This window comes from Paraburkholderia sediminicola, from assembly GCF_046027825.1.
Lineage (GTDB): Bacteria > Pseudomonadota > Gammaproteobacteria > Burkholderiales > Burkholderiaceae > Paraburkholderia > Paraburkholderia sediminicola_D.
Map to the genome: position 1 here is coordinate 173,015 of NZ_JAQQDU010000001.1, position 57,671 is coordinate 230,685.

At 63.2% G+C, this 57,671-nt stretch carries 47 protein-coding genes and 1 pseudogene (2 of these 48 running past the window's edge); 15 read left to right on the forward strand and 33 right to left on the reverse strand.

Features of this window, described 5'->3' with window-relative positions; all coding sequences use genetic code 11:
- From guaA to guaB, 3 genes are all read right to left on the reverse strand, one after another.
- Positions 1-405, reverse strand: partial view of a glutamine-hydrolyzing GMP synthase gene (gene guaA / locus PQQ96_RS00730; protein ID WP_408287448.1) — the 5' end (the start) only. 1,179 nt of this gene lie to the left of the window's left edge; the window shows 405 of its 1,584 coding nt (coding positions 1-405); it begins with the start codon at positions 403-405; its stop codon lies beyond the left edge, outside the window.
- A gap of 203 nt (positions 406-608) precedes the next feature.
- The gene (locus tag PQQ96_RS00735; protein WP_408287451.1) at positions 609-1,337 is read right to left on the reverse strand and encodes a hypothetical protein; all 729 of its coding nucleotides are present in this window, start codon (positions 1,335-1,337) and stop codon (positions 609-611) included.
- 6 nt (positions 1,338-1,343) lie between these two features.
- On the reverse strand, positions 1,344-2,804 hold the full coding sequence (gene guaB, locus PQQ96_RS00740; protein ID WP_074283115.1) for an IMP dehydrogenase: 1,461 nt from the start codon (positions 2,802-2,804) through the stop codon (positions 1,344-1,346).
- Between the two features lie 356 nt (positions 2,805-3,160).
- Here guaB and PQQ96_RS00745 point away from each other — a divergent pair, with 356 nt between their 5' ends.
- Entirely contained in the window at positions 3,161-4,138 is a 978-nt protein-coding gene (locus PQQ96_RS00745; RefSeq protein WP_408287627.1) for a DMT family transporter, read from the forward strand.
- A 160-nt stretch (positions 4,139-4,298) separates the two neighbouring features.
- Here the strand turns inward: PQQ96_RS00745 and PQQ96_RS00750 are convergent, their stop codons facing one another.
- On the reverse strand, positions 4,299-4,631 hold the full coding sequence (locus PQQ96_RS00750; RefSeq protein ID WP_408287452.1) for an RnfH family protein: 333 nt from the start codon (positions 4,629-4,631) through the stop codon (positions 4,299-4,301).
- Positions 4,628-5,065: a type II toxin-antitoxin system RatA family toxin gene (locus PQQ96_RS00755; protein ID WP_115780217.1), complete on the reverse strand. Its 438-nt coding sequence runs from the start codon at positions 5,063-5,065 to the stop codon at positions 4,628-4,630. Before PQQ96_RS00755 ends, PQQ96_RS00750 begins: the two co-directional genes overlap by 4 nt.
- Positions 5,066-5,165: 100 nt before the next feature.
- On the opposite strand from PQQ96_RS00755, the gene smpB reads away from it, so the two are divergent.
- Positions 5,166-5,612 (forward strand): SsrA-binding protein SmpB, encoded by a 447-nt coding sequence (gene smpB, locus PQQ96_RS00760; protein ID WP_042323149.1) that lies wholly within the window; start codon positions 5,166-5,168, stop codon positions 5,610-5,612.
- Between the two features lie 185 nt (positions 5,613-5,797).
- Here smpB and PQQ96_RS00765 read toward each other — a convergent pair whose 3' ends face one another.
- The 3 genes from PQQ96_RS00765 to ppsA form a co-directional block, all read right to left on the reverse strand.
- The gene (locus PQQ96_RS00765; RefSeq protein ID WP_408287455.1) at positions 5,798-6,730 is read right to left on the reverse strand and encodes an SPFH domain-containing protein; all 933 of its coding nucleotides are present in this window, start codon (positions 6,728-6,730) and stop codon (positions 5,798-5,800) included.
- Between the two features lie 63 nt (positions 6,731-6,793).
- Positions 6,794-7,249, reverse strand: a complete 456-nt coding sequence (locus PQQ96_RS00770; protein ID WP_408287458.1) for an NfeD family protein — start codon at positions 7,247-7,249, stop codon at positions 6,794-6,796.
- 156 nt (positions 7,250-7,405) lie between these two features.
- On the reverse strand, positions 7,406-9,811 hold the full coding sequence (ppsA, locus tag PQQ96_RS00775) for a phosphoenolpyruvate synthase (RefSeq protein ID WP_408287461.1): 2,406 nt from the start codon (positions 9,809-9,811) through the stop codon (positions 7,406-7,408).
- A gap of 529 nt (positions 9,812-10,340) precedes the next feature.
- Between ppsA and ppsR the strand changes: the two genes are divergently transcribed.
- Positions 10,341-11,156: a posphoenolpyruvate synthetase regulatory kinase/phosphorylase PpsR gene (gene ppsR, locus PQQ96_RS00780; RefSeq protein WP_120304748.1), complete on the forward strand. Its 816-nt coding sequence runs from the start codon at positions 10,341-10,343 to the stop codon at positions 11,154-11,156.
- 89 nt (positions 11,157-11,245) lie between these two features.
- Here ppsR and PQQ96_RS00785 read toward each other — a convergent pair whose 3' ends face one another.
- The 16 genes from PQQ96_RS00785 to rpsB all read right to left on the reverse strand — a co-directional run bounded on the left by PQQ96_RS00785 (position 11,246) and on the right by rpsB (position 27,535).
- On the reverse strand, positions 11,246-12,028 hold the full coding sequence (locus PQQ96_RS00785; protein WP_408287464.1) for a TrmH family RNA methyltransferase: 783 nt from the start codon (positions 12,026-12,028) through the stop codon (positions 11,246-11,248).
- Between the two features lie 61 nt (positions 12,029-12,089).
- Positions 12,090-12,854, reverse strand: a complete 765-nt coding sequence (gene rnhB / locus PQQ96_RS00790) for a ribonuclease HII (RefSeq protein WP_408287467.1) — start codon at positions 12,852-12,854, stop codon at positions 12,090-12,092.
- A complete protein-coding gene (gene lpxB / locus PQQ96_RS00795; RefSeq protein ID WP_408287470.1) occupies positions 12,851-14,020 on the reverse strand; it encodes a lipid-A-disaccharide synthase in 1,170 nt (389 codons plus the stop codon). The genes rnhB and lpxB overlap by 4 nt, the downstream gene beginning before the upstream one ends.
- 3 nt (positions 14,021-14,023) lie before the next feature.
- Positions 14,024-14,812: an acyl-ACP--UDP-N-acetylglucosamine O-acyltransferase gene (gene lpxA, locus PQQ96_RS00800; protein ID WP_408287472.1), complete on the reverse strand. Its 789-nt coding sequence runs from the start codon at positions 14,810-14,812 to the stop codon at positions 14,024-14,026.
- 95 nt (positions 14,813-14,907) lie between these two features.
- Positions 14,908-15,372, reverse strand: coding sequence for a 3-hydroxyacyl-ACP dehydratase FabZ (fabZ, locus tag PQQ96_RS00805; protein ID WP_035546182.1), 465 nt, complete (start codon positions 15,370-15,372; stop codon positions 14,908-14,910).
- A gap of 236 nt (positions 15,373-15,608) precedes the next feature.
- Positions 15,609-16,727, reverse strand: coding sequence for a UDP-3-O-(3-hydroxymyristoyl)glucosamine N-acyltransferase (gene lpxD / locus PQQ96_RS00810; protein ID WP_408287474.1), 1,119 nt, complete (start codon positions 16,725-16,727; stop codon positions 15,609-15,611).
- Between the two features lie 146 nt (positions 16,728-16,873).
- Entirely contained in the window at positions 16,874-17,404 is a 531-nt protein-coding gene (locus PQQ96_RS00815) for an OmpH/Skp family outer membrane protein (RefSeq protein WP_171983761.1), read from the reverse strand.
- A gap of 59 nt (positions 17,405-17,463) precedes the next feature.
- Positions 17,464-19,767 carry an outer membrane protein assembly factor BamA gene (gene bamA / locus PQQ96_RS00820; RefSeq protein WP_408287476.1) on the reverse strand — a complete coding sequence of 768 codons (2,304 nt, stop codon included), beginning with the start codon at positions 19,765-19,767 and terminating at the stop codon, positions 17,464-17,466.
- 67 nt (positions 19,768-19,834) lie between these two features.
- On the reverse strand, positions 19,835-21,220 hold the full coding sequence (rseP, locus tag PQQ96_RS00825) for an RIP metalloprotease RseP (protein WP_408287479.1): 1,386 nt from the start codon (positions 21,218-21,220) through the stop codon (positions 19,835-19,837).
- 7 nt (positions 21,221-21,227) lie between these two features.
- Positions 21,228-22,433 carry a 1-deoxy-D-xylulose-5-phosphate reductoisomerase gene (locus PQQ96_RS00830; RefSeq protein WP_408287480.1) on the reverse strand — a complete coding sequence of 402 codons (1,206 nt, stop codon included), beginning with the start codon at positions 22,431-22,433 and terminating at the stop codon, positions 21,228-21,230.
- Between the two features lie 10 nt (positions 22,434-22,443).
- The gene (locus tag PQQ96_RS00835) at positions 22,444-23,265 is read right to left on the reverse strand and encodes a phosphatidate cytidylyltransferase (protein ID WP_408287482.1); all 822 of its coding nucleotides are present in this window, start codon (positions 23,263-23,265) and stop codon (positions 22,444-22,446) included.
- Positions 23,259-24,041 (reverse strand): polyprenyl diphosphate synthase, encoded by a 783-nt coding sequence (uppS, locus tag PQQ96_RS00840; protein ID WP_408287484.1) that lies wholly within the window; start codon positions 24,039-24,041, stop codon positions 23,259-23,261. The genes PQQ96_RS00835 and uppS overlap by 7 nt, the downstream gene beginning before the upstream one ends.
- A gap of 80 nt (positions 24,042-24,121) precedes the next feature.
- Positions 24,122-24,682, reverse strand: coding sequence for a ribosome recycling factor (gene frr / locus PQQ96_RS00845; protein WP_054035184.1), 561 nt, complete (start codon positions 24,680-24,682; stop codon positions 24,122-24,124).
- A 101-nt stretch (positions 24,683-24,783) separates the two neighbouring features.
- Entirely contained in the window at positions 24,784-25,497 is a 714-nt protein-coding gene (gene pyrH, locus PQQ96_RS00850; protein ID WP_012400732.1) for a UMP kinase, read from the reverse strand.
- A gap of 210 nt (positions 25,498-25,707) precedes the next feature.
- Entirely contained in the window at positions 25,708-26,589 is an 882-nt protein-coding gene (gene tsf / locus PQQ96_RS00855) for a translation elongation factor Ts (RefSeq protein ID WP_408287488.1), read from the reverse strand.
- Positions 26,590-26,782: 193 nt separating this feature from the next.
- Positions 26,783-27,535 carry a 30S ribosomal protein S2 gene (gene rpsB / locus PQQ96_RS00860; RefSeq protein ID WP_408287491.1) on the reverse strand — a complete coding sequence of 251 codons (753 nt, stop codon included), beginning with the start codon at positions 27,533-27,535 and terminating at the stop codon, positions 26,783-26,785.
- Positions 27,536-27,976: 441 nt separating this feature from the next.
- Here rpsB and map point away from each other — a divergent pair, with 441 nt between their 5' ends.
- From map to PQQ96_RS42340, 3 genes and pseudogenes are all read left to right on the forward strand, one after another.
- Positions 27,977-28,786, forward strand: coding sequence for a type I methionyl aminopeptidase (map, locus tag PQQ96_RS00865; RefSeq protein WP_408287493.1), 810 nt, complete (start codon positions 27,977-27,979; stop codon positions 28,784-28,786).
- A 31-nt stretch (positions 28,787-28,817) separates the two neighbouring features.
- Positions 28,818-31,397 carry a [protein-PII] uridylyltransferase gene (locus PQQ96_RS00870; protein WP_408287495.1) on the forward strand — a complete coding sequence of 860 codons (2,580 nt, stop codon included), beginning with the start codon at positions 28,818-28,820 and terminating at the stop codon, positions 31,395-31,397.
- Positions 31,398-32,432: 1,035 nt separating this feature from the next.
- Positions 32,433-33,662: pseudogene (locus tag PQQ96_RS42340) on the forward strand (pseudouridine synthase); the annotation flags it as partial.
- A 134-nt stretch (positions 33,663-33,796) separates the two neighbouring features.
- On the opposite strand, the gene def reads toward PQQ96_RS42340, so the two are convergent.
- From def to PQQ96_RS00900, 5 genes are all read right to left on the reverse strand, one after another.
- Entirely contained in the window at positions 33,797-34,330 is a 534-nt protein-coding gene (gene def, locus PQQ96_RS00880) for a peptide deformylase (protein ID WP_408287501.1), read from the reverse strand.
- A complete protein-coding gene (ligA, locus tag PQQ96_RS00885; RefSeq protein WP_408287504.1) occupies positions 34,327-36,393 on the reverse strand; it encodes an NAD-dependent DNA ligase LigA in 2,067 nt (688 codons plus the stop codon). The genes def and ligA overlap by 4 nt, the downstream gene beginning before the upstream one ends.
- Positions 36,394-36,556: 163 nt before the next feature.
- On the reverse strand, positions 36,557-37,810 hold the full coding sequence (locus PQQ96_RS00890) for a cell division protein ZipA C-terminal FtsZ-binding domain-containing protein (protein ID WP_408287507.1): 1,254 nt from the start codon (positions 37,808-37,810) through the stop codon (positions 36,557-36,559).
- A gap of 117 nt (positions 37,811-37,927) precedes the next feature.
- Positions 37,928-41,446 carry a chromosome segregation protein SMC gene (gene smc, locus PQQ96_RS00895; RefSeq protein ID WP_408287509.1) on the reverse strand — a complete coding sequence of 1,173 codons (3,519 nt, stop codon included), beginning with the start codon at positions 41,444-41,446 and terminating at the stop codon, positions 37,928-37,930.
- A gap of 150 nt (positions 41,447-41,596) precedes the next feature.
- On the reverse strand, positions 41,597-42,583 hold the full coding sequence (locus PQQ96_RS00900; RefSeq protein ID WP_408287512.1) for a DMT family transporter: 987 nt from the start codon (positions 42,581-42,583) through the stop codon (positions 41,597-41,599).
- A 512-nt stretch (positions 42,584-43,095) separates the two neighbouring features.
- Here PQQ96_RS00900 and dapC point away from each other — a divergent pair.
- From dapC to cls, 6 genes are all read left to right on the forward strand, one after another.
- Positions 43,096-44,313, forward strand: a complete 1,218-nt coding sequence (gene dapC / locus PQQ96_RS00905) for a succinyldiaminopimelate transaminase (protein ID WP_408287515.1) — start codon at positions 43,096-43,098, stop codon at positions 44,311-44,313.
- A gap of 83 nt (positions 44,314-44,396) precedes the next feature.
- A complete protein-coding gene (gene dapD, locus PQQ96_RS00910) occupies positions 44,397-45,224 on the forward strand; it encodes a 2,3,4,5-tetrahydropyridine-2,6-dicarboxylate N-succinyltransferase (RefSeq protein ID WP_201073241.1) in 828 nt (275 codons plus the stop codon).
- Complete coding sequence (locus PQQ96_RS00915) at positions 45,224-45,589, forward strand: ArsC family reductase (protein WP_408287518.1); 366 nt, start codon at positions 45,224-45,226, stop codon at positions 45,587-45,589. The genes dapD and PQQ96_RS00915 overlap by 1 nt, the downstream gene beginning before the upstream one ends.
- A 165-nt stretch (positions 45,590-45,754) precedes the next feature.
- The gene (dapE, locus tag PQQ96_RS00920; RefSeq protein ID WP_408287522.1) at positions 45,755-46,894 is read left to right on the forward strand and encodes a succinyl-diaminopimelate desuccinylase; all 1,140 of its coding nucleotides are present in this window, start codon (positions 45,755-45,757) and stop codon (positions 46,892-46,894) included.
- Positions 46,895-46,910: 16 nt separating this feature from the next.
- Entirely contained in the window at positions 46,911-47,795 is an 885-nt protein-coding gene (gene prmB / locus PQQ96_RS00925) for a 50S ribosomal protein L3 N(5)-glutamine methyltransferase (protein ID WP_408287525.1), read from the forward strand.
- A 285-nt stretch (positions 47,796-48,080) separates the two neighbouring features.
- Positions 48,081-49,520, forward strand: coding sequence for a cardiolipin synthase (gene cls, locus PQQ96_RS00930; protein ID WP_408287527.1), 1,440 nt, complete (start codon positions 48,081-48,083; stop codon positions 49,518-49,520).
- A gap of 128 nt (positions 49,521-49,648) precedes the next feature.
- Here cls and PQQ96_RS00935 read toward each other — a convergent pair whose 3' ends face one another.
- A complete protein-coding gene (locus PQQ96_RS00935; RefSeq protein ID WP_408287528.1) occupies positions 49,649-50,128 on the reverse strand; it encodes a glutathione peroxidase in 480 nt (159 codons plus the stop codon).
- Positions 50,129-50,263: 135 nt separating this feature from the next.
- On the opposite strand from PQQ96_RS00935, the gene PQQ96_RS00940 reads away from it, so the two are divergent.
- Together PQQ96_RS00940 and PQQ96_RS00945 are read left to right on the forward strand one after the other, a co-directional pair.
- Positions 50,264-52,207 (forward strand): ATP-binding cassette domain-containing protein, encoded by a 1,944-nt coding sequence (locus PQQ96_RS00940; protein WP_408287530.1) that lies wholly within the window; start codon positions 50,264-50,266, stop codon positions 52,205-52,207.
- Between the two features lie 148 nt (positions 52,208-52,355).
- Entirely contained in the window at positions 52,356-53,429 is a 1,074-nt protein-coding gene (locus PQQ96_RS00945) for a CaiB/BaiF CoA transferase family protein (RefSeq protein WP_408287629.1), read from the forward strand.
- Between the two features lie 202 nt (positions 53,430-53,631).
- On the opposite strand, the gene PQQ96_RS00950 is transcribed toward PQQ96_RS00945, so the two are convergent.
- From PQQ96_RS00950 to alr, 3 genes are all read right to left on the reverse strand, one after another.
- A complete protein-coding gene (locus PQQ96_RS00950) occupies positions 53,632-53,910 on the reverse strand; it encodes a DUF2866 domain-containing protein (protein ID WP_172315593.1) in 279 nt (92 codons plus the stop codon).
- A 144-nt stretch (positions 53,911-54,054) separates the two neighbouring features.
- Positions 54,055-55,431, reverse strand: a complete 1,377-nt coding sequence (gene radA, locus PQQ96_RS00955; protein WP_074283079.1) for a DNA repair protein RadA — start codon at positions 55,429-55,431, stop codon at positions 54,055-54,057.
- Between the two features lie 150 nt (positions 55,432-55,581).
- A complete protein-coding gene (gene alr / locus PQQ96_RS00960; protein ID WP_408287533.1) occupies positions 55,582-56,652 on the reverse strand; it encodes an alanine racemase in 1,071 nt (356 codons plus the stop codon).
- 220 nt (positions 56,653-56,872) lie between these two features.
- Between alr and lplT the strand changes: the two genes are divergently transcribed.
- Positions 56,873-57,671: the 5' portion of a lysophospholipid transporter LplT gene (gene lplT / locus PQQ96_RS00965; RefSeq protein WP_408287535.1), read on the forward strand. Its footprint extends 509 nt past the window's final position; the window shows 799 of its 1,308 coding nt (coding positions 1-799); its start codon is at positions 56,873-56,875; its stop codon lies beyond the right edge, outside the window.

The window sequence follows — 57,671 nt, forward strand, 5'->3', positions numbered from 1 at the left end:
CCACACCTTCAGCATGCCGTGACCTTCCGGCGTGGTGAAGTCGCTGATGCCTTCGAGCAGGCTCGTATGGTTGCGCGCGCGCACTTCGGCGTAGCCGAACTCACGCAGGTGGCCGATATCGACCTTACCGCCGAGCTGCTCGGCCATCGCCTGCATGCCGTAGCAAATGCCCAGCACGGGCACACCGAGTTCGAACACCGCTTGCGGCACACGCGGTGCGTCCGTTTCGGTCACCGAACTCGGGCCGCCGGAGAGGATCACGCCCTTCGGCGCGAAGTCGCGAATGAACGACGCGTCGACGTCGTGGGGATGAATTTCCGAATACACGTTGGCTTCGCGAACGCGACGTGCAATCAGTTGGGTGACTTGCGAACCGAAGTCGAGGATCAGGATCTTGTCATGCATGGCAGCGGACGGAGTCATAAGTGAACGGATACGGGATGCCGCGCATGAAGCGCGGCGTTGAATTCAAAGCGGTCCACGGGGGGACGATCGAACATGAAGCGTAACGATGAAACGCGCGGGACCGTTCGGCACCCCAGGCACTTGCCTGCGGCGCGCACGAACAAAATCCGCTAGCTTCGGCAGGCGTTCTGGCGCTCGGCGCGTCAGCCATGAAACGGCGGCCGGGGCGCACCGGGGGCATCGGCAGCGGAATTGCGGGCGTCGTCGCGCGCGGTTGCGGCCGCAGCCCTTGCGTCGCGTTCAGACGCCGTCAGGCCCGGTTCGTCGGCCGCCGGATAGAGCGGCACTGCCGCAACAGGACCCACGGGCCGTGTGACCGGCATAACAGGCTCGACGACCGGCTCGGCGCGATAGGCCGGAAAGTCCGCCCTCACTCGACCGGCGTCGCGCTTGTTAGCCGCATCTTTGGCGGCATCTTTCGCGGCCTGCTTTTCGGCGCGCTCGGCGGCCGCGGCTTCAACCAGCCGCACCTTTTCGCGCCGTCGCACCGCGCCCGACAGGCGCACACCGCCCAGGCCAACCACCAGCAGTACCACACCGGTCAGCACTGCGATGATCTGCCCGAAGCCCGTCAGCGCCGGCGTATGCAGCCCGAGCAGCCAGACCAGCATCAGCACGCCGGTCAGCCAGTTCACATGGCCGACGACCTTGGCGACCGTCGACGTGAGCGAACCGTCGATCGACGCGTGCAAAGCAAGCCACGCGAGCCCGATCAGCGCCACGCCAAACCCCTGGCCGACCAGAGCCGGCTGGGTTTGCACCAAGAGCAGCGCGTTGTACAACGAAGTCCAGGGCGTCAGCAGAAACAGCAGGCCGAACGCAAGCAGCAACAAGGCATCGAGGATGAGTACAGCGCGCAGCAATGGCTTCATTGGCGTTTAGTCCACGTGGTAGTTGGGCGCTTCCTTGGTGATCTGCACATCATGCACATGCGACTCGCGCAAGCCCGCGCCCGTGATCTGCACGAACTCGGCCTTGTCGTTCATCTCCGCGATCGTGCGGCAACCGCAGTAGCCCATGCTGGCACGCACGCCGCCGATCAACTGGAACAGAATCGCGTTGACCGAGCCCTTGTAGGCGACGCGGCCTTCGATCCCTTCCGGCACCAGCTTGTCGATGTTCGCGGAGTTGTCCTGGAAGTAGCGGTCTGCCGCGCCGTCCTTCATCGCGCCGACCGAGCCCATGCCACGGTACGACTTGTACTGGCGGCCCTGGAACAGGAACACGTCGCCCGGCGCTTCTTCAGTGCCGGCGAACATGCTGCCCATCATCACGGAATTCGCGCCGGCGGCCAGCGCCTTGCTGACGTCGCCCGAGAAACGCACGCCGCCGTCGGCGATGACCGGCACGCCCGTGCCCTTCAGCGCTTCCGACACGTTCGAGATCGCGGTGACCTGCGGCACGCCCACACCGGCGACGATCCGCGTCGTGCAGATCGAGCCCGGGCCGATACCGACTTTCACGCCGTCTGCGCCGTATTCGACGAGCGCCTTGGCTGCCGCCGCGGTGGCAATGTTGCCGCCGATCACTTCGACGTGCGGGAACTTCTGTTTGACCCACTTGACGCGCTCGAGCACGCCCTTGCTGTGGCCGTGCGCCGTGTCGACGACGATCACGTCCACACCGGCCTGCACCAGCAGTTCGACGCGTTCTTCGTTGTCTTCGCCCACGCCGACCGCCGCGCCTGCGCGCAGCTTGCCGTGTTCGTCTTTACACGCGTCCGGGTGTTCGGTTTGCTTGGTGATGTCCTTGACGGTCATCAGGCCGCGCAGTTCGAATGCGTCGTTGATGACCAGCACGCGCTCGAGGCGGTGGCTGTGCATCAGCGCCTTGGCTTCGGCGAGCGGCGTGCCTTCCTTGACGGTGACGAGGCGCTCACGCGGCGTCATGATGTTGCGCACCGGCTCGTCCAGACGCTCTTCGAAGCGCAAGTCGCGGTTCGTGACGATACCGACCAGTTGCGCGCCTTCGACGACCGGGAAGCCCGAAATGCCATGCTGGCGGGACAGCGCGATGACGTCGCGCACCTTCATTTGCGGCGGCACGGTGATCGGGTCGCGCACGACGCCCGATTCGAAGCGCTTGACCTTGGCAACTTCACGCGCCTGTTCGGCCGGCGTGAGATTCTTGTGGATGATGCCCACGCCACCCATTTGCGCCATCGCGATCGCGAGACGGGCTTCGGTGACGGTGTCCATGGCGGCGGACACGAGCGGCATATTCAGGGAGATGTTGCGGGTCAGCCGGGTCTTGAGGCTGGTGTCGCGCGGCAGAACATCGGAGAAAGCCGGGACGAGGAGCACGTCATCGAACGTGAGTGCTGTTTGGATCAGACGCATGGCAAATCCTATAGGCGCAAAAGCGAATTATACGCGATACCTCCCCGGTTTTCACTGCACTAACAGCAGCTTAGCGAATTTCGGGCGATTTTTTCGCGACTTCGGGCCCTTCGATTTCGCTTCCGCGTTCGCCTCGGGTTCGATCCGGTTTCGTTTGCGCGTTCGGGCCCATGGAGGCGCTGCGCGCCTGGAACGCGGGCAATTCGGGGGGCTTCCGTGCCGCCGAACAGCATGCAGAAGTTAAAAAGCGCCTGAAAACGCCAGATAAAGCCACTGGAATGCAGAATCAAACAAGACACCGTGCCAGCCGAACGGCTATTCTGCCGACCATTCCAGTTTTCTTGCAGGGGCAGTCAATGCAGCGCGGTGTGGCATATGGAGTAATGGCCGGGGCCTTATGGGGCATCGTGTTTCTGGTGCCGCGCGTGCTGCCCGATTTTTCGCCGCTGCTGCTGAGCGCCGGGCGCTACACGATGTACGGCATCGTTTCGCTGGCCGCCGCGCTGCCGATGGCCCGCTCGCTCGTCAAACGCCTGACCCGCGAGGATCTCGGCGCGCTGGTCAAGCTGGCGCTGGCCGGCAACCTGCTCTACTACCTGCTGCTGACCGCGGCGGTCCATATGATCGGCATCGCGCCGGCATCGCTGATCGTTGGCGTGCTGCCGGTCACAGTGACGCTGCTCGGCCGGCGCGATCACGGCGCCGTGCCGCTCGCCCGCCTCGTATGGCCGCTTTCGCTGGTGGTGGCCGGTATCGCCTGCATCAATATCGACGTGTTCACGGTCGCGGACAACACGCCCGTGAGTATCGCGACGAAGCTCCTCGGCCTCGCCTGCGCGGTGGGCGCGCTCGCCTGCTGGACCTGGTTCGCGGTCGAAAACTCCCGCTATCTGCAGCGTCAGACGCATTTCAGCGGCAACGAGTGGTCGGTGCTGTGGGGTGTGGTGACGGGGGCGCTCGGCGCCCTGTTGTGGCTGGTGGTCGCCGTCATGCCGTCTGGCAGCCTGCAGGGGCCGCTTGGCGACGCCCGCTGGCATACCTTCTGGATGCTCAACCTGGGCCTCGCAGCCGGCGCCTCGTGGCTCGGCAACGGGCTTTGGAACGCCGCGTCGAAGCGGCTGCCGCTTACCCTGTCCGGTCAGATGATCGTGTTCGAGACGCTCTTCGCGCTGCTCTACGCTTTCATCTATGACCAGCGCCTGCCGCGTCCGCTGGAAACGGCAGCGATCCTCCTGCTGGTGGCGGGGGTGTGCTGGTCGGTGCGCCAGCATGCCGGTGACGACACGTCCGGCGCGACATCGATTGAGGAAAAGGCGCAGCCTTCCGCACATTGACACGCGGCACGGCTTTCGACGGCTTGACTGGAGACGCAACAGGCGCCGCGGACCGACGAACCGCATAAAGGCCGCTTAGCGCTGTTCGCTGGAGACCTGGCTGGAGTCAGTCCGGCCAGGCCAACCGCCGTTTGTCGCCAGCACCCGCGGTACGACGAGCCTAGCGCGAATCCTTGTTCTGCCAGCGGCGCCCTTCAATCGAACCCGCCTTGCGGGTCTTCTCGACGCGCCGCTGCCGCGACAGCTTCGGATCCACCAGTAGCGGCCGGTAAATCTCGACGCGATCGTGGTCGGCAAGCACCGCATCGAGCGGTTTGAGCTTGCCGAACACGCCGACCTTCTGCGTGCCCAGGTCGATCTGCGGATAACGCTGCAAGATGCCGCTCGCGTCGAGCGCCTGCTGCACCGTGGCGCCTTCCGGCAATTCCACGGCGATCAGCGTCTGCTCATTGGCGAGCGCGTAGCAGACTTCAATCGACAAGCGCGCGCTCATGCCTTACCGTAGCGCTGATCGGCGCGCTTCACGAACGATTCGACGAAGGTGTTGGCAATGTGGCTGAACACCGGCCCAATGATCTTCTCGAGAATGATGTTGGTGAATTCGTAGTGCAGCGCGAATTCGATCTTGCAGGCGTCGGCCCGCAACGGCGTAAAACGCCAGAAGCCCGTGAATTTGCGAAATGGGCCGTCCGCGAACTCCATGTCGATGCGCGTGGGCCGCTCCATGGTGTTATGCGTGGCGAAATGCTGCTTGATGCCCTTGAAGTTGATATCGATCTTCGCCTCCATGCCGGTTTCGTCCTGGCGGCGGATTTCGACTCCCCCGCACCAAGGCAGGAAATTGGGGTAATCGGCGACGTCGGTAACGAGGTCGAACATCTGTTCCGCCGAATGGCGGATCAACACGGTTTTCTGGACATCTGCCATAAATTGAACAGCGCGTGGCAAGGGTGGACAAGCGCCGCGGGCTTTCCTTGCCCCGCTTTGCTAAAATCGTGATTTTAAACGAGTTGGGCACTTTCCATTCATGAGCATCATCGACAACAGAAAAGCCTTCTACGACTACTCGGTCGAAGAACGCTATGAAGCAGGGCTCGTGCTCGAAGGATGGGAGGTCAAGGCGCTGCGCGCCGGGCGCGGCCAGATCAAGGAAGGTTACGTTGTTATCAAGAATAACGAACTGTTCCTGATCGGCACGCACATCAGCCCGCTGCCCGAAGCCTCGACCCACATCAATCCGGACCCGGTGCGCACGCGCAAGCTCCTGCTGCACAGCGAGGAAATCAGCAAACTGATCGGCAAAGTCGAGCAGCGCGGCTACACGCTTGTGCCGCTTAACTTCCACTACAAAGGCGGCCGCGTCAAATGCGAGATCGGGCTGGCCAAGGGTAAGAAGCAGCATGACAAGCGCGAGACCGAAAAGAAGCGCGACTGGGAACGCGAGAAAGCGCGCCTGATGCGCTCGCCGTCGTGATCTGATCGGCGCGTTAAACCATGCGCGGATTTGCCGCGCCCGGTTTGACCGGCAGAGTCGCCGAATAAAAATGGCCCGCACAAGTCGCGGGCCATTTTTTTGGCAGTTCCAGGTAACGGACGATCGGAGCGCCGGAGGGCCGGATCAGACCGTGTCAGCCAGCCCTGCCGCCAACTCAAGTCAACTCAGCGCGCCTCGGTTGCGCCCTTCCCCTTGTTCACAATGGTCAGGGCCGACGCGATCATCGAACTCATATCCGCCAGGTTACCCGGCACGATCAGCGTGGTGCCCTGCTTGGCCAGATTGCCGAACGCGTTCACGTACTGCTCGGCCACTTTCAGGTTCACCGCTTCCATCCCGCCATTCGACTGGATGGCCGCAGCGATCTTCTGAATGGCCTGCGAGTTGGCCTCAGCCACCGCCAGAATCGCAGCAGCCTGACCCTGCGCCTGATTGATCGCCGCTTGCCGCTCGCCTTCGGACTTCTGGATCGACGCCTCGCGCCCACCCGAGGCGATATTGATCTGCTCCTGCTTGCGCCCTTCGGAGGCCGCGATCAGTGCGCGCTTCTCGCGCTCGGCGGTAATCTGCGCCTGCATCGCGTGCAGAATTTCCTTGGGCGGCGTCAGGTCCTTGATCTCGTAACGCAGCACCTTGACGCCCCAGTTCGCTGCCGCTTGATCGAGCGACGAGACGATGCTGTGGTTGATGAAGTCGCGCTCTTCGAAAGTCTTGTCGAGTTCGAGTTTGCCGATCACCGAGCGCAGCGTGGTCTGCGACAACTGCGTAATCGCAAACACGAAGTTGCTCGAGCCGTACGACGCCTTCATGGGGTCGGTGACCTGGAAATACAGCACGCCATCCACCTGCAACTGCGTGTTGTCGCGCGTGATACACACCTGACTCGGCACTTCGAGCGGGATTTCCTTGAGGATGTGCTTGTAGGCGATCCGGTCGACGAAGGGAAACGCGAAGCTCAAGCCCGGCGTCAGCGTGCGGTGATAGCGGCCGAGCCGCTCCAGCACCCACGCGTGCTGCTGCGGCACGATCTTGAGCGTCTGCGCCGCCAGAATGATCACGATAAGCAGAAACACCGCCCCGACAATGGTTGAATCCATGACTGACCTCCGGTCCGTAGTTCGAATAGTTATGTAGGGCTCTGTGCACGCTTTGGCGCGCGCTCAGGCCACGGTTGCCCTGGTTTTCGCCGGCCGGCTGGCCACGACGACGAGACAACTGCCGCGCATCTCGACGATTTCATAGAGCTGCGCGTCTTCGGGCTCGCCCGCCGTCAGTTCGACGTCCCATTCCGCACCGCGGTAATTGGCGCGGGCCCGGCGCTCGTGCCACGCCGGCACGCTCAACGTCTGGCCGATGTCCAGATTCACGTCCGGGTTCTTCGACGCCTCCTTGCGTGTTCTACGGCCAAAGCGCGAGCGCCTGAGCAACAGGACGGCCGCAAGCGCCACGACGGCAGCAATCGCGAACTGCAGGTCGGCGGCCACGCCCGCCAGTTGCGCAATGGCTGCTGCAACGCAGCCCAATGCGATCATCAGCAAATAGAAGGTGCCGCTGATCAGCTCCAACACGACAAGCACACCCGCCCCGATCCACCAGAACAATCCACCTGGCGCCACGTCGACCTCCACAAAGCAAAACACCCCGGATCTACCGGGGTGTTTATAGCACGAAGCGGGTGCATTTATCGGGCGGTGCAGTACGCTTTTACGTGCTTTTAACGTACTGCACACCCTTTATGCAAACCGCTTATCGGGCACCTGCCCTGCGCTTGTTTACTTCGTCAGCGATTTCGCCAGCTGCTGCCACGTCTCGATGATCGAGTCCGGGTTCAGCGAGATCGATTTGATGCCTTCATCGGTCAGCCATTGCGCAAAGTCCGGATGATCCGACGGGCCCTGGCCGCAGATACCGACGTACTTGTTCAGTCGCAGACACGTGTCGATCGCGCGCTTCAACAAGAACTTGACGGCCGGGTCGCGTTCGTCGAAATCGACTGCCAGCAGTTCCATGCCGGAGTCGCGATCGAGGCCGAGCGTGAGCTGCGTCAGGTCGTTCGAACCGATCGAGAAACCGTCGAAGAATTGCAGGAATTCTTCGGCGAGAATCGCGTTCGACGGCACTTCGCACATCATGATCAGGCGCAGATTCTTCTCGCCGCGCTTCAGGCCGAACTTCTCCAGCAGCCCGACCACGCGCTCCGCCTGCTTCAGCGTACGCACGAACGGCACCATGATCTCGACGTTGTCGAGGCCCATCTCTTCACGCACCTTCTTCAGCGCGATGCATTCCATCTGGAACGCTTCGGCGAAGTCGTCGGCGATGTAGCGCGATGCGCCACGGAAACCCAGCATCGGGTTTTCTTCGTCCGGCTCGTAACGCGAACCGCCGATCAGCTTCTTGTACTCGTTCGACTTGAAGTCCGACAGACGCACGATCACGGGCTTCGGATAGAACGCCGCGGCGATCGTGGCGATGCCTTCGGTCAGCTTGTCGACGTAGAACGCGCGCGGCGAAGCATGGCCGCGGGCCACGCTTTCCACGGCCTTCTTCAGGTCCTGATCGATGTTCGGGTACTCGAGAATCGCCTTCGGGTGAACGCCGATGTTGTTGTTGATGATGAATTCCAGCCGTGCCAGACCCACACCTGCGTTCGGCAGTTGCGAGAAATCGAAGGCCAGTTGCGGGTTACCGACGTTCATCATGATCTTCACCGGAATCGGCGGCAGTTCGCCGCGCTGCACTTCGGTGATTTCGGTTTCGAGCAGACCGTCGTAGATCTTGCCTTCGTCGCCTTCGGCGCACGACACGGTCACCAGCGCGCCTTCCTTCAGCACGTCGGTGGCGTCGCCGCAGCCGACCACAGCCGGCACGCCCAACTCACGCGCGATAATCGCCGCGTGGCAGGTACGGCCGCCACGGTTCGTGACGATTGCCGAGGCGCGCTTCATCACCGGTTCCCAGTTCGGGTCGGTCATGTCGGCGACCAGCACGTCGCCCGGCTGCACACGGTCCATTTCCGACGGATCGTGGATCACGCGCACCGGACCCGCGCCGATCTTCTGGCCGATTGCCCGGCCGGTAGCCAGCACGTTCGATTGGCCCTTCAGCTTGAAGCGTTGCTCGGCCTTGCCCGCAGCCTGGCTCTTCACCGTTTCCGGGCGCGCCTGCAGAATGAATATCTTGCCGTCGCGGCCGTCTTTGCCCCACTCGATGTCCATCGGACGCTCGTAGTGCTTTTCGATGATGACGGCGTATTTCGCGAGTTCGATCACGTCTTCGTCGGTGATCGAGAAACGGTTGCGCTGCTCATGCGTGACGTCGACGGTCTTCACGCGGCCTTCTTCGCCGGCCTTCGTGAATTCCATCTTGATCAGCTTCGAGCCAATCGAGCGGCGGATGATCGGGTACTTGCCTTGCGCGAGCGTGGTCTTGAAGACGTAGAACTCGTCCGGATTCACGGCGCCCTGCACGACCGTTTCGCCGAGACCATAGCTCGACGTGATGAAGACGGCGTCCTTGAAACCCGATTCCGTGTCCAGCGTGAACATCACGCCTGCCGCGCCGACGTCCGAGCGCACCATGCGCTGCACGCCTGCCGACAACGCGACTTCAGCGTGGGTGAAGCCCTTGTGGACGCGATAGGAGATAGCACGGTCGTTATACAGCGACGCGAACACGTGCTTCATGCGATCGAGCACGTCGTCGATGCCGACTACGTTGAGGTAGCTTTCCTGCTGACCCGCGAACGATGCGTCCGGCAAGTCTTCTGCCGTTGCCGAGGAACGCACGGCAAACGACAGCTCTTCAGGCGAGCTGTTTTGCAGGGTGTCGAAGCCTGCGCGGATATCCGCTTCGAGACGCGGCTGCATCGGGGCGTCGATGATCCATTGACGGATCTCCTTGCCCGCTTCGGCGAGCGCCTTCACGTCGTCGACGTCGAACAATTCGAGACGTTTGGCGATGCGTTCAGTCAGATTGTTGTGATGCAGGAAGTCACGGAAAGCCAGCGCCGTGGTGGCGAAGCCAGTCGGCACGCGCACGCCGGCTCCGGCGAGCTGACTGATCATCTCGCCAAGCGACGCGTTCTTGCCGCCGACAATCTCCACATCGGTCATCCGCAACTGCTCAAACGGAACTACATACGCCTCTTCCTTTGCGACGGTAACTGCGTTAGTCATACAAGCCCCTAAGTGTGAAAGAAATTCACGGCTGTGCAAGTGGGCTTGAACGCGACACGCCCATTGGAAGCGTGACCTCGCGTCTTGCACAACCTGTTGGAGAAGCAATCGCTGCAAATGGCCAGAATCGCCAGAAGCCCGACGTAGAAAGCGGTTGGACGAAATTACCGATCGATCCGGCCTGATCTCTCAATTTGCCGCCAGTTACCGGCGCAAAGCGTGGCGTTGACCGACCGTTCGCAGTAAGTTAGCCGCCAATCGCCTGCAATTGCTTATCCAACAGGTTGCCGCTATTCTACCGTGCCGACTCTCAAAATGTGACAGTCGGACGAGAATTGCGCCTCGAATCGCGCCCCGGTCCGGCTGGCGGGCTCTTGCGAGGCCCCGCCGCCATCCGGGCGCAGTTGCGGTGCCCACGGCGCGCTGATATGACGCCGCTGCAATCACCGGTTAGCCACCGTGCAGCGACGTCCATGCAGCGATGTTTCATTCGAGCGCTTTTGTCCGCTCACGTTCCCCAGCCCCACTGATGCCGCCCACCGTATTCATCGTCTCCGACGGTACCGGGATCACTGCCGAAACCTTCGCGCATTCGATCCTCTCCCAGTTCGACCAGAAATTCCGCCTGGTTCGCGTGCCCTTCGTCGACTCGACGGAAAAAGCCTACGCCACGCTAGAAAAGATCAACGAAGCGATCCAGCAGGACGGCCGTCGTCCGATCGTCTTTACGACGCTGGTGGACAGCGCGTCGAATCAGATCGTCAAGCGTTCGAATGCGCTCGTGCTGGACATGTTCCAGACCTTCGTCGAGCCGCTCGAACAGGAACTGGAGCTCAAGTCGAGCCACGCGATGGGCCGCGGCCACCAGAACGCCGATACCGAGGAATACAAGAACCGGATCGAGGCGATCAACTTCTCGCTCGCCCACGACGACGGTCAATCGAACCGCAATCTGGCCGACGCCGACGTGATTCTGGTCGGCGTATCGCGCAGCGGCAAGACGCCAACGAGCCTGTATCTGGCGATGCAGTACGGTGTGAAAGCCGCCAACTATCCGCTGATTCCGGAAGACTTCGAGCGCGGCAAGCTGCCTACGCCGTTATTGGCGCATCGGCAGAAGATGTTTGGTCTGTCGATCGATCCGCAGCGGCTGTCGGAGATCCGTAACGAGCGCCGGCCGGGCAGCAAGTACGCCGCGCCGGAAAATTGCCGTTACGAGATCAATGAGGCCGAAGCGATGATGCGGCGCGAAGGGGTCAAGTGGTTGTCGTCGACGCATAAGTCGATCGAAGAGATCGCGACGACGATTCTGCAGGAGATCAAGCTGGACCGGCCGGCTTATTGAACGTGGCCGCCGAGCGCGGCCTGTTTTACCGATGCGCGTGGTGCTGAGGTGATCGCGAAGGTCGCCTCAGACCCGAAGTCAATGCAATGTCAGGCGTGGCGCTGCTGGCGGCACTGTTCGAAGACACACACCGCCGCCGCGGCCGCCACATTGAGCGATTCCATGCCGCCCGGCTGAGGAATCGTCACCCGCAAGGAAACCGCGTCGCGCCAGGTCTGCGATACGCCCGCCCCTTCGTTGCCAAACACCCATGCGAGCGGTCCGCTCAGATCGCAATCGTAGATCGCCTCGGCACCGTGCGAGTCCGTAATGACGACGGGCACGGCGAGACGCTCGATCAAACCCTGCGCTTCGACATCTTCGTGGATTTGCAGCAGGAAATGCGCGCCCATGCCCGAGCGCAATACCTTCGACGACCACGCGTACGCGGTGCCCGGTGCGCAAAACACCTGTTGAATACCGGCCGCCGCCGCGCTGCGCAGAATCGACCCGACGTTGCCGGCATCCTGCACGCCATCGAGCACGAGACAGGTTTCTCCGACCTTTTCCGGAAGCGGCGTATCGAGCTTTTCAACCAGCAGCAAAATCCCGACACCGTGCACGACGTTTGACAACTGACCGAACAACGCGTCAGGCAGCGTGACGATATGGTGCTCGTCGATGCGCGACACGATCGCCTGCGCTTCGTCGTGACGCAGCGCGCCTTCGGTGACGATGCACATTTCCGGCTGCCCGGCGACGTCGAGATACGCGCTCGCCAGATGGAAGCCTTCGAGCAACGCGTGGCCGCTGCGACGCTGCTGATGCGTCGAGCCGGCCAGCGCCTTGAGGCGCTTGTAGAGCGGATTGTCCCGCGAGGTGATGGCTTTCACAGGCAGCGAAGACAGAGAGAATGAGGAAAGAGTGGGCGACGCGCCGGGCAACACATGACGCTCAGGCGCCGCTGCGTTCGCCGAAGGCGTCGTCGTCGAGCGTGATGTCGGTGAGCGTTCCGGACACGACGATCACGTTGCCCACCGGCAGCCGCTTCGAAGCCGTGCCGAACCGCTGATACGCTTCACGCACCGGTGCAAACGAGCGCCGATGATGCTCACAGGGCCCATGTTCGCGCAGCGCCGCGAGATGCTGCGGTGTGCCGTAGCCGGCATGCGCGTTAAAACCGTAGACCGGATAGGTTTGATGCAATTCGAGCAGCATGCGGTCGCGCGTGACCTTGGCGAGAATCGACGCCGCCGAAATGCTCTTGATCAGTGCATCGCCGCCAATCACGGCTTCGCTGCGGATGCTCAGCGTCGGGCACCGATTGCCGTCGATTTTCACGAGCGTCGGCACGACTGAGAGACCTTCGACCGCGCGCTTCATCGCCAGCATGGTGGCATGCAGAATGTTCAGCGTATCGATTTCTTCGACGGTCGCGGAGGCAATGCAGTAAGCCAGCGCCCGGTCGACGATCTTTTCGTACAGTTCGTCGCGCTTTTTGGCGGTGAGCGCTTTCGAATCGTCGAGACCACGAATCATCGGCTTCGACGGATCGAAAATCACCGCCGCAGCGACCACCGGGCCAGCCAGTGGCCCGCGCCCGGCTTCGTCGACACCGCAGACAACGTCATCCGGTGTTTCGAAGTCCAGACCGACCTGCCGCGCCGCCGCGCCTGCAACGGTCGCGGCCTTGCGACGTGGTGCGCGCGCAGCGGTCACGGCCGCGTCTTCCGATTTTCGACGACGCTCGCCACGACTTCCGCCGCACGCTGCGCGGTGTTCTGCTTCAGCACGTGATGCATCTCCGTGAAGATTTCCGTCAGCGTGCGCCGGTTGGCTTCGTCGCGCAACTGTTTCAGCGTGGCCTCGGCGAGCGCTTGCGGCGTCGCGAAGTGCTGCAGGATTTCCGGCACGACGAAACGCCCCGCCAGAATATTCGGCAAGCCGACGTAAGGCAGATAACCTTGGCGGCGCATGATCTGGCCGGTCAGCCAGGGCACCTTGTACGAGATCACCATCGGCTTTTTCAGCAACGCGGCTTCCAGCGTCACCGTGCCGCTCTTGACGAGGATCGCATCCGCCGCCGTCATCGCGATTTGCGACTGGCCGTCGGTGATGGTCAGTGCGAGGCCGGGATGCGAATCAACCAGCGGCCGCAGCATCTCGCGCAGTGCAGGCGTGGCCGCTGGCATCACGAAGCGCAACCCAGGCTCCTGGTGCTGCATCATCTCCATCGCCGCAAAGAACGTCGGACCGATCAGATCGATCTCGGAGCGCCGGCTGCCCGGCAGCACCGCGATGATCGGACCGCTTTCAGCGAGGCCGAGCGTGCGGCGCGCGCCGAGCGTATCGGGCTCGAGCGGGATCTCGTCAGCAAGCGGATGGCCCACGTAGGACGCCGCGACGCCAGCCTTTTCCAGCAGCGCCGTTTCGAACGGGAACACGCACAGCATGTGGTCGACCGCCTTGGCGATCTTCTTGATGCGCCCGCCCCGCCACGCCCAGATGGACGGACAGACGAAGTGAATGGTCGGAATGCCCGCTTCGCGCAACGGATGCTCGAGGCCGAAGTTGAAATCGGGCGCATCCACGCCGATGAACACCGACGGCGGCTCAGCGAGCAACTGGCGCTTCAGTTCGTTGCGGATGCCGAGGATCTCGGGAATATGCTTCAGTGCTTCGACATAGCCGCGCACCGTGAGCTTTTCCATCGGCCAGTGGGCGTCGAAGCCCGTGGCAATCATGCGCGGACCGCCGATCCCGTAATACTGGGTACCGGCGGGCAGACGGCTCGTGAGGCCGTCGAGCAGCGACGCCGCCAGCAGGTCGCCGGACGGCTCACCAGCCACCATCGCCACGCGTAGCGGACTCGGGTTCAGGGCCATCGCTTAGCGGATGATGCCGCGTTGCGACGCTTCGACGAACGCAAGCAGCGTTTGTACCGGCGCATCGCCATCGCCACCCGCGGATGCGAGTTCGCGCAACTGCACCTTCGCTTCTTCCAGCGACAGGCCATTCTTGTATAGCAGGCGGTACGCTGAGCGCAGCGCCGAGATCGCATCCGCCGAAAAACCGCGGCGGCGCAGACCTTCGACATTGATACCGTGCGGCTCAGCCTTGTTGCCCGCGGCAATCACGAACGGCGGGACGTCCTGCACGAGCGCCGAAGCGCCGCCCAGCATCGAATGCGCGCCGATGCGCACGAACTGATGCACGCCCGACATGCCGCCGATGATCGCGTGGTCGCCGATCGTCACGTGGCCGGCCATCTGCGCATTGCTCGACAGAATGACGTTGTTGCCGAGGTGGCAATCGTGCCCGACGTGCACGTAGGCCATGATCCAGTTGTCGTCGCCTAGCGTGGTAACGCCCGCGTCCTGCACCGTGCCGGTGTGGATCGTGGTGAATTCACGGATCGTGTTGCGATCGCCGATCACGAGCCGGGTCGGCTCGTCCTTGTACTTCATGTCCTGCGGACGGCCGCCGACCGATGCGTAGTGGCCGATCCGGTTGTCTTCGCCGATCGTGGTGTGACCTTCGATCACGCTGTGCGAACCGATCGTGGTCCGTGCGCCAATCGTCACATGTGCGCCAATGACGGCGTACGGTCCGATTTCGACGGATTCGTCGAGTTGCGCGCCCGGTTCGACGATCGCAGTGGGATGAATCCTGCTCATGCGTCCTCGCTTCTAATTCTGTTGCGTTGTCTGGATGGGCGTAGCCGGAGCTAACAGGGCTTACAGTAAGCCGCTGACTGCCCGGACACCGATCTTTAAGCGTCTTTGTCCGTGTGCCGCACCGCGCACATCAGGTCGGCTTCCGCCGCCACGACACCATCCACTTCGGCGCGCGCCTTGAACTTCCAGATGCCGCGCATATGACGCTCGAACGTGCAATTCAGGATCAGCTGATCGCCCGGCTCCACCACACGCTTGAAGCGTGCATTGTCGATACCTACGAACAGATACAGCGTGTTCGACGGGTCGCTCGGCTCTTCGGAAAACGTCAGCAGGGCTGCCGTTTGTGCGAGCGCTTCGAGAATCAGCACGCCGGGCATCACCGGACGGGTCGGAAAGTGACCCTGGAAATACGGCTCATTGATCGACACGTTCTTCAACGCTTTGATGCGCTTGTGCGGCTCGAGTTCGAGCACCCGGTCGACTAGCAGGATCGGGTAACGATGCGGCAGCAGCGTGAGAATCTTATGAATGTCGAGATTGATTTTTTCGGTGCTCATGGTGTTTCTACTCACGCATTAACTGCGCGATGATGACTGCGGATGCTGGTGCAGGTGGGTTGGTAACGCGTGCTGCCGGCGCTTGCCGAGACCCGGCGGCCGTGCCACCCGGTCACGGCAACCGACTTTGCTTCTGATGCTTGGCCGCTATTTTACGCGGTGCCGGCCGGTTGCCCTACCTCGCCGGTTGGCCCCCGGGCTGTTCTGCCGGTTGGCCTGCGAGTTTTTCAGACTTCTCAGGCTTTGTCGCCTGCGGAATTGCTTACTGCGTTGGCCGGTTTGTCCGCCGACGCGTCATTCTCGAGCGCCCTGATACGGTCGCGGAGTTTGTCGATGTTACGCAGCAAAGCAGCGCTCCTGTTCCAGTCCGCGTGATTCACTGCCGGGAACGCGCTGGTGTACATGCCGGGTTTCAACAACGATTTCGACACGCCCGACTTTGCCGTGACGATCACATAGTCAGCCAAGGTCACATGACCGGCAATCCCGACCGCGCCGCCGATCATGCAATGACGGCCAATCGTGGTGCTGCCCGCAATGCCCGCGCAACCAGCAATCACCGTATAGGCGCCGACCTTGCAGTTGTGGCCGATCTGCACGAGGTTATCGATCTTCACGCACTCTTCGATGATCGTATCGGCCATGGCGCCACGGTCGATCGTGGTGTTCGCACCAATCTCGACGTCTGCCGCGATCGACACACCACCAACCTGCGGAATCTTGACCCAACTACCGGTACGCGCATCGCCTTCACCCACGAAATCCGGCGCGAAGCCAAAACCGTCTGAACCGATCACCGCGCCCGCGTGCACGATCACGCGCTCGCCGAGCTTGCAGCCGTAGTACACCGCGACATTCGGATACAGATGCGAACCCGCGCCGATCCGCGTACCGCGGCCGATCACCACGTTCGCATCCAGGCGCACGTTTTCCCCGATCACCGCACCCGCTTCCACCGTGACGTGCGGACCGATTACCGCGCTCGCGGCGATCTGGGCCGACGGGTCGATCGTCGCGCTCGGGTGCACCCCAGGCACAGCCTTTGGCGCTGCCATGTCGATGAAAGTCTGCGCGATGCGCGCGAAGTAAGCGTACGGATTCGGCGTGACGATGAAGTTACGCGCGGCATGCAAATGGCCATCACGCGAAGTGAGTTTCGAGAGGTCGTCGGCGTTGATCAACACCGCGCCCGCATGGGTCGTTTCGACCTGCGACAGATACTTCGGATTGGCGAGGAACGCCAGCTGGTCCGGGCCTGCCTGGTCGAGCGGCGCCAGACTGCCGACGCGCTGCGAACCGTCTCCGACTACTTCACCGCCGAACCGTTGGACGATGTCCTCGAGCGTAAATGCCATGCCTATCCTGTCTCCTGCAAAATCAGTCCAACTTGTCAGCGCTACAACACCGCGCTGCGAACCGCCCTACGCTCCCCAACTGCCGGCGACCCGGCGGCCGGTAATCGGGTATCTGAAAACTCGCTGGGCAGCAACCCAGCGCGATTTCAATTGCCCGAAGCCGCCAAGGCCTTGAGCACCTGATCGGTGATGTCGATGCGCGGGCTCACGTACACCGCTTCCTGAACGATCAGGTCGTAGTGCTGCTGCTCGGCGATCTGTTTGATCACCTTGTTAGCCCGGTCGAGCACGGCCGCCAGCTCTTCGTTACGACGCTGGTTCAGGTCTTCGCGAAACTCGCGCTGCTTGCGCTGGAAGTCGGTATCCAACTGCGACAGATCGCGCTGCTTCTGTGCGCGATCGGTGGCCGACATCGACGCGCCGTTCTTGTCGAGCGAATCGGACATCGACTTCAGCTTCTGTGCCATGTCGGCCAGATCCTTGTCGCGCTTGGCGAACTCGGCCTCGAGCTTGACCTGGGCAGCCTTCGCGGCAGCCGATTCGCGCAGGATACGGTCCGAATTCACCGCAGCGATCCTGGCTTCCTGTGCGTGCGCAGTCCCCGCCAGGCCGACGCCCAGCGTCACTGCGAGCGCCAGCGCGCACGCCACACGTTTCGAAAACATACCGGTTAGCAAAGTCATCCTCTCGATACTGTAGTTTGGCCGGGCCGGTCGCCGGATTGCCGGCCACCGGATCAGAATGCCGTCCCGATCTGGAACTGGAATTTCTGATACTGGTCGCCAGTGTGCTTCGTGAGCGGGAAGCCCAGGCTGAGCTTGAGCGGGCCGATCGGCGAGATCCACGCGAGACCGACACCATAGCCGTAACGCAGACCATTCGCGCCGATGCTGTTGCCTTCCGTACCCCAGACGTTACCGCCGTCGAGGAACGTGAAGACACGCAACGTGCGGTCGTAGCCCGTGCCCGGCAACGGGAACGTCAGTTCGATGTTACCCACCAGCAGCTTCGAGCCGCCGATCGGGTCGTTCGTCTTCGCGTCACGCGGACCCAGCGAGCTCGGCTCGTAACCCCGCACCGAACCGATACCGCCCGCGTAGTAATTCTTGAAAATCGGGTATGGCTTGCCGCCGAGGCCGTTACCGTAACCGCCCTGGAAGTTGAAGCCCAGTACGAAGCCGCGCGCAAACGAATAATAGTACTGCGCGTTGATGTCGGCCTTGTAGTACTGCGTGCCGCCGAGCGGCGTGCCGTATTCGGCGTTCGCCTGCGTGAAGTAACCGCGACTCGGCACCAGTGCGCTGTCGCGCGCGTCGCGTGACCAGCCCACCGTGATCGGCACGTTGTTCGACACACGGCCGAACTCGTTCACGTAGTCGATATAGCTTTGCGGCGTGTTCGCGTCGATATCCAGCTGGTTCTGCTCGAGGCCGGCACCGAAGTACACCGTGTCGACTTCGGAGAACGGAATACCGAACTTCAGGTCACCACCGATCGTGACGATCTTGAAGCTCGAATCCGTCGAGTAGTACAGCGGCTGGTACGTACGGTAGTAGACGTCGGTAATCCGCTTGATGCCGTCAACCGTGAAGTACGGGTCGACCTGCGTAACGGTCAAGGTACGGTATGTCTTGGCGGTATTCACGTTCACCGAGAGACTCGTACCCGAACCGAACACGTTATCCTGCGACACGCCCGCGGAGAGCACCACCTTGTCGGTCGACGAGAAGCCCGCGCCCAGCGTAATCGCGCCGGTCGGCTTTTCGGTCACCTTGACGTCCACATCGACCTGGTCCGGCGTGCCTTCGACAGGCACCGTGGTCACGTCGACATCGGTAAAGTAGCCGAGACGGTTGATCCGGTCTTTCGACAACGCGAGGCGGTTCGAATCGAACCACGAGCTTTCGAGCTGACGCATTTCGCGGCGCACCACTTCGTCGCGCGTGCGCGTGTTGCCGACCACGTTGATGCGGCGCACGTACACGCGGCGGCTCGGGTCCACTTGCAGCGTCAGGTCGACCTTGTGGTGTTCCTGATCGATCTGCGGCTGCGCGTTGACGGTGGCGAACGCATAGCCATATTCACCGAGCTTGTCGACGATTGCCTTGGTCGTGGCTTGCAGCTTTTCAGCCGAGAAGCGGTCACCCGGTTTGATCTTGATGAGCTTGGCCAGCTCCGGCTCGCGGTCGAGCAGGTTACCGGCCAGCTTGATGCTGCTGATCGTGTACGGCTCGCCTTCATGCAGCGTGACCGTCAGATACATGTCCTTCTTGTCCGGCGTAATCGACACCTGGGTCGATTCGATGTTGAACTCGAGGTAGCCGCGATTCAGGTAATACGAGCGGACATTTTCGAGGTCGCCGGTGAGCTTGTCTTTCGCGTACAGGTCGTTCTTCGTGTACCACGAGAACCAGTTCGGCGTGGACAGCTGCATTTCGTCGCGCAGCGTACCCGTGCTGAACGCCTTGTTGCCGATGAAGTTGATCTGGCGGATCTTCGCGCTCGGACCTTCAGCCACCGAGAACAGCACCGACACGCGGTTGCGGTCGATCGGCGTGATCGTGGTGGTCACTTCGGCGGCGTAGTAGCCGCGCGTCAGATACTGGCGCTTCAGTTCCTGCTCGGCCTTGTCGACGAGTGCCTTGTCGTAGTAACGGCCTTGCGACAAACCGACCGCGCGCAGCGCCTTGGTCAGGTTGTCCTTGTCGAACTCGTGAATGCCGGCGAAGTCGATCGTGCCGATGGCCGGGCGTTCCAGCACCTGCACAATGACGACATTGCCTTCGGTCGCGATCTTGACGTCGTTGAAGAAGCCCGTGGCGTATAGCGCGCGAATGGCTTCAGAAGCCTTGTCGTCGCTAAAGGTGTCGCCTTGCTTGATAGGCAGGTACGCGAACACGGTACCGGGTTCGACGCGTTGCAATCCCTCGATCCGGATGTCTTGCACCACGAAGGGCGTCGTTGCGTGAGCAACCAGCCCATGCGCGGCGAATGCCGCGGCTATAACCGTCTTTGGAACAAAGCGATGAGGTTTAAACAACGTGCTTCCCCAGTGTGTATAGCTGCATCAGGTCAGACGGTCGCCATCGTGAACGCCGCCAGACACTTTAAAAATGGATTAAACGAGCCAGATCGTTGAACAGCGCAATCGCCGACAATGCGACGATGCAGGCGAGACCCGCCCTCTGCAAAACGAGTTGCCAGCGATCAGAGACAACTTTGCCGGTTACAGCTTCAACCAAATAATATAACAGATGACCCCCGTCCAATACCGGAATTGGTAACAGGTTCAGTACGCCGAGGCTAATACTGACAAGGGCCAGGAACGACAGGAATGCAGAAGGACCTAGACGTGCGCTCTTTCCTGCGTAATCGGCGATCGTCACGGGGCCAGAAAGATTTTTCAGCGAAGCCTCGCCGACGATCATCCGCCCAAACATGCGTACCGAATAAACAGCCAGATCCCACGTACGGCGTGCGCCCAGTTGCAGACTTTCGACCGGTCCGTAACGCACGTCGATCGACGGCACCTGGGTGGCGAGTTCCGCGCCGATACGGCCGATCTGCTGCCCCGTTGCGTCATCCCGCTGCGACTGCGGGACGATGCGGACGTCTTCCAGCGTGCCCGCCGCTTGCCCACCACGCTCGACTTGCAGCGTCACGGGCACACCGGCGTGCGATTTTACATAAGCGATGAAGGCCGTGGCGTTATCGGTAGGAACACCGTCGACCGCGCGCAGACGGTCGCCCACCGCAAGGCCTGCCTTTTGCGCTGCGCTATCCGGCTGCACACCCGCGACCGTCAGCTTGCCACCACCCGGCTCGAACCCGAGATGCGACATAAAGTCGTCGTCGACGTCTTTCTCGGTGATCCCGCGCAGATCCAGTTGGAAGTCCGAGGTGCCGTGGGCATCTTTCGCGCTCAGCACCACACGCTTGTGATCGAAGGCCGCACCCAATAGCTTCCAGCGCAGGTCGGACCACGAGCGCACGCGCTCGGATTCACCGGCGTTCTCGGCACGCACCGCAACGATGGTTTCGCCACCGTCGAAACCGGCCAACGCCGCCGGCGTATTCGGAGCAGGCGCGGCCACCACCGCCGCGGGCTCGGTCACGCCGGTGGCGAACACGAGGGCGAACAGCACGATGGCGAGCAGGAAGTTCGCAACCGGACCAGCCGCAACAATCGCGAAACGACGCCACACCGACTGCCGGTTGAACGCATGCGGCAAGGCTTCAGCGGGAATCGGCGCACCGCCGGTCTCGCGCTCGTCGAGCATCTTCACGTAGCCGCCCAGCGGCAGCGCGGCAATCGTCCATTCGGTGCCCGTCTTCGGGCTCACCCATTGGAACAGCGGCTTGCCGAAGCCGATCGAAAAACGCAGTACCTTGACGCCGCACAAACGCGCCACGCTGTAATGCCCGTACTCGTGGACGACCACGAGTACGCCAATCGCGACCGCGAAGGCGAGCAGTTCGATCAGCAGATTCATAGACGCCTCACTGGACGGCGCGTTCCGTGCGACGGGCGGCGTCCGGCAGACGTGCGATGAAGTCTGCGGCGGCACGGCGCGCGGCCGCGTCCGCTTCGATCACGTCTTCTAGCGCGTGCGCGCTACGGTTCGGCAACGCGTTGAGGACGGCGTCGACCACCTGAGCGATTGCCATGAAACCAATCTGACGCGACAGGAACGCTTCAACAGCAATTTCGTTCGCGGCGTTCAGGGCCGCGCTCGCCAACCCACCCTCGGCCAGCGCCTTCACGGCGAGCGCGAGACACGGGAAGCGGGTGTAATCCGGTTTTTCGAACGAGAGCGACGCGACCTGCAGCAGATCGAGTTGCGCCACGCCCGAATCGACGCGCTCGGGAAACGCCAGCGCATGCGCGATAGGCGTACGCATGTCAGGGTTCCCCAGTTGCGCGAGCACCGAGCCATCGGCGTACGACACCATCGAATGGATCACGCTTTGCGGGTGAATCAGCACCTCGATGCGCTCGCCCGGCAAGTCGAAGAGCCAATGCGCCTCGATCACCTCGAGGCCCTTGTTCATCATCGTGGCGGAGTCGACCGAAATCTTGCGGCCCATGACCCAGTTCGGATGCTTGCAGGCCTCGTCAGGCGTGACGTCGACCAGCGTGGCCGGTTCGCGCGTACGGAACGGGCCACCCGAGGCGGTCAGGATGATCTTCGACACGCCGCCGTGCAGCGCCGCTTCGCGCGGCAGGCATTGAAAAATGGCGTTGTGTTCGCTGTCGACCGGCAGCAGCACGGCGCCGTTGTCGCGCACCGCGTCCATGAAGATTGCGCCCGACATCACCAGCGCTTCCTTGTTGGCGAGCAGAATACGCTTGCCGGCGCGTGCGGCGGCGAGACTCGGCGCGAGGCCCGCGGCACCGACGATTGCCGCCACGACCGTGTCGCAGCCATCGCTCTTCGACACGTCCACGAGTGCTTGCGGCCCATACGTGACTTCGGTCTTGCAACCCGCTTCGCGCAGCTTCGCCGCGACATGCGCAGCGGTATCGGCATCGCCGACTACCGCGACTTCAGGCTGAAAGCGCAGGCATTGCTCGACGAGCTTGTCGCCGTTGCGATGCGCCGTCAGCGCGTAAACCGAAAAGCGCTCGGGATGACGCGCGACGACGTCAAGCGTGCTGTCTCCAATCGAGCCCGTGGAACCGAGCAATGTCAGACGTTTTTGCATATCTCTTTCTCTAGCCGAGCAGCAGCATGGCAAGCGGCAGCACCGGCAACAATGCGTCGATGCGGTCGAGTACGCCACCGTGCCCAGGCAACAGGCCGCTTGAATCTTTCACTCCGGCCTGGCGTTTCATCATTGATTCGAACAGGTCGCCCACCACGCTGAATGCCACCAGCAGGGTCAGGGCGAGCAGCGTACGTACGGCGCCCCATTGCGCCAGCAGCGCAGAATACAGGGTCGGCTCGAACGCGTGCAAAAAGACCGCCGCCGCGGCGACGATCATCACCACCAGCCAGCCGCCGATCGCACCCTCCCAGGTCTTACCGGGGCTGATGGCAGGCGCCAGCTTGTGTTTTCCGAAAGCTTTTCCGGAGAAGTATGCGCCGATATCGGCCAGCCATACCAATAGCAGCAGCGACAGCACGAACGGCACGCCCTTCATGCGCGCGGCGACGAGAGCATGCCAGCACGCGACAAATACCACAATACCGGCAAGGAATAGGAAACCGCGCCAGGCGCCTTGCGCGAGGGTAGGCTTGCGCAACAGCACGAACGGCCCGGCGATCACCCAGAAGATCGCCGCCGCCTTAAACAGCGACCTCGCCTCCTCGACGCCGGTACCGAGCCTTGTGCTGGCAACCAGCGCGACCGCCGCGACCAGCGCGTAAATCACCGGCCCGGCCCCGCCGAGCTTCAGCAAGCGCGCCCATTCCCACGCTGCGAACACGACGACGAAGGCGATCAGCGCGCCGAACGCGCCCACCGGCGCGAACAACGTGACCGGCAGGAAGATCGCCAGCAGGATGATCGCCGTGATGACACGGGTTTTTAGCATGGAAGCGAATCGACGTTTTGCGATTGCGGCTCGAGTTGAGCACTGGTGCGGCCGAAGCGGCGCTCACGCTCCGCGTAGGAAGCGATAGCGTGGCCGAGCGCGTCGGCGTCGAAATCCGGCCAGAACGTGTCGGTGAAGTAGAACTCGGTGTAGGCGAGTTGCCAGAGCAGGAAGTTGCTGACGCGGCGCTCGCCGCCGGTGCGGATAAAGAGGTCCGGCTCCGGCGCATAGGCCATCGACAGGTGTTCGGCGAACGAGTCCTCGTTCACCTCGACCGCCTCGCCCGCCAGCGCCGACTGCTCGGCGAGCTTGCGGGTCGCCTGCATGATGTCCCAGCGGCCGCCGTAATTGGCGGCGATGGTGAGCGTCAGACGGGTGTTGCGCGCGGTTTTGGTCTCCGCGCGCTTGATCAGGTCGCGGATGCGGGTATCGAACTTCGCCAGATCGCCAACCACACGCAAACGGATGCCATTCGCGTGCAGCTTGCCGATCTCGCGCTCCAGCGCGGTGACGAACAGGCGCATCAGGAACGACACTTCGTCGTTCGGGCGGCGCCAGTTTTCCGAGCTGAAGGCAAAGAGCGTCAGGTATTCGACGCCCTGCCGGGCGCAGGCCTCGACGGCCGCACGCACCGCGTCGACGCCGCGCGTATGGCCGGCCACGCGCGGCAGACGGCGCTGGGTCGCCCAACGGCCGTTGCCGTCCATGATGATCGCGATATGTCGCGGCACCGCGGCGACATCAGGCACGCGCACGGTTGAGCTGGTATAGGTCATGGCCGTCGGGACTGTGACAAATAAAGAAGTGGAAACCTTGAAAGGACTGAGTGCCCCCCATTTCTGGGAGTCAACCGGCCTCAGACCGTCATGATCTCGGCTTCTTTGGTCACTACAAGCTTGTCGATTTCAGTGACGAACTTGTCGGTCAGTTTCTGAACGTCGTCACCCGCACGTCGCTCGTCATCTTCTGAAATTTCTTTGTCTTTCACGAGCTTTTTCAGTTGCTCGTTTGCATCACGGCGCAGGTTACGAACCGCGACCTTGGCCGTTTCCGCTTCGCTCTTGACCACTTTGGTCAGTTCGCGGCGGCGTTCTTCGGTCAGCGCGGGCATCGGTACGCGAATCACGTCGCCTTGCGTTGCCGGGTTCAGACCGAGGTCCGACTCGCGGATCGCCTTTTCGACGACCTGGACCATCTTCTTTTCCCACGGCTGCACGCCGATCGTGCGTGCGTCGATCAGCGTCAGGTTCGCGACTTGCGAAATCGGCACCGGCGAACCGTAGTAATCGCACTGGATGTGATCGAGCAGGCCCGTGTGTGCACGGCCCGTGCGGATCTTCGACAGGTCGTTCTTGAACGCGTCGATGGAACGCTGCATCTTTTGTTCAGCGCCCTTCCTGATATCAGCCACAGACATTTTTAAACCTCCGAACCTTCAAAACGGTGCGAGTCGGCCAGCGCGCGCACTATGCGCGCGGCCTGGGCTCGCGTTAAAGCCCACGTTATGTGAACGAGAGTTTACACGTGGACGAGGGTACCCTCGTCCTCGCCTTGTACGATGCGCTTAAGCGCGCCCGGCTTGACGATCGAAAACACCCGGATCGGCAGCTTCTGGTCGCGGCACAGCGCGAACGCCGTGGCGTCCATCACCTGCAGATTGCGGCCGATGGCTTCGTCGAAGCTGATCGTGGTGTAACGGGTCGCGCTCGGGTCCTTCTTGGGGTCGGCCGAATAGACGCCGTCCACCTTGGTGGCTTTCAGCACCACTTCCGCACCGACTTCCGAGCCGCGCAGCGCGGCGGCCGTATCCGTCGTGAAGAACGGATTGCCGGTACCGGCCGCGAAAATCACGACTTTGCCTTCTTCGAGCTGGCGAATCGCGCGGGGCCGGATGTACGGCTCAACCACCTGGTCCATGCGCAGCGCGGATTGCACGCGCGCTTCGATACCGGCGTGACGCATTGCGTCCTGCAGCGCCAGCGCGTTCATCATCGTGGCCAGCATACCCATGTAGTCAGCCGTGGCGCGATCCATACCGGCCGCGCCGCCCGCGACGCCGCGGAAAATATTGCCGCCGCCGATCACCACGGCCAGCTGCGTTCCGAGACGGACCACTTCGGCCACGTCCGCCACCATTCGTTCGATGGTCGCGCGATTGATGCCGAAGGCATCGTCGCCCATCAGAGCTTCACCGGAGAGTTTGAGCAGGACGCGTTTATAGGCAGTGGGCATAGGGGTATCCAGATCGCGCAGAACAGGGCAACAACAAGGGACTAATGTAGGGGTGAAATGCTGATTCGGGCAAGCGTCGCCAAATTGACGAACCCTGGGGTTCGCCAGAGGCGGCTGCACAGCGAGGGTCAACCCGCGTGCAGCCTTGCGGCGCCGCCGACCGCGGCAAAGTCTTGCTCCGCCGCGGGTCCAACGGTATTGCGGTGAGACTTATTGTTGCTTTGCAGCAGCGACTTGAGCGGCCACTTCAGCTGCGAAGTCGTCCTGCTTCTTCTCAATGCCTTCGCCGACCACGAACAGCGCGAACTTCTGCACGCTCGCGTTGCCAGCCTTCAGCATCTGTTCGATCGTCTGCTTGTCGTTCTTAACGAACGTCTGGTTCAGCAGCGACACTTCCTTCAGGTACTTCTGCACGCTGCCGTCGACCATCTTGGCGACGATTTCAGCCGGCTTGCCCGATTCAGCAGCCTTCTGCTCAGCAATGCTGCGTTCCTTGGCGATCAGATCGGCCGGCACGTCGTCCGACGACAGCGAGACCGGCTTCATTGCGGCGATGTGCATTGCCACGTCCTTGCCGACCTGCTCGTCCGCGCCGGTGTACTCGACCAGCACGCCGATACGCGTGCCGTGCAGGTACGCTGCCAGCTTGTTCGATGTGTCGAAACGCACGAAACGGCGGATCGACAGGTTTTCACCGATCTTGCCGACCAGCGCCAGACGCACTGCGTCGACCGTCGAGCCGTCCAGCGGCAGTGCCGCCAGAGCCGCGACGTCAGCCGGGTTTTGCGTAGCGACCAGTTCAGCGATCGTCTTCGAGAACGCCAGGAAGTCGTCATTCTTCGAAACGAAGTCGGTTTCGCAGTTCAGTTCGACCAGCGAACCCGCGTTGCCGCCGATGAACGATGCGACCACGCCTTCAGCCGTCACGCGCGACGCTGCCTTGCTGGCCTTGTTGCCCAGCTTCACGCGCAGCAGCTCTTCAGCGCGCGCCATGTCGCCTTCAGCTTCCGTCAGCGCCTTCTTGCATTCCATCATCGGCGCGTCGGTCTTTGCGCGCAGTTCTGCAACCATGCTTGCGGTAATTGCCGCCATCATTTGCTCCTTGAGTTCCGTCTGTCACACGCCGTCCGGACTTCGATACCGGCGGCAAGAATTCGTTTCAACATCGCACGTATTTTCTACGGACTATGTTTCAGGCACTGCTCACAGCACACCACTACTTTGTCGCGGCTTAAAAAAAGGGGGCCTGTAGAAAGCCCCCTTTTTTGCCGGACACGGGGCAGCTTTACGCTTCCGAGTTGACCTCGACGAACTCGTCGCCGTCACCGCCACGGGCAGCTTGCACCACTTCGTTGACCGCGTTTGCACGGCCTTCCAGGATCGCGTCAGCCACGCCAGCCGTGTACAGAGCGACAGCCTTCGAAGCGTCGTCGTTACCCGGGATCACGTAGTCGATGCCTTCCGGCGAGTGGTTCGTGTCGACCACGGCGATAACCGGAATGCCGAGCTTGTTAGCTTCGGTCACGGCAATCTTGTGGTAGCCGACGTCGACCACGAAGATCGCGTCCGGAATACCGCCCATGTCCTTCACGCCGCCGATCGACTTTTGCAGCTTGGCCATTTCGCGTTCGAACAGGAGCGCTTCTTTCTTGCTCATGCGTTCGGTTTCGCCTGCTTCCAGCGATGCTTCCATGTCCTTCAGGCGCTTGATCGAAACCTTCAGCGTCTTGAAGTTGGTCAGCATGCCGCCGAGCCAGCGTGCGTTGACGAACGGCATGCCAGCGCGTTGCGCTTCTTCAGCGATCGTGTCACGCGATTGGCGCTTCGTGCCGACGAACAGGATCGTGCCGCGATTCGCTGCCAGTTGACGCGCGTACTTCAGCGCGTCGTTGTACATCGGCAGCGTCTTTTCGAGGTTGATAATGTGAATCTTGTTGCGATGGCCGAAAATGAAGGGGGCCATCTTCGGGTTCCAGAAGCGCGTTTGGTGACCGAAGTGGACACCGGCTTCCAGCATTTGACGCATAGTAACTGCCATGAAATTCTCCGCGAGGGTTGGGTCTTAAGCCGGCTGCCGTATCGGCCGCGCCGCCAGTTGTGCTCACTGCACCTCCTCTGGCTGAACGCAACGGACACCCTGGGTGCGCCGGCTTGCGAGTCTGCTGCCTTGGGTACCGCCTTGCCCGTAGCGCAGGCAACTATCGCTACGACCAGCCTTTCCTGCCACCTTGCGCCTCATTTGCGCCCACTAGAACAGCCCTAGGACAGCAATAAAGCAACAAAATAAGACAGAGATCGACTTAGCCAAAGATTATAGCACGTGACTATCGGCCGACTCAACCTGCGCGGTAGCTCCTGTTTGCCGCTGCCGGGTTGCACCTGCGCGGCAACGGCCTTAGCGCAAAACCGTGGCAAAAGCCTGCGGCACCCGGAATATGGTGCGATAATCTCGCAATAAATCGCATTTCAGGCCCGACTCATGGCTATTACGCTCAAAAACGAACACGATATCGCGCAGATGCGCGTCGCCTGCAAGCTCGCTAGCGAAGTGCTCGACTACATTACGCCGTTCGTCACGGCCGGCATCACGACCGGCGAACTCGACCGGTTGTGTCACGAATATATGCTCAAGGAACAGGGCACGATTCCGGCGCCGCTGAACTATCAGCCGCCCGGCTACCCGCCTTATCCGAAGGCTACCTGCATTTCGGTGAACGACGTGATCTGTCACGGCATTCCGGGCGACAAGACGCTGAAGAACGGCGACGCGCTGAATATCGACGTCACGGTGATCAAGGAAGGCTATTTCGGCGACACCAGCCGGATGTTCATTGTCGGCGAAGGCTCGATCATGGCCAAACGCCTCGTGCAGACCACCTTCGAATGCATGTGGCTCGGCATCGATCAGGTGCGCCCGGGCGCCCATCTCGGCGATATCGGCTACGCCATCCAGAAGCATGCCGAAGGGCAAGGCTACAGCGTGGTGCGCGAATATTGCGGCCACGGCATCAGCACGGTGTTCCACGAAGACCCGCAGATTTTGCACTATGGCCGTCCCGGCACCGGGCTCGAACTGCAGGCGGGCATGATCTTCACGATCGAGCCGATGATCAACGCCGGGCGGCGCGACATCCGCACCATGCCGGACCAATGGACCGTCAAGACCAAAGACCGCAGCCTGTCGGCACAGTGGGAGCACACCGTGCTCGTCACCGAAACCGGCTACGACGTGCTGACGGTCTCGGCCGGCACGCCCGCGCGTCCGCCGGTTGTCGCGGCGACGGCCTGACTGACTTCCGACCTCACCTGCCCGCCTGCCAATGAGTAGTGTTCCAGCCGTCGCCCAATCCCATGCCACGTCGCTCAAGGCGGACTACAAAGTGGCCAAAGCCCAGTTGCTGGAACGCTTCAAGACGGCCTCCAACGTCGACGCGCTGATGGCCGCCCTGGCGCGCGCCACGGACGAGTCGCTGCGCGCCGCCTGGAACACCTGCGAGCTGCCACCCGAACTGGCCCTGCTGGCCGTCGGCGGTTACGGGCGGGGCGAACTCGCGCCGCACTCCGACATTGACATTCTGGTCCTGCTTCCCGACGCGCCAATCGAGCACCTCGAAGCGCGCATCGAACGCTTTATCAGTCTTGCCTGGGATTTGGGGCTCGAACTCGGCAGCAGCGTGCGCAGCGTGTCGCAGTGTGTCGAAGAGGCCGCCAACGACGTTACCGTGCGCACTTCGCTGCTCGAAGCGCGGCGCATTACGGGCAGCGCCCCGCTCTTCGACGACTTTGTAAAGCGCTATCGCGAAACGCTCGACCCGCGTGCGTTCTTCCAGGCCAAAGTGCTGGAAATGCGTCAGCGGCACGCCAAGTTTCAGGACACGCCGTATTCGCTGGAACCGAACATCAAGGAAAGCCCCGGCGGCCTGCGCGATCTGCAACTGATTCTGTGGATTACCCAGGCGGCCGGTTTCGGCAGCAGCTGGCGCGAGCTCGAAGCGCGCGGCCTGATCACCGAGCGCGAAGCGCGCGAACTGCGCCGCAACGAAGGCTTCCTGAAAACGCTGCGTGCCCGGCTGCATGTGATCGCCGGCCGCCGCCAGGACATTCTGGTCTTCGACCTGCAAACGCCGGTAGCCGAAAGCTTCGGTTACAAGCCGACGGCCACCAAGCGCGCCAGCGAACAGTTGATGCGCCGCTATTACTGGTCCGCGAAGGCCGTGACGCAACTCGCCACGATCCTGATCCAGAACATCGAAGCGCAGCTCTTCCCCAACACGAGCGGCATCACGCGCGTGCTGTCGGATCGCTTCGTCGAGAAGCAAGGGATGCTGGAAATCGCCAGCGACGACGTGTTCCAGCGCGAGCCAAACGCGATCCTCGAAGCTTTCCTGCTCTACGAACAGACGCCAGGCGTAAAAGGCCTGTCGGCGCGCACGCTGCGTGCCATCTACAACGCCCGCGACGTGATGGATCAGCATTGGCGCCGCGATCCGGAAAACGGGCGCCTGTTCATGGACATCCTGAAGCAGCCGGCCGGCATCACGCACGCGCTGCGCCTGATGAACCAGACCAGCGTGCTCGGGCGCTATCTGCTGAACTTCCGGCGCATCGTCGGACAGATGCAGCACGACCTGTATCACGTCTACACGGTCGATCAGCACATCCTCATGGTGTTGCGCAATCTGCGCCGCTTCGCGGTCGCCGAGCATGCGCACGAATATCCGTTCTGCAGCCAGTTAATCGCCAATTTCGACCGGCCATGGGTGTTGTACGTGGCGGCGCTGTTTCACGACATCGCCAAGGGCCGCGGCGGCGACCATTCCACGCTCGGCATGGCCGACGCGCGACGCTTCTGCCGCAACCACGGCATCGAGGGCGAGGACGGCGAACTGGTCGTCTGGCTGGTCCAGCAGCATCTGACCATGAGCCAGGTCGCGCAGAAGCAGGACACGAGCGACCCCGAAGTCATCAAGCGCTTTGCCGAACTGGTCGGCAACGAGCGCCGGCTGACCGCGCTTTACCTGCTGACCGTGGCCGACATTCGTGGCACCAGCCCGAAAGTCTGGAACACGTGGAAAGGCAAGCTGCTCGAGGACCTCTACCGCGCAACGCTGGCGGTGCTCGGCGGCGCACGGCCTGACGCGCATTCGGAACTGAAATCGCGCCAGGAAGAAGCGCTTGCGCTGCTGCGCCTCGAAACCGTGCCGGAAGGCGCACAAAAGGCGCTGTGGGACAAGCTGGATATCGGCTATTTCCTGCGCCACGACGCGGCGGATATCGCGTGGCAGACCCGCGTGCTGTACCGGCACGTCGAGACCACCACGCCGATCGTGCGGGCACGTCCGTCACCGATCGGCGAGGCGCTTCAGGTGCTGGTGTATGTGAAAGACCAGCCCGATCTGTTCGCCGGCATTTGCGCGTATTTCGACCGCAATGGCTTGTCGGTGCTCGATGCGCGGGTCAGCACGACCCGTCACGGGTACGCGCTCGATAATTTCCTCGTCGCGCATACCGAAGAAGACGTGCATTATCGCGATATTGCCAATCTGGTCGAACAGGAACTGACCGCACGCCTGACCGGTGACGGCACCCTGCTTCCGGGACCGTCGAAAGGCCGTTTGTCACGGCTGTCGCGGACCTTCCCTGTTACGCCGCGCGTCGATCTTCGGGCCGACGAGCGTGGCCAATATTACATCCTGTCCGTGTCTGCGAATGACCGGCCAGGCCTTCTTTATTCGATCGCGCGCGTGCTGGCCGAGCACCGGGTCGGCGTCGCGTCGGCGCGGATCAATACGCTCGGCGAACGCGTTGAAGACGTGTTCCTGCTGGATGGATACGGTCTGTCGGACAACCGCCTGCAAATTCAGGTCGAGACCGAACTGCTGCGCGCGATTGCAGTGTGAGATTTCATGCGAGTCAAATTAACAGCCAAGCACCCGCGGCCGGCTTCGTCCGAACGCGCCCCTGTCCGTACCGGAAGCACCTCGGCGCGTAAGCCGACGCGCCCGGTCGGGCCAAGGCCGTCTACGCCGACGGCTGGGTTTAACGGGGCGCGGGGTGAAGGCGCTGGCGCAGCGGGCGGCGGCAAGCGGCCGGCGGGTGGCGGCAAGCGTCCGGCGGGTGCCGGTGCGCGTGCGCCGCGGGCTGAAGGATCGTTTTCCCGCGAGCGGGATGCAGGTGGTGCGGGCGCAGCGCGCCGGGCACCGTCGGATCGCCCGCCGCGGCGCGAAGGGGCCGGCGGTGCGCCGCGCGGCTTTGAGGGTAGCGGCGATCGCGCACCCCGTCGGGACGAGGGTGCTCGCGCGCCCCGTAAGTTTGAAGGTAGCGGCGATCGTAGCGAACGCGCTCCGCGTCGTGCTGACGGTGAACGCAGCCAGGGCGCTCCGCGCCGGTTTGAAGGCGGCGACCGGGGTCCGCGCCGCGACGATGGTGAGCGTGCGCCTCGCAGGTTTGAAGGCGCTGGCGATCGTAGCGAACGCGCTCCGCGCCGTGCTGACGGCGAACGTAGCCAGGGCGCTCCGCGTCGATTTGAAGGTGGCGGCGACCGTGGCCCGCGTCGCGACGATGGTGAGCGTGCGCCGCGTAAGTTTGAAGGTGGCGGCGATCGTAGCGAACGTGCTCCGCGTCGCGCTGACGGCGAACGCAGCCAAGGCGCCCCGCGCCGATTTGAAGGCGGCGGCGACCGTGGTCCGCGTCGTGACGACGGCGAGCGTGCGCCCCGTAAGTTTGAAGGTGGCGGCGATCGTAGCGAACGTGCTCCGCGTCGCGCTGACGGCGAACGTAGCCAGGGCGCACCCCGCCGCTTCGAAGGCAGCGCAGATCGCAGCGAACGCGCTCCCCGCAGTTTCGAAGGCAATCGCGGCCCGCGCCGTGACGACGGCGAACGCCGTTCGTTCAGCACTCCGCGTCCGGGCGCAGGCCGCCCGTCGGAAGGCGGACCGCGTGGCGAGCGTCCGGCGCGCGACGCCTCGGATCGCCCCCGTTTCGGTAGCGACCGTGGCGCCCCGCAGGAACGCCGTAGCGGCGAACGCGGGCCGCGCAGCGACAGCGCACCGCGCCGTTTTGAAGGCGAGCGTGGTTCGTCCGAGCGTGGCGAGCGCACTTTCGCGAAGCCCGTCAAAAGCGGCTACGGTGACCGCCCGGCGCGCGCACCGCGCGACGATCGCGGCGAACGCGCACCGGCCAAGCGTGAATTCGGTGATCGCCCGGCGCGTGCCGGCGACCGCAGCGACCGAGGCGAACGCCCTGCTCGCAGCTTCGACAAGGCGCTGCCGGCTGCCGGCCGCCGCTTTGGCGATGACACCCGCCCCGCCCGCGCCGACAAGCCGCGCGGCCCGGCCCCGGCAGCCCGAGCAGAACACGACGCCGATGCCGCTCCGCGCACGCCGCGTCGCGATTACGAAGACGCGCCGGGCACCCTGCGCCTGTCCAAGCTGATGTCGGAACTCGGTCTGTGCTCACGCCGCGAAGCCGACGAGTGGATCGAAAAAGGCTGGGTGCTGGTCGACGGCGAGCGGATCGACACGCTCGGCACCAAGGTTCGTCCGGACCAGCGCATCGAGATCGATCCGGCCGCCGAAGCCGCACAAGCGAGCCAGGTGACGGTCCTCATCCACAAGCCCGTGGGCCTTGTATCGGGCCAGGCGGAAGACGGCTACCAACCGGCGATCACGCTGGTCACGCCGGAAAACCGCTGGGAAGGCGACAGTTCTGACATCCGCTTTTCGGTCTCGCATCTGCGCCAGCTCGCGCCGGCCGGGCGCCTGGACATCGATTCGACGGGCTTGCTGGTGCTGACGCAGGACGGCCGCATCGCCAAGCAGCTGATCGGCGGCCATTCGGAGATCGACAAGGAGTATCTGGTGCGCGTGGCGTTCGGCGAGCACACCACCGACGTCGAAAGCCACTTCCCGCCGGAAAGCCTCGCGCTCTTGTGCCACGGCCTCTCGCTCGACGACGTGCCGCTGAAACCCGCCCAGGTCAATTGGCAAAACGGCGAGCAACTGCGTTTCGTGCTGCGCGAAGGCAAGAAGCGCCAGATCCGCCGGATGTGCGAGCTGGTCGGCCTCGAAGTGATCGGCCTGAAGCGCGTGCGGATGGGCCAGGTCATGCTGGGCGCACTGCCGCCGGGCCAATGGCGCTATCTGTCGGCGGACGAATCGTTTTGATGCCGGGAGCTTGACGCTCAAACAGCGGGAAACTCGCGGTGGCCGCACCGCGACATTCGCCCAACAAAAAACCCACGTGAAAACGTGGGTTTTTTGTTTCTGGCAACACACGCGGCGCGGGCCAGGATACGGCGTCAGTCGTCGCTATTCGGGTCCATACCCGGAAACAGAACTTCCGTGAAGCCGAACTTCGCGAAATCGTTGATCCGCATCGGATACAGCTTGCCGATCAGGTGATCGCACTCATGCTGCACGACGCGCGCGTGAAAGCCCTCGGCGACGCGGTCGATCGGCTTGCCGTATTGATCGAAGCCGTGATACTTGACCATCGAAAACCGGCTCACCGCGCCGCGCAGGCCCGGCACGGACAGGCAGCCTTCCCAGCCCTCTTCCATATCCAGCGAGACCGGCGTGATGGTCGGGTTGATCAGCACCGTCTCCGGCACTGGCGGCGCATCCGGATAGCGTTCGTTATGCCCGAAGCCGAAGATCACCACCTGCAGATTGACGCCGATCTGCGGCGCGGCGAGCCCCGCGCCATCGGCGTCGTGCATGGTCTCGAACATGTCTTTGACGAGCTCATGCAGTTCGGGTGTGTCGAAGTGATCGACCGGATCGGCAATGAGCAAAAGACGCGGGTCGCCCATCTTGAGAATTTCGCGGATCATAACTGCCCCTCCAGGAGCTTGCGCATACCATCTTCGTCGAGTACCGGGATGCCGAGTTCCTCGGCTTTCGCCAGCTTGCTGCCTGCTTCGGCCCCCGCCACCACGTAATCTGTTTTCTTCGACACCGAGCCAGCCACTTTTGCGCCGGCCGCTTCGAGCATTTCTTTCGCCTCTTCGCGGGCGAGCGTCGGCAAGGTGCCGGTCAGTACGACCGTCTTGCCGGCCAGCACGCCTTGCGGCGCCTTCGGCGCGGGCGGGCCTTCCGGCCATGTGACCTTGCCCGGCGCGCGGAGTTGCTCAATCACCGTGCGGTTGTGCTCCTCCGCGAAAAACTGATGAAGCGACTCGGCCACCACAGGACCCACGTCGTTCACCTCCAGCAATTCTTCGACCGAGGCATCCATGATCGGATTCAGCGAGCCGAAATGTTTGGCAAGATCTTTCGCCGTCGATTCGCCCACATGCCGGATGCCGAGCGCGTAAATAAAGCGCGCCAGCGTTGTGTGCTTGGCTTTTTCGAGTGAGTCGAGCAGATTCTGCGCGGACTTCTCTGCAAAGCGGTCGAGTTCAGCCAGTGTCGCAAAGCCAACGTTGAACAGATCGGCCGGCGTGCGCACCAGATTCTGCTCGACGAGCTGATCGATGATCTTTTCGCCGAGCCCGTCGATATCCAGCGCCCGCCGCTGCGCGAAGTGCCACAGCGCCTGCTTGCGCTGCGCCGGGCAGAACAGGCCACCCGTACAGCGCGCAATCGCCTCGTCCGGCAGCCGCTCAATGCTCGAGCCGCACACCGGGCAGTGCGCAGGCATGATGAACTCGCGGGCGTCATCCGGGCGGCGGTCGAGCAGCGCGCTCACCACCTCGGGAATCACGTCGCCGGCGCGCCGCACGATCACCGTGTCGCCGATGCGGATATCTTTGCGGCGCACTTCGTCTTCATTGTGCAACGTCGCGTTCGTAACCGTCGCCCCGCCGACGAACACCGGTTCCAGCCGCGCAACCGGCGTGATCGCGCCGGTACGGCCGACCTGCACGTCGATCGCGACGAGTTTGGTCAGCGCTTCCTGCGCCGGGAATTTGTGCGCCAACGCGAAACGCGGCGCCCGCGAAACAAAGCCGAGCGCGTCCTGCTCATCGCGCCGGTTGACCTTGTAGACGACGCCGTCGATATCGTAAGGCAGCGTGTCGCGTTTCTCGCCTACCGCGTGAAAAAACCCCAGCAAGCCTTCAGCGCCCTGCACCACCGCCCGCTCGCCATTCACCGGCAAACCAAGTTCCTTGTACCAGTCGAGCAGTTCGCTATGCGTGGCGGGCATCTCGAACCCTTCGAGCACGCCGATTCCATAAGCGAAGAACGATAGCGGCCGCTGCGCGGTGATCTTCGAGTCGAGCTGCCGCAGACTGCCCGCGGCAGCGTTGCGCGGATTGGCGAATTCCTTCTGCTCAGCGGCCCGCTGGCGCTCGTTCAGGCGTTCAAAATCACGCTTGAACATGAGCACTTCGCCGCGCACGTCGAGCACGTGCGGCACGCGTTTGCCTTTGAGCTTGAGCGGAATGGAACGGATCGTGCGGACGTTTTCGGTGACGTTCTCGCCAGTGGCGCCGTCGCCGCGCGTGGACGCCTGGACGAACGTACCGTCGACGTAACGCAGCGAGATGGCGAGGCCGTCGAACTTCAGCTCAGCCGCGTATTCGACCGGCACTGGCGGTTCGCTCGCGTTCTTGCCGAGCGCATCGCCGACGCGCTTATCGAACGCGACGATGTCTTCATCGGCGAAACCGTTGTTCAACGACAGCATGGGCTGATCGTGCACGACCGGTTCGAAGCCGCTTGACGCCTCGCCGCCCACGCGCTGGGTGGGCGAATCGGGAACCACCAGGTCCGGATGCTCCATCTCGATTCGCTCCAGCTCCTTGAAGAGCTTGTCGTACTCCGCGTCCGGCAAGTCCGGCTGATCGAGTACGTAGTACGCGTAGTTGGCGCGTTCGAGTTCCGCGCGCAGCCACGCGGCCCGCTCTGCCGGAGCGCTGGTTGCAGGGTTTGAGGCGGGGGTTCGGGCCATGCTGTCGGAAGGTTCTTCAGTGAAATTCAGACATTGGATTATCGCAGGAAGCGTGCCCCTTTACATCGGCCGAATGGCCAGTTTCGTGCGTTCGTTATTGCGCCCCAAAACGCCGACGGCCGCACATCGTGCGGCCGTCGAATCCTGCATAACAACAGAGCCGTTACTGGCTGAACAAACGCCGGGTGGCTGGCGACCCCGCCGGAATACCCGCCTGTTCGAGCTTCGCGTAGAGCGTCATCAACTGCTTTTCGATCGCCAGCAGCGCGGTTTCCGGCAACGGACGGCGCCCGTCGTCGACCACCCGTCCGCCAATCCGCTCGGCCAACGATTTCGCGTAATCGCACATCAGGCGGAACGGCAGGATGTCTTCGTCCGCGACCGGCACGTCGAGCACCAGTGTGATCATCTGGCCGCCCTTGTAGGTCAGGTCGTCGCGCAGGAAATTGGTGTCGCCGAATTGCAGCATGAACACCGGGCTCTGCTTTGTGTCGAGTTTGACGAAACGCGTGCCATCGCGCGAGAGCAGCAAGCCGTCTTGCGACGCGATCGCCTGGACATAGTTGGCCGACCACGGCGCCCCGTCGGACAGCACGTTGATCGACAGTTGCGCATCGCACTGCGCGGCGAAACCGTCGAGCTCGCGCGCCATCGCGACCGTTTCGAGCATATCGGGGAATTCCGGTGCCGCGTCGAGCGCATCGGCAAATTGCTGCACGCCTGTCACGAACTCCGAGAATTCCAGTTCGTTGAGCGCGCCACTCCGATTGGCCAATTGCGCAGCCGCGCGCAGTTCTTCATAACGCGCGCCATTTTGCAGCAATTCCCACGCGCCGCCTTCGAGCTTGCCCTCGATATGCACCGGCTTGCTGCCGGCGCGGCGCAGACGCTGCGCAAGCGGAATCACCTTGTCGCCAGCCACCGGGCCGTTCAGACGAAGCGGCACGATGCAGTCGATGCGGCGGTCGACGATTGCCGGCGGCGCCGACGAAATCGTCGTGGCAGCGGGCAGGATCGGCTCAACCGGTTCGTCGGCTGTTGCCGCGTGGCCGCTTTCGGCTTCAGCAATGCCCTCGGCTTCCGGATAGCCGTTCGGTGTCGTCGTCTCGGCCTGGATATCGGCCGGCGTATCGAGCGGCGCGGCTGCGGCGCCAAACGTCGGCTCGACGCGCGCGGCAGCGGTTTCCGCCGCCGCGTCTGAACCCACTACCGGCTCGCGCCGCGTGGTCGGCCGGGCCGGTTCGATAAACGGGCTCTGCTCCTCCTGATCGTCCCGCGCGAAACTTTCGGCGGCATCGGCCGGCATTGGACGCGGCATCTTGCGGCGCACCTTCGCGCCTTGCCATGCGTTGTACACGACCACGCCCCCGACCACTACGGCACCCGCGCCAATCAAACCGAGTGTCAACTCGTCCATGCATACTCCATCAGCAATTCTTCTGTCTGCGCGGCTATGCGCCCGCCCCACGTGTCGCGCGGCCGATGGCCGCTGCGCTGAACGCGGGCGCCCGCGATGGTCAACTCAAACGTAAACTTAAACGATATTCTGGGCGAAACCCGCAGCCGTTTCCATGTCGACCGCAACGATCCGCGACACGCCCTGCTCCTGCATGGTCACGCCGATCAGTTGCTGCGCCATTTCCATCGCGATCTTGTTGTGCGAAATGAACAGGAACTGCGTCTTGTCCGACATCGCGCGCACAAGGTTCGCGAAACGTTCCGTGTTGGCGTCGTCGAGCGGCGCGTCCACTTCGTCGAGCAGACAGAATGGCGCGGGATTCAACTGGAACATCGCGAACACCAGTGCGGTGGCGGTCAATGCTTTCTCGCCGCCTGACAGCAGGTGAATCGTCGAATTCTTCTTGCCCGGCGGTTGCGCCATCACCTGCACGCCGGCGTCGAGAATCTCGTCGCCGGTCATGATCAGCCTGGCCTGGCCACCGCCAAACAGACGCGGGAACAGCTCGCCGAAATGACGGTTCACTTCGTCGAAAGTGCCTTGCAGCAAGGTGCGCGTTTCGCCGTCGATCTTGCGGATCGCGTCTTCCAGCGTTTCGATCGCGTTGTTCAGGTCGGCCGATTGCGAATCGAGGAACGTTTTGCGCTCGGTCGCCGCCTTCAGTTCGTCCAACGCGGCCATGTTGACCGGCCCGAGCGCCGTGATCGCGTTGTTGATCCGCGTGACTTCGCCTTGCAGATAGGACGGCTTCATGTCCGGCGTGAGCTTGGCCTGCAACTCGGCTTCATCGACGCCGGCTGCCGCCAGTTGCTCGATAAATTGCTCGCCGTTCAGGCGTGCGGCCTGTTCCTTCAACTGCAATTCGTTGATGCGGTCGCGCAGCGGTTGCAGCGCACGCTCGGCAGTCAGACGGGTTTCGTCGGCGGCACGCAGCTTGGCCGTCAGGTCATCCAGCTCGAGGCGCGCAGCGTGCAGCGCCTCTTCCTTGACCGCGCGGACATCCAGTGCGTCCTGCAAGCCGGTGTGGGCGGTTTGCTCGTTGATCGTCTCCAGCTCGGCGCGCGCATCTTCCAGCGACGCGGCGACGCGCTCGCTCTGCTCGTGCGAGACCTGGATACTGCGCTTCAATTCGTCGATGCGGTTCGCCATGTTGCGCGCGGCGAAACGCGCGTCGGTGGCGGCCCGATCGAGATCGCGCGATTGCGCGCGCGCGGCGGTGAGTGCTTCGTCGAGTGCTTCGAAGGCCAGTTGGTGATCTTCGAAACGCGCCTGCAATTCGGCAAGTTCGCCGTCGTGACGCTCGAAGTTCGCTTCCGATTCGCCACGCAATGCGCGCTGCTCTTCGATCTGCGCGGTGATTTCTGCGAGCTCTTCGCGGATCTGCGTGCTGCGCTGCGTGTAGCGCTCATGCGCCTGCGCGAGCTTGAGCACGTCCATCTGCAAGGCGTGCACGCGTTGCGTTGCGCGTTCCGACTGCTGACGTACATCGGTCAACGCTTGCGCGGCTTGTGTGTGCGCGGCTTCGGCGCGGATCGCCGCGGCCTTCGCCTCATCGGCGAGCAAGGCTTGCGCACGCACCTGACGGCCCAGGTTTTCGATTTCCTGCTGACGGGCCAGCATGCCGGCCTGTTCGGAATCGGCGGCATACAACTGGACGCCGACACGCGTCACGACGTGGCCGGCCTTGACGACGAACGAACCGCCTTCCGGCAATTGCGAGCGCATGGCCAACGCCTGCTGCAGATCGTCAGCGACGAAGGCGAGGCCGAGCCAGTCGTTCAGCACGGCGCGGATGCCCGCATCGTCGATACGAACCAGCGACAGCAGCGGGCGCAAAGCCGGCGGCGTAGCGGCCGGCTGACCGGCTGCCGGCGGTGCGTAGAACGCGAGCTTGGCGGGCGGCGCATCGGTGGCGAAGGCCTTGACCCAGTCGAGGTTCGACACTTCCAGGGCGGCGAGCCGCTCACGCAGCATCGCTTCGAGCGCGGCTTCCCAGCCGGCTTCGACGTGCAGCTTCTTCCACAGACGCGGCAAGCCGTTCAGCTCGTGCTTTTCGAGCCACGGCTGGATCTTGCCTTCGGTCTGGACGTTTTCCTGCAATTGCTTGAGCGCGGCAAGGCGTGCGTCAAGCTGATGAATCTGTGCGCTCTCCGACTGCACGCGTTCCTGCGCGCTACGGCGTTCGCCGTCCAGACGCGGCAGGGTTTCCTGAGCGTCGGCGAGGCGCGTTTGCGCGTCATGCAGGATTTCTTCGTTCTCGGCGAGCTGCATGCGCAGGTCTTCGAGCTGGGCTTCGTCCGGGGCATCCAGACCGCCCGCCTCGGACTTCAGCCGCTCGTGACGCTGCTGCAACTGCTGCAGTTGCTGATCGGCATTGCGCTGATGCGCCGCTTCGAGCTTGAGTGCCTGTTCGGTCTGCGCGATACCGCCACGCTCGGCGTTCAGTTCGGTCTGCGCATCGCGCCAGCGGGCCTCGAGCGCCGGCATCGCATCATGCTTGGCGGCGGCTTCGTCTTCGGCCAGCGCGGCCTTTTCTTCGGCGACGGCCAGTTGTTCTTCTGCGTCTTCGAGATCGTCTTGCGCCTTCTGGGCCTGCGACTGCCACTGCTCACGCTGCGCGGTCAAGGCAGCGATCTGCGCCTGTACGCGGTTGCGCGATTCGACGATGAACTTGATCTCAGCCTCGAGGCGGCTGACTTCGGCATTTGCCTCGTACAACGCCCCTTGTGCACCCTGCATCGCGTCGCTGGCAGAGTAATGCGCGACACGCAGCGTTTCGAGTTGCGCTTCGACTTCACGCAGCTTCGCGGTTTGCGCTTCGAGGTCGATCTGCGCCTGTTCGATCGCGCGTTGCTGGCGTTCCTGCTCGCCGCCGGCTTCGTTCTTGCGCAGCAGCCACAACAGACGCTGCTTCTCTTCGCCGTCGGCCTGCAAATCCTTGTACTTCGTCGCGACGATCGCCTGCGCCTCGAGCTTCTCGAGGTTCGCACTGAGTTCGCGGACGATGTCTTCGACGCGGATCAGATTCTCGCGGGTGTCGTGCAGGCGGTTCTCGGTTTCGCGGCGGCGTTCCTTGTACTTCGACACACCCGCGGCCTCTTCGAGGAACACGCGCAGCTCTTCCGGTTTCGCCTCAATCAGGCGAGCGATCATGCCCTGCCCGATGATCGCGTACGCACGCGGCCCGAGGCCGGTGCCGAGGAAGATGTCCTGAATGTCGCGACGGCGCGCCGGCAGGTTGTTGATGTAGTAGCTCGAGGTGCCGTCGCGCGTGAGCACGCGCTTGACGGCGATTTCGGCATACTGCCCCCACTGCCCGGCGGCACGGCCGTCGGCGTTGTCGAACACGAGTTCGACGCTGGCGCGGCTACCCGGCTTGCGCGCGGTCGAGCCGTTGAAGATCACGTCCTGCATCGACTCGCCGCGCAGCTCGGAAGCGCGCGATTCGCCGAGCACCCAGCGCACGGCGTCGATGATGTTGGACTTGCCGCACCCATTCGGTCCGACCACGCCAACGAGCTGGCCCGGGACCTGGAAATGCGTGGGATCGACGAATGACTTGAAGCCAGCGAGTTTGATCGAGGTCAGACGCACGGCGATTTCGCTGTTTGAAAAGGGAAAATAAAAGGTGGCTCGTGAAGGCCGTGCCAGCCATTCGCCGATGCAGCGAAGTGGCCCGCGAACCCACGCGATACGGGCGCCAATCGCACGCGGTGAAGCGTGCGCCTGGCTAATGAGGGGCAATCATACCATCGCACGCGAGCGGTTCTTACCGTCCTTACGGCCTGTATCGTCATCGACGTCGAGCCCCGCATCCTGATTGGCCGGGTCAGGCGGCAATGCCTTGGTCCGGTGCACCCAACTGGACAGTGCCGACGCCAGCACGATGCACGCGCCGCCTGCCCATTCGCGTGGGCCCGGCGTCTCGCCGGCGAAGAGCCACGCGGACAAGGCCGTGACCACGATCTCGAACAGCATGATGATCGAGGCCCGATTGGCCGGCACGCGTGCGAGCCCATACTGCACGAGCATATTGTTCGACGCCAGCAGAAAACCGAGGCCGAGCACTAACAGTGCGGCTGTGCCGAGATGCGCGCCGGTGGGCGGTGCGGGCATCGCCTCGAACAGCGACGCGAAGGCGCTGAAAATCGCCGCGCCACCGAAAATCGTCGCGGTGCGCATTTCGGGCTTCATCTCGGGCAGCACGCGGCTGGTCTTAAGGATCAGCACGTTGCTCATCGCAAAGCCCATGCCGCCCGCCAGTCCTGCCCATTCGGCGAGGTTGCCGGGCACCGGCATGCCCAGGTGCGGCGACCACAGCATGGTCATCGCGCCGGCCAGCGACAGCGCGGCAAGGCCCGCGCCCGCCCAGGTCAGCCGTTCGTGCAGGATGAAGTGCGCAAAGAGCGCGGTCCAGGCGGGGGTGAGGTAGAACAACAGCAGGACGCGCATCACCTCGCCGTGGATCGAGCCCCACACGAAGCCGAGATTGGTCACGCCGGCGGCCAGCGCCAAAGCGGGCAGCAGCCAGTGCCAGCGCACGGTCCTGAGCGCGCGATAGCGCACCAGCAGGACGAACAGGCAACCCGCGCCGCTCGTGAGCGCGCTCGCGGCCGTACCGGTCACCCCAAGTGCATTCAGCATGCGCAGCGGATACCAGATCATCCCCCACACCGAGGCGCCCAGCATGATCGCGAGCGTCGGCCAGCCGTTGCGGAGCCAGTTGGTCATGATGCGAGACTCCCGCGGCGGTTGCTGCTCCTGCGGGCGGTGTTGCTGAGTTTGCCGACGGCGGCGTTCTTGCGACCCCTTCGTCCGGATCGTCCGAATGTCTGTGTTGCTGCTACGACCATTGCTGCTCCTGCTTCTTTTTTGCGCGAACCGTCTGCGGTTCGCGTCGTTCCCGCTGCGTCGCAATGCCTGCGCTGCCTGGCGGGTTGCGCCGCGCTTACACGCCAGGCGCCGCCGCAATGCGCCCCACATGTCTTCTGCGGGCCACAAAGCTTGCGTTCGGGCCGTTGCGGCCCTGAGTCATCCTCGATACTACCGTCGGGTTTCTCTCTGTTGCATGCGTTTTGGCTGGTACATGGCAACGCCGCCATGAATTTCCCGCCCGCGCCGCCACGCTATAATCACTTGCTCGCCGCCGCTGCCGCCCTTTTTTCGTGTTTCATGCGTTTTACGGTCAGCATGCGTGCCCAGCATTCTTCTGCGCCCCTCTTCGATCAGGCTCGATCCGCCCAGTGAACCCGCTACTCGACTCCCTTCAGCCCTATCCGTTCGAAAAGCTGCGTGCGCTTTTCAAGGACGTCACGCCGCCGGCCGGCCTCGCGCACATCAGCTTCGGCATCGGCGAACCGAAACATCCCACGCCCTCGCTGATTCGCGACGCCGTGATTGCCTCGCTCGGCGGTTTGTCGGCCTATCCGGCCACCATTGGTTCGCCTGCACTGCGGGAGTCGATCGCGAAATGGGTGACGCAGCGCTACAACCTGCCGCCGGTCGATCCGACCACCCAGGTGCTGCCGGTGTCGGGTTCGCGCGAGGCGCTTTTCGCGCTCGCACAAACGGTCATCGACCCCAAGCTGAATGCTGACGGCGAGCCTGCGATCGTACTCTGTCCGAACCCGTTCTACCAAATCTACGAAGGCGCGGCGATTCTGGCCGGCGCGCAGCCGTACTTCGTCAATAGCGACCCCGCGCGCAACTTCGCCTGCGACTATTCGGCGGTCCCGGCCGACATCTGGGCGCGCACGCAACTCCTGTACGTGTGCTCGCCGGGCAATCCCACCGGCGCGGTGCTCACGCTCGACGACTGGCGCGAACTGTTCGCCCTGTCGGACCGCTACGGCTTCGTGATCGCCTCGGACGAGTGCTACTCGGAAATCTTCTTCGACGAAGCCAATCCGCCGCTGGGCGGTCTGGAAGCGGCCCACAAGCTCGGCCGCGGCTTCGAGCGCCTCGTGATGCTCTCGAGCCTGTCCAAGCGTTCGAACGTGCCGGGCATGCGCTCGGGCTTCGTGGCGGGCGACGCGGCGATCCTGAAAGACTTCCTGCTATACCGGACATACCACGGCGCGGCCTTGTCGACGGTGTTCCAGAATGCCAGCATCGCGGCCTGGAATGACGAAACGCACGCGCGCGAGAACCGCGCGAAGTACGTGCAGAAGTTTTCCACCGTGACGCCGATGCTCGCCGAGGTGCTCGACGTCCGCCTGCCGGACGCCGCGTTCTACCTGTGGGCGGACGTCTCGCGCACGGGCCTGTCGGACACCGAGTTCGCCCAGCGTCTCTACGCCGACTATAATGTGACGGTTCTGCCGGGCTCGTTCCTCGCGCGCACTGCGCACGGCGTGAACCCCGGCCGCAATTTTGTGCGCATGGCGCTCGTTGCCGATGTCGACGAATGCACGCAAGGCGCACAACGGATCGTCGATTTTTGCCGCGCGCTCGCGGGCTGAGTTTTTCCTAAGTTTTTCGTATTCGGCAACCCCGCGCACCGCATTCCCTTCTTCAGACTTCAACTCTTCAGAAAAGCACGCATATGTCGCAACAACTTCAGCAGATCATTGATACCGCCTGGGAAAACCGCGCCGAACTGTCGCCGAAGGCCGCTCCGGCCGACGTGCGCGAAGCCGTCGCCCACGCCATCGAGCAACTGGATAAGGGCGCACTGCGCGTCGCCGAAAAGAAGGACGGCGACTGGGTCGTCAATCAATGGCTGAAGAAAGCCGTGCTGCTGTCGTTCCGCCTGGAAGACAACGTGGTGCAAGCGGCGGGCGGCTACTCGCAGTTCTACGACAAGGTGCCGTCGAAGTTCGCCAACTACACCGCTGAAGACTTCGCCGCCGGCGGCTTCCGCGTGGTGCCGCCCGCCATCGCGCGCCGCGGCTCGTTCATCGCGAAGAACGTCGTGCTGATGCCGTCGTACACCAACATCGGCGCCTATGTGGACGAAGGCACGATGGTCGACACGTGGGCGACTGTCGGCTCGTGCGCGCAGATCGGCAAGAACGTCCACCTGTCGGGTGGCGTGGGCATCGGCGGCGTGCTGGAGCCGCTGCAGGCGAACCCGGTCATCATCGAAGACAATTGCTTCATCGGCGCGCGTTCGGAAGTGGTGGAAGGCGTGATCGTCGAAGAAAACTCGGTGATTTCGATGGGCGTGTACCTCGGCCAAAGCACCAAGATTTATGACCGCGAAACCGGTGAAGTCACGTACGGCCGCATTCCGGCGGGCTCGGTGGTGGTGGCGGGCAACCTGCCGTCGAAGGACGGTTCGCACAGCCTGTACTGCGCCGTGATCGTCAAGAAGGTCGACGCCAAGACGCGTGCGAAGGTCGGTCTGAACGAGCTGCTGCGAGGCGACTGATGGCACGCGGCACCAAAACCGTGGTCTACGGTATTCCGAACTGCGACACCGTGAAGAAGGCCCGTGTGTGGCTGGAAGAGCATGACGTCGAGTTCGAATTCCACGACTTCAAGAAACACGGTGTGACCGAGCCGCTGGTGCAGGACTGGCTCAAGGACGTGAAGCTCGACGCGTTGCTGAACCGTCGCGGCACGACCTGGCGCGGCCTGTCCGACGACATGAAAGCGGCGGCGGACACGCAGTCCGGCGCGATCGCGTTGATGATCCACAAGCCGTCGGTGATCAAGCGGCCGGTGCTGGTGGTCAACGGAAAGGTGAAGTCGCTTGGTTTCTCCGCGGACGACTATGCGGCGCTGTTTGCATGAATGCCTGATCTGACGCGCGAGACCGGAAGCCAAGGTCGAGCGCGAAGATCGAACGCAACAAGAAGTCAAACGCGGCCTCGCCGCGTTGCTTAAAAGCTGTTGCCGGCTGCGGTGTCCAACCGCCAGCCGGCATTTTTTCATTTCAAAGTGGCTTGTACTGAATCCATGTCCGGCACCCTCGCCCTTACCGAACAACTGATCTCGCGCGCGTCTGTCACGCCCGATGACCAGCATTGCCAGCGCCTGCTGATCGATCGCCTGTCCGCACTCGGCTTCGAGCACGAGACGATCGAATCGAACGGCGTGACCAACCTGTGGGCCGTCAAACGCGGCGTTGACGGCACGCGTGGCAAGCTGCTCGCGTTCGCCGGCCACACGGACGTCGTGCCGACCGGCCCGCTCGAACAATGGCACTCGGCGCCGTTCGAGCCGACCCATCGTGACGGCAAGCTGTATGGCCGTGGCGCGGCGGACATGAAGGCGTCGATCGCCGGTTTTGTGGTCGCAAGCGAGGAGTTTGTCGCGGCGCACCCTGCGCATCGCGGCTCGATCGCCTTCCTGATCACGAGCGACGAAGAAGGCCCCGCGACCGACGGCACCGTCAAGGTCGTCGAAGCGCTGCAGGCGCGCGGCGAGCGCATGGACTACTGCATCGTCGGCGAACCGACGTCGAGCGCTCAATTCGGCGACATGGTGAAAAATGGCCGGCGCGGTTCAATGTCGGGCAAGCTGATCGTCAAGGGCGTGCAAGGCCATATCGCCTATCCGCATCTGGCGAAAAATCCGGTGCATCTGCTCGCGCCCGCATTGGCCGAACTGGTCGCCGAACGCTGGGACGACGGCAACGAATACTTCCCGCCCACCACCTGGCAGGTTTCGAACATCCATAGCGGCACCGGCGCGACCAACGTGATTCCCGGCCATGCGGATGTGATGTTCAATTTCCGTTTCTCGACGGCCAGTACAGTGGAAGGCCTGCAGGCTCGCGTCCATGCGATCCTCGACAAGCACGGTCTCGAATACGATCTGCAATGGACCGTGAGCGGCCTGCCGTTCCTCACGCCGCGCGGCGATCTGTCGAACGCACTGGCTCAAGCGATCAAGGACGAAACCGGTGTCACGACTGAACTGTCGACCACCGGCGGCACCTCGGATGGCCGCTTCATCGCCCGCATCTGCCAGCAGGTGATCGAATTCGGCCCGCTGAACGCCAGCATTCACAAGATCGACGAACATATCGAAGTCGCACACATCGAGCCGCTGAAGAACGTGTATCGCCGCGTGCTCGAACAACTGATCGCCTGACCAAGGAATTTCTGCGATGACGCTCCCGTTTTCCACCGTTCGCGACCTGCTGCGTTTCGCGGTGTCGCGCTTCAACCAGGCCGAGCTGTCGTTCGGCCACGGCTCAGCCAACGCCTACGACGAAGCCGCTTATCTGATCCTGCACACGCTGCATCTGCCGCTCGATCTGCTGGAGCCGTTTCTCGATGCCCGCCTCTCCGCGGCTGAAATCGACGCCGTGCTGAACGTGATCGAGCGCCGCGCCGGCCAGCGCGTGCCGGCGGCGTACATCACACAGGAAGCGTGGATGCACGGCTTCCGCTTTTACGTGGATGAACGCGTGATCGTGCCGCGCTCGTTCATCGGCGAATTGCTGCAGGACGGCCTGCAGCCGTACGTCGAAGATCCCGAACAGGTCAACGCCGTGCTCGAACTGTGCACCGGCTCCGGTTGCCTCGCGATCCTCGCGGCGCACGCCTTCCCGAATGCGGATATCGACGCAGTCGATCTCTCCGCACCCGCTCTGGAAGTCGCCACACGCAACGTCGCGGACTACAAGCTCGACGACCGCGTTGCCCTGTTCGAAGGCGATCTCTACGCGCCGCTCGCCGAGCGTCGCTACGACGTGATCATCAGTAATCCGCCGTATGTGAACGCTACCTCGATGCAGGAACTGCCCGCCGAGTACAAGCACGAGCCCGATATGGCTTTGGCAGGCGGCGCGGACGGCATGGATATCGTGCGCCGGATCATTGCCGAAGCGCGCAACTGGCTGACCGAAGACGGCGTGCTGGTGGTCGAGATCGGCAACGAGCGTGCGAACGTCGAAGCAGCATTCGGCGGGCTCGATCTGGTCTGGCTGTCGACGAGTGCCGGTGACGACAACGTGTTCCTGATTCAGGCCGCGGATCTGCCGGTATAACGCTGGATCGCCGGCCCGCCGGACAGGCGGGCCGCTTTATCGCGCGACACGCGCGCCAGACTTTCATGGCCTGCCGCGCGTGTTGCCGCGCATAGCCGCACACGCCAGCACCGCCCGTCTCCCGTCCATCCGCACACCCCGCATTCGCGGAATCCCCGAAGAAGCTGGCCCCTGACGCCCCCCAACGCACGCACGTTCGGTAAGATGGGCGCGGTCGGCTGTCCTCGGTGCCCGGTGGTGTCATCAGGCAGCCGCGGCAGCGCTTTGCCAACCCTTCGCCCGCCTATGCAATTCGACCTGCTTCACGTCGGCCCGCTGGTCGCTCTCGCCCACATTCTCGGCGTGATCGCGGCGTGCCACGCGATTCTGAACACCCGCACATCGCAAGGCGCGATCGCATGGGCCGTGTCGCTGGTCGCCATGCCGTATCTGACGCTGGTGCCGTACCTGTTCCTCGGTCGCAGCAAATTCCAGGGTTACGCAGACGCGCGCCGCATCGAAAACGAATTGCTGCGCACGCGCGCCCATCCTCACGCATGGGACACGCTGGCCTCCTCCGCGGGGCTGCCTACCCAGGAACTTGGCACCAGACTCGTGCATTCGCTGACGCGCCTGGGTGGCATGCCGTTCCTGCCGGGCAATTCCGTGCGCACGCTGGTGAACGGAGCCGCCACCTTCGAGGCGATCTTCGAAGCGATCGAAGGCGCACGCAACTACGTGATCGTGCAGTTCTTCATCGTGCGCGACGACGCGCTCGGCGAGATGCTCAAAGACGCGCTGATCGCGAAAGCGCAGCAAGGCGTGCGCGTCTACTTCCTGTACGACAGCATCGGCAGTTTCGATCTGCCCCACCGCTACGTGGCGGCGCTGCGCGCGGGCGGCGTGGAGACGCACCCGTTCGCCACCAATCGCCGCTTCGTCAACCGCTTGCAGTTGAACTTCCGCAATCACCGCAAGATCGTCTCGGTGGACGGTGAGCGCGCGTTTGTCGGCGGACACAACGTCGGTGTCGAATATCTCGGTGGCAAGCCGCCCCTGTCGCCGTGGCGCGATACCCATATCGAAGTGCGCGGCCCGGCGGTCGCCAGCATCCAGTTCGTGTTCACCGAGGACTGGCACTGGGCGACGCAGCAGTTGCCTGAGTTCGCCATGCCGGCCTTCCAGCCAGCCGACGAGGGCATGCACTGCCTCGTTGTGCCGAGCGGTCCGGCCGACAAGCAGGAGACCTGCTCGCTCTTCTTCGTCGAGGCGATCAACGCGGCGCGCGAGCGGATCTGGATCACCACGCCTTATCTCATACCCGACGAAGCCGTGTTCGCCGCGCTGCGACTGGCGGTGCTACGCGGCGTGGATGTGCGCATTCTGATTCCGTGCCGGCGCGATCACCGCGTGGTGTTCACCGCCTCCAAACTGTATGCGTACGACTCGCTGCGCGCGGGCATCAGGATCTTCCGCTACCAGCCTGGTTTCCTGCATCAGAAGGTCGTGCTCATCGACAGCGCGGCGGCGGCGATCGGCAGCGCCAATCTCGACAATCGCTCGTTCCGGCTGAACTTCGAGATCATGGTGCTGACCGTGGACCGCGGCTTCGCCAAGGAAGTCGAAGCGATGCTGCTCAAGGACTTCGCGGAGTCGCTGGAAATCGACCGCGATGAGTACCGCAAGGCGAGCGCGCTGCGGCGCGTGCTGATGCACGTGGCGCGGTTGTTCTCGCCGATCCTGTAGCTCTCCCCTGCGGCTTCGCCACCGGGACCGGTGCTGGCATCAATATCAGCCCGGGTTCCAGCGCGGGCTCGTGTCCGGTCTCCCACTCCAGCACCCAGCTCGAACCGATCCTCCGGCTCCGCCGCGCGTTACAGCAGCTTTTCGATGTCCTCGGTAATCGCTTCAGGCTTGGTGAGCGGCGCATAGCGCTTCACCACATTGCCGTCGCGGCCGATCAGGAACTTGGTGAAGTTCCATTTGATCGCTTCGAGCCCCAGCAACCCCGGCGCCTCGCCCGTCAGATAGCGGAACAGCGGATGCGCGTGGGCGCCGTTCACGTCGATCTTGTCGAACATCGGGAAGGTCACGCCGTAGTTCTTTTCGCAGAAACTGCCGATCTGTGTGGCGTCGCCCGGTTCCTGCTTGCCGAACTGGTTGCACGGAAAACCGAGCACCGCGAGTCCGCGCGCCGCGTACGTGTCATAAACCTTTTGCAAACCCGCGTACTGCGGTGTGAACCCGCATTCGCTTGCCGTATTGACGATCAGCAGGACCTTGCCTTGATAGCGCTCGAGGCTCACTTCCTCGTCGCCGAGCGTACGTGCAGAAAACGAATAAATCGATGTCATATGCTCTCCCCGTGAAAGCCGTCAGTCTATGCCAAAAGCCGCGCCGGTACAGTCGGCCGAATGGCCGATCCTGGCTCTCCGCCCGGTGTCAGCCCCAGCAGTCTAAAATAGCGTTTTTCTTCAGCCGGCCTCTTCGTGATCCGCTTTAACCAGTTCAGCCTCGCGCGCGGCACCAAGCCGCTCTTTGAAAACACCACGTTCACCCTCAACCCCGGCGAGAAGGCAGGCCTGGTGGGGGCGAACGGCGCGGGCAAGTCGACACTGTTTGCCGTGCTGCTCGGCGAACTGCATGCGGACGGCGGCGATTTTTCGATGCCGCCGACCTGGCAGATCGCCCATGTGGCGCAGGAAACGCCCGCTGCGGACAAGACCGCCCTCGCCTACACGCTCGACGGCGACGCCGCCTTGCGCACCATCGAAGCGCGCATCGCCGAAGCCTCGGCCGCGCATGACGGCGCCGCCGAAGGCGAAGCGCACGCTGCGTTCGCCGACGCCGACGGCTACACCGCGCCCGCCCGCGCCGAGGCTTTGCTGCTCGGCCTCGGTTTCACGCTCGATCAAACGCGCGAGCCGGTCAGCAGCTTCTCGGGCGGCTGGCGCATGCGGCTGAATCTGGCACAGGCGCTGATGTGCCGTTCCGACCTGCTGCTGCTCGACGAACCGACCAACCACCTGGATCTCGACGCAATCGTCTGGCTGGAAGACTGGCTGCACCGTTACCCGGGCACGCTGATCGTGATCTCGCACGACCGCGAATTTCTCGATTCGGTTTGCAACGTTACGCTGCATCTGGAGCATCAGCAGATCAAGCGTTACGGCGGTAACTACTCGCAGTTCGAAATACTGCGCGCGCAACAGATTGCGTTGCAGCAGAGCGCGTATGAGAAGCAACAGCGCACGGTCGAGCATCTGCAGAGCTACATCAACCGTTTCAAGGCGCAGGCAACCAAGGCGCGTCAGGCGCAAAGCCGCGTGAAAGCGCTCGAAAAGATGGAGATGATCGCGCCGGCGCATGCGTCCTCGCCGTTCACGTTCGAATTCCGCACGCCCGATTCCGCGCCGAATCCGATGATGGTGATGGAAGACGTGCGCTGCGGCTATCGCGGTGAAGACGGCGAAATTCCAATCGTCGACCACGTGATGCTGTCGATCCAGAACGGTCAGCGCATCGGCCTGCTCGGCGCGAACGGCCAGGGCAAGTCGACGCTGATCAAGACGCTCGCGGGCACGCTCGAAGCCCTCGGCGGCCATGTGCGCGAAGGCAAGGGGCTGCGTATCGGCTACTTCGCGCAGCATCAGCTCGAAACGCTGCGCCCGGACGACACCCCGCTGCAGCATCTGGCGCGTCTTGCACCGGACACGCGCGAACAGGAACTGCGCGACTTCCTCGGCAGCTTCAACTTTTCCGGCGAGATGGCGACCGCGAAAATCGCACCCTTCTCGGGCGGCGAAAAAGCCCGTTTGGCACTCGCACTGATCATCTGGCAAAAGCCGAACCTGCTGCTGCTCGACGAGCCGACCAACCACCTGGATCTCGAAACGCGTCACGCGCTGACCATGGCGCTCGCGCAGTTCGAAGGCACGCTGATTCTGGTATCGCACGACCGGCATCTGTTGCGCGCCACCACCGACGTGTTCATGCTGGTCGCCAAGCATCGTCTGCAGGAGTTCGACGGCGATCTCGACGACTACCGTGACTGGCTGCTCCAGCATGCCGCGGAACAACGCGCGGCGCTGAAAGCAGGCACGGCGGCGAACGGCACGGATAGCGCGAATGGCATAGACAGCGGCGTCAATCGCAAGGAACAGCGCCGCCTCGAAGCGGAAACGCGCCAGAAACTTGCACACCTGAAAAAGCCGCTGCAAAGCCGTATCACGAAGATCGAAAAGGAAATGGACGCGCTCAACGCGGAAAAGGCAGCGCTCGATGCGTTCGTCGTCGATCCGGCCAGTTACGAGCCCGAGCAGAAGAGCAAACTGACGGAGGCGATCCGCCGTCAGGCAGATGTGAACGCGCGCCTCGAAACGCTCGAAGCCGAATGGCTCGAGACTCACGAGGAACTCGAACAAATCGGCTAGCGGCAGGTTGTTCCTGAGCCGCGCCGGCATCGATCGGAGGTAGCACTTGTCACCCGTGAGCTCGTCTGCGTCTTCATCTGAGTCTGGATCCGGGTCTTCAGCCGCTCCGTCAGCGGCACCGGCGCCCTCCGTGGCAACACCGGCTCCGCTGCAAGGCCTGCGCGTGCTGGACCTGACGCGCCTGCTGCCCGGTCCGGTGGCCGCCTTGCGACTTGCGGAACTCGGCGCCGACGTGCTGAAGATCGAAGCACCCGGTGCGGGCGACCCCACCCGCACGATGATGCAGTCGTCGGGCGATCGCGTGGCAGGCCGCCCCGGCGCGTTTTACCGCATGGTGAATCGCGGCAAGCGCGAGACGCGGCTCGACCTCAAATCGGACGCGGGGCGCAATGTATTGCGCGCACTCGCGGCCGAAGCGGATGTCTTGATCGAGAGTTTCAGGCCCGGCGTGATGGAGCGCCTCGGCATCGGCTATGAAACCCTGCATGCGGACAATCCGAGGCTGGTCTACTGCGCGATCAGCGGTTACGGCGCGAGCGGTCCTTTTGTCGATCATGCCGGTCACGACCTGAACTACATCGGCTACGCGGGCGTGCTCGATCAACTGGCGAGCCGCGACGGCGTGCCGATTCTGCCGAATTTCCAGATCGCCGACCTGCTCGGCGGTGCATTGAGTGCGGTGACGCAGATTCTCGCCGCGTTATGGCATGTGGCGCGTGGCGGTGAAGGCCGCTTCGTCGACGTATCGATGACGCATGTCACGCATGCCCACAACGTCGTCGCGCAAGTGGCGCTCGCCAATGAGGGTGCCGCGCCGGCTGCCGGCGCCGGTCTCCTGAACGGCGGCGTGCCCTGCTACAACCTGTATCGGACGCTCGATAACCGCTGGCTCGCAGTCGGCGCGCTCGAACTGAAGTTCTGGGAAACGCTGTGCATGGCGCTGGACCGGCCCGAATGGGCGACGCGGCACTGGAGCCTCGGCCAGGCGATCGGCGGCCCGGACGCCGCCGCGTTGACACAGGAGTTGGCCGAGCTGATCGCCAAGCGCCCGCTGGAGGAATGGGTGTTGCTACTGGAATCGCTGGACTGCTGCGTCTCGCCCGTTCTGACCCCGGCGGAAGCCGCGCAGCATCCGCTGTTTAACCGCGAGGCGTACGCGGCGATGAACGAAGACCAGAACGGAGACGGTGCCGGGGATGAAGGTAGCCGCCATGTCGTCTAAATCGCCGACGAAGCGCGACTAAGGTTTAGCAAAGGCCCAAGCCAAGGCCCGACGAATGGGTCAGGTGCTCCGGCGATTAAGCGGTCGCACAACTCCTGCGGTCAAACGCTAAAGCGGACTGGCAGTCAGGCACTCAGACGCTCAAGCAACGATTAACTCGCCGTTCAGGCGTTCAGGCAGATACCCCCACCGCCCCAAACCCTTAGCGCCGCACCACCGTCTGCCGCGGCAACACCTGGCGCGGCGTTTGTTCGTCGTCGTACAGGAAATGCTTGCGGCCTTCCACGTGACGGTTGATCGTGGCACGCACTTCGGCGGCGGTTACATCTTCGGCCACTACCCGGCGCGAAATTTGCCCGGTCGTGTCGATCCACTCGACAATCCTGCACGCACCGCCCCAAGGCTGGCGAATAGGCTCGGAGACGCGGCAGCCGCGCACCTGCATCGGCCGCTCGGCTACGGTTTCATATGACTGTTTCAAGGCGCGATCCTTTTTCGGGCATCAGAAGGGATGCAATACCCTGCCAGCTTAGGAAAAAGGAATGTCGGGTAGGTTACAGCCAATATGGAGATATTTACTGGCCATTACGGACCGAAGGGCGCCCTCAGGCGCCGGAACCCCCGTCTATTCAAGCATGCGGACCCGATCGATGGCCTGTTCGATCCGTTCGACCGCAACAACTTGTAAGCCTTCTATCGGCTGCTTGGGTGCGTTGGCCTTCGGAATGACCGCGACCGAAAAGCCCAGTTTGGCCGCTTCCTTAAGACGGTCCTGACCGCGCGGCGACGGCCGGATCTCGCCAGCGAGGCCCACTTCGCCGAATACGACAAGCCCCTTGGGCAGCGGCTTGTTGCGCATCGACGAGTGGATCGCGAGCAGCACGGCCAGGTCGGCCGCGGGCTCGGTAATCTTCACGCCCCCCACCGCGTTCAGGAACACGTCCTGATCGAAACAGGCGATGCCGGCGTGCCGATGCAGCACCGCCAGCAGCATCGCCAGGCGGTTCTGTTCCAGCCCGACAGCAAGCCGCCGTGGATTCGGCGCATTAGCCGAATCCACCAGCGCCTGCACTTCGACCAGCAGCGGCCGCGTGCCCTCCTGCGTGACCAGCACGCACGACCCCGGAACGGATTGCTCGTGCTGAGACAGAAACAGCGCCGACGGATTGGCGACGCCGCGCAAACCGCGCTCGGTCATCGCGAACACGCCGAGTTCGTTGACCGCGCCGAAGCGGTTCTTGATCGCGCGCACCAGACGATAGGACGAGTGGGTGTCGCCCTCGAAGTACAGCACCGTATCGACGATGTGCTCGAGCACGCGCGGGCCCGCCAGCGCCCCTTCCTTGGTGACGTGGCCGACCATGATGATCGTGGTGCCCGACTGCTTGGCAATCCGCGTCAATTGCGCCGCGCACTCGCGCACCTGCGCGACGGAACCCGGCGCTGAGGTCAGCGCGTCGGAATAAACGGTTTGAATCGAGTCGATCACCGCAACGTCGGGCCGCTCTTCGGCGATGGTCGCCTGAATTTTCTCGAGCTGGATTTCCGCGAGCAGTTGCAGCTCGCTGGCCTTCGAGCCGGGCTCCAGCAACGAAAGTCGTTGTGCGCGCAACGCAATCTGCGCGGCCGATTCTTCGCCGCTGATATAAAGCGCGCGTTTGTCCGCGGCGATTTCGGCAAGCGACTGCAGCAGCAGCGTCGATTTACCGATGCCCGGATCGCCGCCGATCAGCACCACCCCGCCCGGCACCAGACCGCCGCCCAACACGCGGTCGAACTCGCTGACGCCGGTCGAAAAGCGCGGCACGTCGGACGCGTCGATATCGGCGAGACGCCGCACCGGCGCGCTCTTCGCGAGCGACTGGAAGCGATGCGTAGACGGCGCCTCCGCCACCGATTCGACCAGCGTGTTCCACGCATTGCATGATGGGCACTGCCCGGCCCACTTCGGCGATTGCCCGCCGCATTCACTGCAGATGTACAACGTCTTCTGTTTAGCCACGCGCCCTTGCCTGTGTTGCTGTTCTTTTGATTGATGCGCTCGCAGTGGCGCCTCGTTGATGCGCCCACTGCAACCGTCATTGGGACCGTCTCTGCGGCCGTCAGTGAGACCGCCGTCGGCAGCCTTCACCCGGCCTGTCAGTGCCGCGCCTTACTCGGCACGCACCGGCACGCGCGGCGCCACCGCGCACATCAGCTCATAGCCAATCGTGCCGCACGCCTGCGCAACGTCGTCGATCGGCAGCGACGTGCCCCACAACTCGACACGCGAGCCGACGTTGGCCGTCGGGATCGGCGTCAGGTCGACGGTCAGCATGTCCATCGACACCCGTCCGACGATCCGCGTCCGCACGCCGTCGACGATCACCGGCGTGCCTTCCGGCGCGACCCGCGGATAACCATCCGCGTAACCGCAGGCCACCACACCGATGCGCATCGCCCCGCGCGCCTTGAACGCCGACCCATAGCCGACCGTATGGCCCTCGGCGAGGGTCTGCACGGCGATCAGTTCGGAGGCGAGCGTCATGGCCGGTTGCAGGCCGGTGCCTGCGATCGCGGCCGTCACGCCCGAAGGCGAAGCGCCGTAGAGGATGATGCCCGGACGGACCCAGTCGAAGTGCGCTTCGGGATGCCACAGCGTCGCCGCCGAATTCGAGAGGCTGCGCGCGCCGGCAATGCCTTGCGCGCCGCGCTCGAACGCTTCCATCTGATGGGCGACGCCGCGTTCGCCGTCGGCATCCGAGAAATGGGTCATCAACGTAATCTGGCCGACGCCCTGGCAGGCCCGCGCGCGCTCCCACGCGGAGCGGAATTTCTCCACCGTGTAACCAAGGCGGTTCATACCGGTGTTCATCTTCAACTGGATATTGACCGGCTTGGACAGGCGCGCCATTTCGAGCATGCGCAGTTGTTCGTCCGAGTGCAGCGCCGTGGTCAGGCTGTAGCGGTCGATCACGTCGATATCGGTCGGACGAAAGAAGCCTTCGAGCAGGAGAATCGGGCCGGCCCAGCCCAATTCGCGCAACTTCACGGCTTCTTCGAGATCCAGAAGACCAAAGCCGTCCGTTGCCCGCAAGCCGGGGAAAGCGCGCGCGAGGCCATGTCCATAGGCGTTTGCCTTGACGACAGCCCAGATCTTGGATTTTGGCGCGTAGCGCCGCGCAACGGCGAGATTATTGGCGAGTGCGGCAGTATGGATCGTGGCTGAAAGGGGGCGCGGCATGGGATATTTTCGTAAAGACGCTTGCGAATCAGCGGCTTACAGGGCGTTTTCAACGCTCGGCAGCCCGCTGGGCGGTGCGATCAAGGATTTTGCTAGTCCGAATCCAGCTATTTTCATGATATAAAGCCGTGCGCACAACCCATTTCGAACGGTATAAGCCCGGACGCCTTGCACACGGCCCCGGGGCGGACAGACCGCAGCGAGGACAGCATCGCATCAGATGAAAAAAGGTTTTTACACCATCATGGCCGCGCAGTTTTTTTCGTCGCTGGCCGACAATGCGCTTCTGATCGCTGCTATTGCACTGCTGAAAGATCTTCACGCCCCGAACTGGATGACGCCGCTGCTCAAGTTGTTCTTTGTGCTGTCGTACGTCGTTCTGGCCGCCTTCGTGGGTGCCTTCGCCGACTCCCGTCCAAAGGGACAGGTGATGTTCGTCACCAATACCATCAAGGTCGTCGGCTGCATCACGATGCTGGTCGGTGCGCACCCGTTGATCGCCTATGGCATCGTGGGTTTCGGCGCGGCGGCCTACTCGCCCGCCAAATACGGCATTCTTACCGAGCTGCTGCCGCCTGACCGGCTGGTCGCGGCGAACGGCTGGATTGAAGGCACCACGGTCGGCTCGATCATTCTCGGCACGGTACTCGGCGGCGCGCTTATCAGCCCGCATATTGCCGCACCGATCCTGCGGCATCACATCCCCACGGTCAACACGCCCGCTGAAGCAGCAATGCTGGTGATCATGGCAATTTACGTGATCGCGGCGCTCTTCAATCTGCGCATTCCCGACACCGGCGCGCGCTATCCGAAACAGGAACGCGGCCCGATCAAGCTGGTCACCGATTTCGCCGACTGTTTCCTCGTGCTGTGGCGTGACAAGCTCGGCCAGATCTCACTCGCCGTCACCACGCTCTTTTGGGGCGCCGGCGCGACGCTGCAGTTCATCGTGCTGAAGTGGGCCGAGGTGTCGCTGAATATGTCGCTTTCGGAAGCCGCGATTCTGCAAGCGGTGGTGG

What these genes read in the sequence shown, in the direction of transcription:
- PQQ96_RS00735 (WP_408287451.1), bottom strand. Translation starts at nt 1,337, where the DNA reads ATGAAGCCATTGCTGCGCGCTGTACTCATCCTCGATGCCTTGTTGCTG.
- guaB (WP_074283115.1), bottom strand. Translation starts at nt 2,804, where the DNA reads ATGCGTCTGATCCAAACAGCACTCACGTTCGATGACGTGCTCCTCGTC.
- PQQ96_RS00745 (WP_408287627.1), top strand. Translation starts at nt 3,161, where the DNA reads ATGCAGCGCGGTGTGGCATATGGAGTAATGGCCGGGGCCTTATGGGGC.
- PQQ96_RS00750 (WP_408287452.1), bottom strand. Translation starts at nt 4,631, where the DNA reads ATGAGCGCGCGCTTGTCGATTGAAGTCTGCTACGCGCTCGCCAATGAG.
- PQQ96_RS00755 (WP_115780217.1), bottom strand. Translation starts at nt 5,065, where the DNA reads ATGGCAGATGTCCAGAAAACCGTGTTGATCCGCCATTCGGCGGAACAG.
- smpB (WP_042323149.1), top strand. Translation starts at nt 5,166, where the DNA reads ATGAGCATCATCGACAACAGAAAAGCCTTCTACGACTACTCGGTCGAA.
- PQQ96_RS00765 (WP_408287455.1), bottom strand. Translation starts at nt 6,730, where the DNA reads ATGGATTCAACCATTGTCGGGGCGGTGTTTCTGCTTATCGTGATCATT.
- ppsA (WP_408287461.1), bottom strand. Translation starts at nt 9,811, where the DNA reads ATGACTAACGCAGTTACCGTCGCAAAGGAAGAGGCGTATGTAGTTCCG.
- ppsR (WP_120304748.1), top strand. Translation starts at nt 10,341, where the DNA reads ATGCCGCCCACCGTATTCATCGTCTCCGACGGTACCGGGATCACTGCC.
- lpxB (WP_408287470.1), bottom strand. Translation starts at nt 14,020, where the DNA reads ATGGCCCTGAACCCGAGTCCGCTACGCGTGGCGATGGTGGCTGGTGAG.
- lpxA (WP_408287472.1), bottom strand. Translation starts at nt 14,812, where the DNA reads ATGAGCAGGATTCATCCCACTGCGATCGTCGAACCGGGCGCGCAACTC.
- fabZ (WP_035546182.1), bottom strand. Translation starts at nt 15,372, where the DNA reads ATGAGCACCGAAAAAATCAATCTCGACATTCATAAGATTCTCACGCTG.
- lpxD (WP_408287474.1), bottom strand. Translation starts at nt 16,727, where the DNA reads ATGGCATTTACGCTCGAGGACATCGTCCAACGGTTCGGCGGTGAAGTA.
- rseP (WP_408287479.1), bottom strand. Translation starts at nt 21,220, where the DNA reads ATGAATCTGCTGATCGAACTGCTCGCCTTCGCGGTCGCGATTGGCGTA.
- PQQ96_RS00830 (WP_408287480.1), bottom strand. Translation starts at nt 22,433, where the DNA reads ATGCAAAAACGTCTGACATTGCTCGGTTCCACGGGCTCGATTGGAGAC.
- PQQ96_RS00835 (WP_408287482.1), bottom strand. Translation starts at nt 23,265, where the DNA reads ATGCTAAAAACCCGTGTCATCACGGCGATCATCCTGCTGGCGATCTTC.
- uppS (WP_408287484.1), bottom strand. Translation starts at nt 24,041, where the DNA reads ATGACCTATACCAGCTCAACCGTGCGCGTGCCTGATGTCGCCGCGGTG.
- frr (WP_054035184.1), bottom strand. Translation starts at nt 24,682, where the DNA reads ATGTCTGTGGCTGATATCAGGAAGGGCGCTGAACAAAAGATGCAGCGT.
- pyrH (WP_012400732.1), bottom strand. Translation starts at nt 25,497, where the DNA reads ATGCCCACTGCCTATAAACGCGTCCTGCTCAAACTCTCCGGTGAAGCT.
- tsf (WP_408287488.1), bottom strand. Translation starts at nt 26,589, where the DNA reads ATGGCGGCAATTACCGCAAGCATGGTTGCAGAACTGCGCGCAAAGACC.
- rpsB (WP_408287491.1), bottom strand. Translation starts at nt 27,535, where the DNA reads ATGGCAGTTACTATGCGTCAAATGCTGGAAGCCGGTGTCCACTTCGGT.
- map (WP_408287493.1), top strand. Translation starts at nt 27,977, where the DNA reads ATGGCTATTACGCTCAAAAACGAACACGATATCGCGCAGATGCGCGTC.
- PQQ96_RS00870 (WP_408287495.1), top strand. Translation starts at nt 28,818, where the DNA reads ATGAGTAGTGTTCCAGCCGTCGCCCAATCCCATGCCACGTCGCTCAAG.
- def (WP_408287501.1), bottom strand. Translation starts at nt 34,330, where the DNA reads ATGATCCGCGAAATTCTCAAGATGGGCGACCCGCGTCTTTTGCTCATT.
- ligA (WP_408287504.1), bottom strand. Translation starts at nt 36,393, where the DNA reads ATGGCCCGAACCCCCGCCTCAAACCCTGCAACCAGCGCTCCGGCAGAG.
- PQQ96_RS00890 (WP_408287507.1), bottom strand. Translation starts at nt 37,810, where the DNA reads ATGGACGAGTTGACACTCGGTTTGATTGGCGCGGGTGCCGTAGTGGTC.
- PQQ96_RS00900 (WP_408287512.1), bottom strand. Translation starts at nt 42,583, where the DNA reads ATGACCAACTGGCTCCGCAACGGCTGGCCGACGCTCGCGATCATGCTG.
- dapD (WP_201073241.1), top strand. Translation starts at nt 44,397, where the DNA reads ATGTCGCAACAACTTCAGCAGATCATTGATACCGCCTGGGAAAACCGC.
- PQQ96_RS00915 (WP_408287518.1), top strand. Translation starts at nt 45,224, where the DNA reads ATGGCACGCGGCACCAAAACCGTGGTCTACGGTATTCCGAACTGCGAC.
- dapE (WP_408287522.1), top strand. Translation starts at nt 45,755, where the DNA reads ATGTCCGGCACCCTCGCCCTTACCGAACAACTGATCTCGCGCGCGTCT.
- prmB (WP_408287525.1), top strand. Translation starts at nt 46,911, where the DNA reads ATGACGCTCCCGTTTTCCACCGTTCGCGACCTGCTGCGTTTCGCGGTG.
- cls (WP_408287527.1), top strand. Translation starts at nt 48,081, where the DNA reads ATGCAATTCGACCTGCTTCACGTCGGCCCGCTGGTCGCTCTCGCCCAC.
- PQQ96_RS00935 (WP_408287528.1), bottom strand. Translation starts at nt 50,128, where the DNA reads ATGACATCGATTTATTCGTTTTCTGCACGTACGCTCGGCGACGAGGAA.
- alr (WP_408287533.1), bottom strand. Translation starts at nt 56,652, where the DNA reads ATGCCGCGCCCCCTTTCAGCCACGATCCATACTGCCGCACTCGCCAAT.